Consider the following 57,671-nt stretch of genomic DNA (forward strand, 5'->3'; position numbering starts at 1 on the left):
CAGACTGAATTTCTGGAGCCGGGATTCACGGTGACAGAAGAGGATTTTCAGGGATTCATGGAAACATTTAAAGAGCTTGTACAGAAGGCCGATGTTGTATCCATGTCCGGGAGTGTCCCGAAAGGCCTGGACGGCACAGCATACCAGAGGCTTGTAAAAATCGTGAAGGATGCGGGGAAAAAGGTGATTCTGGATACGAGCGGGAAACTGCTTGAGATGGGGATCGAAGCCTGCCCGACCATGATTAAGCCGAATATCGATGAGATTCGTATGCTGACGGGGAAATCCTGTGACAACATGATGGAAATGATAGAGGCGGCAAAAGAAATCCACAGGCGGGGAGTAGAGATTGTTGCAGTTTCCCTCGGAGGAGACGGCTCCTTCGTCGTATGTGACGAGGGGATCTATCAGGCAAAAGTGCCGAAGATTGATGCGGTCAATACCGTGGGCTGCGGAGACTCCATGATTGCAGGCTTTGCCCTTGGCCTGAGTGAAGGTATGGGGATTGAAGGCATCTTACGCAAGGCAAGCGCGATATCGGCGGCAGCGGCGTTAAGAAAGGAAACCGGATTTTTCGTAAAGGAAGATATGGAAAGAATCTTCCCTGAAGTTGTGATAACAAAATTAACATAAAAGAAAAAAGGAGATATGATTATGGGAACATGTATTAACCCGGCAGATGTGCCAAAAGTAAAGTTTTACACAGGAGAGGAAGTACCATGCGTAGGTATGGGAACATTCGGATCAGACAGATTCACGGCAGAGCAGGTATCAGCTGCAGTGGCAGGCGCAATCCGCTGTGGATACCGTATGTTTGACTGTGCGGCATGCTATGGAAACGAGGACCAGATCGGGGAAGTTTTCAAAGCTGCATTTGATGAAGGCGTTGTAGAACGCAAGGACCTCTATATCATGACAAAAGTATGGAATGATATGCACGACAGAGTGGAAGAATCCTGCAGAAAGAGCATTGCAGATTTACAGTGTGAATACATCGACCTGTTCTTCATCCACTGGCCTTTCCCGAACTATCATGCACCGGGATGTGATGTAGATTCCCGCAACCCGGATTCCAAACCATTTAGTGTAGAGGAATTCATGAGTACATACAGACAGTGCGAAGAACTGGTAGAAAAAGGCCTGATCCGCCACATCGGTATTTCCAACATGACAATTCCGAAACTGGAAGCTGTTCTGCCGGAAATGAAGATCATGCCTGTAGCATGTGAACTGGAACTTCATGTATGTTTCCAGCAGCAGGAATTATTCGATTATCTTGTGGCACACAATATCCAGCCAATTGGATTCATGCCGCTTGGATCACCTCAGAGACCGGAAAGAGATATGTGTCCGGAAGATGTCGCTGACCTGCAGACACCGGAGATGAAAGAGATTGCACAGGCACACGGAGTGCACCCGGCAACAATCGCCCTGAAGTGGGCACACCAGAGAGGCCAGATCCCGATTCCGTTCTCAGTTCATGAAGCGGAGTATGTGAGCAACTTAAAATGTATGACAGAAGATCCGCTGACAGACGAGGAAATGGCTAAGATCGCGACACTGGAGAGAAACAACAGACTCGTTAAGGGTCAGGTATTCCTCTGGGAAGGTGCGAAAGACTGGCATGACTTGTGGGATGAAGACGGAGTAATTGTAACTTTATAAGTCTGAATATAAATAAAAGCCAGCACGGCACTCATTACCGTGCTGGCCTTTATTTTTGATTTCTGTTGCTTCTGATATCCAATTGTAATATGATAGAAAAATATAGAGAATATCAATATAATACTATGGTTATACAGGAGGCTGAGGGAAGGAAGGTTTGGACCATGTATATTTTATACCAGCGGCTGGCTACTCTGATCAACGGAGAAGATGCGGATACGACAGAATACCATATTGCCAGTGTGATGATGGAGAATATGGACCATATTGTTGAAAATTCGATCGGGGAGATTGCGAAGCTGTGCAATGTTTCGAAATCCACGATCTCAAAGTTTGTCAGGGGCCTTGGCTTTGAAGACTATACGGATTTTAAGTGGGCCGCTATGGGCGAGAAGAAAAAGGAGATATATACAAAGGACGGAAGTACGATTAATATTACGGATTTTATCTGCCAGAACGGAGTGAATACCTATATGGATGTTCTGGCGAGGGATATCCGGCATTTGTTTGAAGGGGCAGATTTCCGCAAGATTGATGCCCTTGTCAGGGATATCCATGAGTATAAGAAGGTTGCTGCTTTCGGAGAAGTCTATTCGGAGACAGCGGCTTTGAACTTCCAGTATAAGATGTCACTATACAGAAAGTTTGTCTATACGACTATCGACGATATGAAACAGACCCGGTATATTGAAAATGCAGAAGAAGATACCGTTCTTGTTATTTTCTCGAATTCCGGCAGATATATCAATGTATACTCCAGACTGGAGGGCTGCCCGAAGAAGACCTGCTTCGATAAAACAAAGGCAAAGGTAGTACTTGTTACATCCAACGAGAAGATGCGGGATGATCCGCGGGTGGATGACTGCCTGATTCTGGATTATTCTGACAAGGTACAGAACCACCCCATTCTTTACCAGCTCCTTATAGAGCAGATTGCACTGAGATACCAGCAAATCTATGGTTTCCCGCAGGAAAATACAACAGAAGAAACAGAAATAAAAAGATGATACAAGAGAGAAATTACTGAAGGAGTTTCCAATATGCGAACTTTTCAGGAATTTCTTTTTTTGTTGCTATAATACCAATATAAAAAGGAGAGAGGAGAGGTGAGGATGAGTAAATTGTGGTTCCAAAAGGAAGCTGAAAACTGGAATGAGGCGCTTCCGGTAGGAAATGGATTTCTGGGCGCCATGTTTTTTGGCGGGACTGCATCTGAACGGATACAGGTGAATGAAGATTCTGTCTGGTCCGGTGGATTTATGGACAGGGTAAATCCGGATGCAGGGGCGAATCTGGATAAGGTCAGAAGACTTTTGGATGACGGGAATGTCAGAGAAGCCGAAAAACTTGCGGCCAGAAGCATGTATGGAACATATCCGCATATGCGCCATTATCAGACGCTCGGTGATGTCTGGATTGATTTTGCGGACATGCAGGACGGGCATCAGCTGGAATATACGAAAGACCATTTTCCAGTTGTTAAGATACAGGAGAAGGAAGTCTCGGACTATGAAAGATATCTGGACCTGGAAACGGCCACGGGAGGCATGTCCTACCGGACGGAAGGCGGGACACACGTAAGGGAGTATTTTGCATCTTATCCGGCAGAGGTGATTGTCTGCAGAATCAAAGCGGACGGGAAGAACCTGCTGAATTTCGAGGTGTCTGCGACAAGGAAGGACAACCGGAGCGGCCGGGGCGCTTCTTACTGTGATGGTGTCTGTGCACTGGATGACCGGACGATCTGTCTTCATGGCTGGCAGGGAAACCGGGACGGAATCGGGTTTGAAATGGCTGTTCGGGTAGAAGCATCGGGCGGAACCCGGTATAGTATGGGCAGCCGTATAATCGTAGAAGGTGCGGCAGAGGCTGTACTTTATATTACCGGCAGGACGACATACCGTAGCGGCGATCCCCATAAGTGGTGCATAGAGGCTCTCGCGCGTGCATGTACGCGGGGCGTCAGAGAACTGAAAGCGGAACATGTCTGTGATTACCAGAAATATTTTAATGCAGGCAGACTGTACCTGAAATCAGACGACGGGGGAAAACAATATACAGTACCAGAGCGTCTGGCAAGGATGAGGGAAGGCAGTTCGGATATCGGACTTATCAATATTTACTATGATTATGCTAGATACCTGCTGATTAGTTCGAGCCGGGAACACAGCCTCCCGTCAAATCTCCAGGGAATCTGGAATGAAGAATTCGAACCCGCATGGGGGTCAAAGTATACGATTAATATTAACATAGAAATGAATTACTGGCTGGCGGAAAAAACAGGCCTTTCCGCCCTCCACCTTCCGCTGATTGAGCATTTGAAGAAGATGCATGGACACGGGAAGGACGTTGCCGCACGAATGTATAAAGCGAGGGGCTTTTGCTGCCATCACAATACAGATATATGGGGGGACTGTGCACCGCAGGACAACCATACAACCTCGACGATCTGGCCGATGGGCGGGGCATGGCTATGCCTGCACCTGATCGAACATTACCAGTATACAAAGGACGAAGCATTTATTCAGGAGTATTTTAATATTTTGAGAGACAGTGTTTTGTTCTTTATGGATTATATGGTTCAGGATGCAGAAGGTTTTTGGATCACCGGACCTTCCAGTTCTCCGGAAAATATCTATCTGAATGATAAAGGAGAATTCGGCTGCCTGTGTATGGGGCCGACGATGGATATTGAGATACTGCGGGAACTGTTCAGTGGTTTTCTGGAAATCTCAGCCGGCCTTGGAGTGAAAGACGAACTGTATGCAGATGTCGAAAAGCATCTGAATGGACTGCCGCCTTTAAAAATCGGGAAACATGGCCAGATTCAGGAGTGGCGCAGTGATTATGAGGAAATAGACAGGGGGCACCGGCACATTTCCCAGTTGTTCGCCCTTTACCCGGGCAGCCAGATCAGGATAGGCGGTGCGCCCGAACTTCTGGAAGCGGCAGAGCGGACGCTGGAGAGACGACTTGAATCAGGAGGCGGACACACAGGCTGGAGCAAGGCATGGATTATTTTATTTTATGCACGGCTGGGAAAAGGAAAAAAGGCATGGCAGAACCTGAAGGAACTGCTGAGCAATGCGACTCTTGATAATCTGCTGGATAACCATCCCCCATTCCAGATAGACGGTAACTTTGGCGGGGCTGCGGGTATTATGGAAATGCTTGTACAGGATTTCCGGGAAGAAGTATATCTCCTGGGGGCCCTGCCGGAAGAGCTGGAAGAGGGAAGGGTAACCGGGGTTCATTTGAAGTGTGGCTGTGTGATAGATTTCACATGGGCCGGCGGGCATGTTGTGGAGGTTAAACTTCACGGGCTGCGTGACGGAAGTGTACAGATGATGGATGAGAACAGGAAATCTGTGAAGATAAGTTTTAAAAAGAATGAGGATAAAATCATAAAATTCTAATGAAAGGGTGGATAAATAGAATGAAATATGAAGCAATGATCAGAGAGATCATCACCAAAATAGGCGGAAGAGAGAATATTATCAGTGCATACCACTGTGCGACAAGACTGCGCTTTAAACTGAAAGAGGAGTCAAAGGCTGATGAGGCAGGAATCAAGGAGATCGAAGGTGTTCTCTCTGTAATCAAAAGCGGAGGTCAGTTTCAGGTGGTCATCGGGCAGCATGTTGGTGACGTGTATAAAGAGATGACGGCAATGTACAGTCTGGACGGAGAAAATACGGAACTCAAAGATGCAAAAGAGTTTAAAGAAGAGATGAAGGATAAAAAAGTAAGCAGCCGTCTTCTGGACACGATCTCCGGCGTATTTACCCCTGTGCTGGGAATGCTTATGGCAATCGGTGCTTCTCTTGTATATCCCTCCATCGCTGTGATTATGGCAGGGGAACCGTTATTCACCGCGTTTAGCGGAACGATATTCGAGTCACCGGTATATGTGACATTTCTCGGAATCCCCGTGATTCTGATGAATTATGCAAGCTCTGTTATTCCTGTTATTATCATCTGCTATTTTGCGGCAAAAGTGGAGAAGTTCCTTGCAAAGAGGATCGGGGACCTGCTTCGTTCCTTCCTTGTCCCGGCACTGACACTTATAATCAGCGTGATTCTGGGACTGCTTATCATCGGACCGGTTGTAAGCTTTATCAGCAGCCTGCTGGGAGCAGGTATGTCGGCACTGTTTAATTTAAATGCGACCATTGCAGGATTTTTGTATGGTGCGCTGATTCAGGTATGCGTCATGTTCGGGGTACACTGGGGATTTGTTGCCATTTCAATCAACAATCTGGCTACGCTTGGTTTTGATCCGATTACCATTGCAGGGCTCGCATCTGCATTCGGGCAGGCAGGGGTCGTATTAGTCATTCTTCTGAAGACAAGAAATAAGAAACTGAAGTCCATATGTGGGCCTGCGCTGATTTCTTCCATGTTTGGAATCACGGAACCGTGTGTATACGGTGTGACCCTGCAGTATAAGAAATCCTTTTTACTGGCCTGTATCGCATCCGGATTCGGCGGTGCGATTATCGGTGCAGCAGGGGTAAAACAGTATATTTACGGAGTGAACGGTGTATTTGGCTGGCTCCAGACCATTAATCCGGCGGTAGGATTTGATTCCACGACGGCTGCGGCGATCATGGCCTGCGTGGTAAGCTTTGTTGCAGCAATCGTATTGATGCTTATTTTCGGCAAAAATGTGATTCAGGAAACTAATAAATAAAACGCTATGTGCAGTCTTTCTCAATCTGGAGGGAGGCTGTACTTTTTTGCAGATGTTTATATGGAATCTCATGCCTGAAACACAGGGCCGGAACCCTCAAGGCAGCCTCAAGGCTGACCTCAAGGTTGAAAAAAATCTTCCACAATCTCTTTGGGTGATGTATACTATTCTTAGTATGTCGTTTAATTTGTTTACACGGGAGGAAACAGCAGTGTACAAGGTATTACTGGTAGATGATGAAATTCTGGTGCGTGAAGCGATCAGCGCCAAAATTGAATGGAATAAGCTTGGATTTGAACTGGCGAAGGATTGTGAGAACGGAAAAGATGCAATAGAGTTTATGAAGGAGAATCCGGTGGATGTAGTGCTCACGGATATCTGTATGCCATACATAGACGGAATGGGGTTAAGTAAGTTTGTATATGAGAACTTTCCCCAGACAACCATTATTATTTTCAGTGGTTACAGTGATTTTGAATATGCGAAAATGGCAATCCAGTACAAGGTGGCCGAGTATATTCTGAAGCCCGTTACTGCGAAGGAACTCTCCGAGGTTCTTGTCAGGATTAAGGAGAAACTGGACAGTGAGCGCCAGCAGGAACAGAAGATGGATGAACTAACGAAAGTTTACCACAGCTATACAAAGAACGAATCCCTGATCATTTCCAGAACGCTGTCCCGCCTTGTGAAGGGGACGCAGGAAGTAGAGACGAGCCTGAAAGAGCTAGAGGAATTCGGGATCTCGGTGGAGGGGGATTCCTACCGGGTGGTGGCGGTGGATATTGATGTTTATTCAGACCTGTATGAGGTCGATGACGAGCTGAAGAAGGAGAGTGCACTGATGTCGTTTGTGGTGGAGAATATCTCCAGTGAGATTGTCGGGAACCACAAGGCCGGTCTGGCATACAGGGATTCGGATAACCGAGTCTGCCTTCTTTTCCATACAAATAAACCAAAGGAGTTTGCAGCCGAGGCTGTGAAGATATGCAGTGAGATTAAAGAGACCGTATACGATACCATGAAACTGAGCATTTCGATGGGAATCGGGAAGTATGTGAATTCTCTGGATGAGCTTTATAAGTCATACGATTCGGCGGCCGAGATGCTGAAATACCGCTATACAAAAGGCGGCGGGGTGATCTTCGACTGTGAGAAGGAGGTCATGGCCGGCAATCCGATGGAGCTGGAGCAGGATTTTAAAGATATTGCCTCTGCACTGCGCAGTAAGGACGAAAAAACACTGACAGATACGATCAATCATATTGAAAGCTGGATGAAAACAGGTTATGTACGCAGAAATAAGTGCGTGGCATATCTTCACCAGGTCCTGCGCATTATTTATGAGACAGTGCTGGAGACGGAGGAGAATTTCCAACTGGACGATTCTGAGATTTCGAATATTACGGACGCCCGTAGTATTGAAAAGGCGGTCGGCCTGATACGTGATTATGCCGCAAGGGGGCTGGAAGCCGCCCTGGCAGCGGGACAGTCCAGCGGGGAACGCCAGGCAGTCATGGCGATAGATTACCTGAAGGAAAATTACAGCAATCCGGATCTGAGCCTGAACCATATCTGTGAGTATTTGAACATCAGCACAAGCCGTTTCAGCAGTATTTTTAAGGAAACAACGGGCAAGACGTTTACGGAGGTACTGACAAATATACGCATGGAGCGGGCAAAGCAGCTTCTCCGCCAGACAAGCCTGAAGAACTATGAGATTGCAGAAAAGGTGGGGTTCAGTGACCCGCACTACTTCAGCATCGCATTTAAGAAAATGACCGGGAAGACTCCGAAAGAGTATGCCAGGGAGAATTAGACTATGAAAAAGGAAACGGAAACCAGAACATTATTTGGCAGATTCAAAAGTATACAGAGCACAATGATGGTTTCATTTTCTGCGCTGATGGTGATTGCCGTGCTTATTTTCCTGTTTATTGCCCTGAACTATACGAAGAATTCGATTTATGAGAACTCCATCAACTACACGTCCCAGATTATCAAACAGGTGAATTATGACATTGATTCTTATGTGAAGTATCTGGAGAATATTTCGTTTATTGTCTCCACAAGCAGTGATGTTTCCAATTACCTGTACAATGAGGGGCAGACGGATATGGAAAGAGAGGAGGAAAAGGAGCGGATTCTTTCTCAGTTCAAGACGATTATGGACAGCCGCAGCGACATCTATAATATTGCGGTTGTAGCAAATAACGGGCGCAGCATCCTCAATGACGGGGAGGATGAATTCACGGAATACATTAATGTCAGGGATCAGGACTGGTACAAGGCTGCACTGGAGGCGAAGGACGGGACGGCAATCTCTTCTTCCCATGTACAGAATGCAATCAAAAGCAGCTATAAATGGGTAATCACACTGAGCAAGGCGCTGATTAATTACAATAATGCCCAGAATGAGGGAGTATTTTTTGTTGACCTGAATTATACGTCTATCAGTGAGCTCTGCAACAATAATAATATAGGCAATAAAGGATATATATTTATTCTGGATGAGGACGGGAATATTATCTACCATCCCAAGCAGCAGCTGATGTACGGCGGGCTGATCACGGAAAATGTGGATGATATCATGGCCTGCAAAGAGAATTATTTTAACACAGGTGATAAGATTTATACCATTTCAAAATCAGACAAGACTGGATGGACCGTAGTGGGGGCGGCAAACACTTCTGAGCTTCTGAAGAATAACAAACAGGCGCAGATGATGTACCTGCTCGTGGCGGCGGTGCTGCTTCTGGGGGTTATCCTGATTTCAAGCATTATTGCCAGAGAAATCACAAGGCCGATCCGGCAGCTTCGTGATTCCATGAGCATGGTGGAGGAAGGTCAGTTTGATAAGGCGAATGTGGCAGTTACGGCCAAGAATGAGATCGGAAGCCTGAGCAAGTCTTTTAATGTCATGACCGAGCGTATCCATACCCTTATGGAACAGAATGTATATGAACAGAAACAGAAGCGGAAGAATGAAATGAAGGCGCTTCAGGCGCAGATTAACCCCCATTTTTTGTATAATACTCTGGACTCTATTATCTGGATGTCTGAGGCGGGACAGAACGAGGAAGTTGTCCTGATGACTTCTGCTCTGGCAAAGCTTCTCAGGCAGAGTATCAGCAATGACAGGGAACAGGTCACGGTTGCGGAGGAGATTGAATATGTACGCAGTTATCTGACAATCCAGAAGATGAGGTATAAAGATAAACTGGAGTATTCCATAGAAGTATCACCGGAGATTAACCATATCATGATCATCAAGTTTGCCCTGCAGCCGCTTGTGGAGAATGCGATTTACCACGGCCTGAAGTATAAAGAGACAAAGGGAAACCTGAATATCAGAGGGTACGAGCGCGGTGACAAGGCGTATATCACGATTGCAGATGACGGAGTGGGTATGGATGATGCGGTGCTGGAACATATTTTTGACGAGACAGCGAAGGAGCATAAGTCAAACGGTGTAGGGGTACCGAATGTACAGAAGCGGCTTCAGCTATATTACGGGCCGGAGTATGGGATTTCATATATCAGCAGAAAGGGGGTAGGGACAGTGGCGACTGTCACAGTGCCGCTGAACAGCAGAGTGGATGATGAAGAGACAGACAAGTAAAAAAGTGTTGACAGGGATCTTTTTATTTTGTATATTTGCTTCGATTCTGGTGGTCGCATACAGCATGTTTATTTCCAGAGACCAGGAAAAGCAGATCTATAATATTATCATGGTGCCAAAGACGATAGACGATACAAACGATTTCTGGACATCGCTGATAGCCGGGGCAGAGCTGGGAGCTGAAGAATTCAATACAAATCTGGAAGTTCTTGGCGGAAAGTCGGAAGTGGATATAGCCGGGCAGATCGAGCGTATTGAAGAAGCTATCAAAAAGAAACCGGATGTGATGCTTGTTGCGCCATGCAGTTATTCGGAGACGACGGAAGCACTGCAGAAGGTGGTTGATAACGGAATTAAACTGATTCTGATTGACTCTGTGATCGATAAGGATATTGCACAGAGCGTCGTGGCAACCGATAATTATCTGGCGGGAAAGCAGCTGGGAGAGTTTGCGAGAGGGCTGATTGATGAGAATACGCAGATCGGTATCGTTGCCCATGTCAAGGGTGCCTCCACGGCCATCGAGAGGGAGAACGGACTGCGGGATGGTCTGGGGAAATATGAACCACAGGTGAAAGACGTCGTATTCTGCGGGTCATCTTATGATAAGGCGTATTCCCTGACCCTTGAGATGCTGGCAGACTACCCGGACCTGGGGATGATTCTTGGGACAAATGAGTATTCTGCGGTCGGTGCGGCCAGAGCGATCAAGGATTTAGGCCTGACCGGAAAAGTGAAGGTAGTAGGATTCGATAATTCAGTAGAGGAAATCCAGCTCATGGAAGAGGGCGTCTTTCAGGGTATTATTATCCAGAAACCGTTTAACATGGGGTATCTGGGGATTGAGCAGGCGGTGGATTTAATGAACGGCAAGAACATCGAGAAAAATCTGGATTCCGGCTGCAAGCTGATCAACAGGAATAACATGTACGAGGAAGAAAACCAGAGGCTTTTATATCCGTTTACAGGGCAGCAGTAGGTGTGATTTTGGGATGACACAGTATGAAAAAAGGTTAAAAAATTACCGGGTGTAATTTTTTAACCTTTTTTAGTAAGATTTTCAATTTTCAAAAATAGTTCTAAAGAGTATACTAACAACATAAAAGTTACAAAAAGTTAATAAATTGTTCATCTTTAGAATATAAACGATGGATTGTACGGCAGGAACTCTCAGCGGAATTATTCATCTGCTGCAGTAGATACTTTAGGATTCAGATAAGAATACTGGAGTGCTTTCTGCGTATCTGTGGTCATGGCACTCAATATAATGTTGCCTTCCTCGAGATACCAGACATCGCCGTAGCTAGACGGGGTCTTCGGATCATAGCCGCTTTCACCGTAAGCCTTCTCGACTTCCTCATGGATTGCATCGTAGGTTTCCTGAAGGTCTTCATCAGATTCGGCACTGTAGGTCCAGGCGACACACATCAGTTTATTATCACCGTCGTACATATATTTGATGGTACCGTCCAGATCCATATATTTCTTCGGATAGGTATAAGTGGTTCCGTCGTATACGGAATCGTAAGTATTGTCGCTGTCACCTTCCAGTTCGACCATGTCATCGTAAGAATTTTCCCAGGTGAGTTCCGTAAAAGGAAAACCTGCAGGTTTCTTTTCAGACTGACATCCGGTCAGGACTCCGGACACAAGAACAAGTGTAAGAACGACAGACAGCAGAGAACGTAAATGCTTCATAAGTAATTAATAACCTCCTTTTGCTGGCCAGCGAACAGCCGGCCGCGGTTGAATAACGACATTATAATGAGTTTCCGGCACAAATGCAAGAGGTTATTATTTTTTTGGGGCCGGCGGCATAACAACCGCAATATAAATGTGAACGTAATGCAGCAAGTAAACATATATGAGGGAGAAGGAGGGATTGTAATGTTGAAAAGCACAGCAACAGAAGAAGGGATGGCTGGTGCGGGATAAATTCTGCATGGCCGGTGCCGGCAGTATACCGGCACAAAAAATATTACGAAAATCAGTATGGCTGAAGAAGTAGGAGGAAGAAAAGTGGGAAAGATTAAGCAAAATCCTTTTGTGAAAAAGGTGGGGTTTAACAGAATCGTGTTATGCTTCGTTTTGATTCTTCTGTATGGATTCTTCTGTGTGATGACGCAGGGAAAATTTGCAGGGATGAACCGAATCTTAAGTGCCCTTAACTATGCATATTTTCTAGGATTCTTATCATTGGGAGTTACTTTTGTAATTGCAACAGGCGGAATTGATTTCTCGATCGGACCGGTTATGTTCTGCTGTGCACTTGTTTCTGGTTTCAGTCTGATCTCATACGGCGTTCCGATGCCGCTTGCGATGGTGATCAGTGTTATTGTAGGACTGGCTTTTGGTATTTTCAATGGTTATCTGGTTGCATACTGGTCAGTACCGTCATTCATTACTTCAATGGCAAGTATGAATATTGCAAAAGGTCTTGCATCTGTATTTACAAAGACTCAGTCAGTCAGCTGGCCGCAGTCAACGGCAGAGGGCGGATGGTACAGATATCTGGTTAAGGTAGGGGATATCCCGGTAGGGCTTATCATTTTCCTGATAGTTGCAGTAATCTGTGCAGTGATCCTGAATAAGACAAAGATCGGACGTTACATCCTGTCTCTTGGAAGCAACAAAGAAGCGGTCAGGCTTTCAGGAGTCAATGTTAAGAAATGGGAAATGACCGCATACATTATTTGTGGAGTTCTGGTTGGAATCAGTGCACTGTTCTATGTATCGGCATATACTACAGTTCAGCCTGGTTATGGTGATCAGTATAACAATGAAGCAATTGCAGGGTGCGTAATGGGAGGAACTTCTATGGCAGGAGGTCTTGCATCCATAAGCGGTACTGTGATTGGTGTGTTTATCATCGCTTTGCTCCAGGAAGGAATTCTGGCTCTTGGCTTTACGAAAGATTATCAGCTTATAATTACAGGTATTATTGTTATTGTCGCAGTATTCAGTGACGTTGTTTCAAGACGCAGAAAGAATTAATTTGGAGTCTTCCATAGCAGCTAAAGCAATGATACATGGAAATCGAAGAGTGAAAGTAGATAGAAAGGCAAGGGTAAGAGAATGGGCGAAGTTATATTAACAATGAAAGATATTGATAAATCTTTCCCTGGTGTTCATGCACTGGACCATGTAAATCTGGAAGTCAGAAAAGGTGAGGTTCATGCACTAATGGGAGAGAATGGTGCCGGTAAGTCTACACTGATGAAGGTACTGACTGGTATTTATAAGAAAGATTCCGGTACAATTACATATGAAGGTAAAGATGTAGAATTCGCAAATACGAGGGAAGCACAAGATGCAGGGGTAGTAATCGTGCATCAGGAACTGAACATGCTTGGCCACCTGACGGTTGCACAGAATATCTTCATCGGAAGAGAATTTAAGAAGGGCATCCGCATCGACGACAAGAAGATGAACGACGAAGCAAGAAAACTTTTTGAGAGAATGAACATCGACATCGATCCGAAAGAAACCATGAGCAGACTGACCGTCGGCAAACAGCAGATGTGTGAGATTGCGAAGGCCATTTCCCACGAAGCAAAGGTTATTATCTTTGATGAGCCTTCAGCGGCCCTGACAGAGACCGAGATCGAGGAACTGTTCAAGATCATCCGTGATTTGAGAGAAAAGGGACTGGGTATTGTTTATATCTCCCACCGTATGGACGAGATTAAGAAGATTACAGACCGTGTTACAGTCATGAGAGACGGTACATATGTCGGAACTCTGATTACAAAAGACAGTACAAAGGATGACATCATTAACATGATGGTTGGCCGTGTTATTTATGAAGATCCTAAGACAGAGAGTATGGTTCCGAAGGATGCTCCGGTTGTGCTCAAGGTGGATCACCTGAATGCCGGAAAGATGGTTCAGGATGTAAGCTTTGAATTACATAAAGGCGAGATCCTCGGCTTCTCAGGACTGATGGGCGCAGGACGTACAGAGACAGCACGTGCGTTGTTTGGTGCAGACCCGATTGAGAGCGGAGATATCTATATTAACGGACAGAAGGTTACCATTAACAATCCGCAGGATGCTGTTAAGAACGGTATCGGATATTTGTCTGAGGATAGAAAGAGATACGGAATCGTAGTCCAGAAATCAGTTGCCGAGAATACAACAATGGCAACACTGGAAAATTATATGAACGGTATCTTTATCGATAAGAAGAAGGAGAAGGAAGTTGCAGAAAAGTATGTAGAATCACTTGCAACAAAGACTCCGGATGTTGACCAGCTTGTGGTGAACCTGTCAGGTGGTAACCAGCAGAAAGTCGTTATTGCAAAATGGCTGACAAGAGACTGTGACATCCTGATATTCGATGAGCCTACAAGAGGTATTGATGTCGGGGCAAAGAGTGAGATTTACAAACTGATGAATCAGCTGGCAGCAGATGGAAAAGCCATTATTATGATATCCTCTGAGATGACGGAAATATTACGTATGAGTGATAGAATTATCGTAATGTGTGAAGGCAAGAAGACAGGTGAGCTGGATATTTCCGAAGCTACACAGGAAAATATCATGAATCTGGCTACACGAGAGATTGAGTAGGGAGGAAAAGAAAATGGCAGACAATAAGACTAAAACGGCTGTTAGAAAGGAGTCTACGATCGAAAGACTCGGAGGACAGAAATTCGTTGTTCTTCTTGTAGTAATCGCATTGTTTATCTTCTTCTGTGCGCTCAGCCCGAATTTTAGAAAATATACAACGTTTGTAAGTATTCTGGATTATTCATATTACATTACATTGATGGCAGTAGGTGTTGCATTCCCGCTGATGACAGCAGGTGTTGACCTTTCCATAGGTACCGGACTTATTTGTTACTCACTGGTAGGTGGCTACCTGATCGCATTCCACGGATGGCCGACATGGGCAGGCATGCTGATAAGTGTACTGTTTGGCGTTGCTATAGGAGTAGTAAATGGATGTCTTGTAGCCCTGATGGATTTACCACCATTCCTTGCAACTTTGTGTACATGTATGATTACAAGAGGACTTGGATCCATTATTGTAGGTGGATTTGGAATCTCATGGCCGGCAGCAGCAGCTCCGGGAGGATGGTTCAGAAGTATTTTCAAGATCCAAATGAATGGGACTAATATTCCGATAGGTTTCTTATGGATTATTTTAATTGTCATTGCAATGACATTTGTCTTGAATCATACTAAGATCGGTCGTTATACACTGGCAATCGGAAGTAATAAAGAAGCAACGAAGCTATCAGGAGTTAATGTTAAATTCTATCATATTTTTGCTTATGTGATTTCAGGATTTTTTGCAGGGCTGGCAGCTATCTCTTATTCTGCTATCTTTGCAACAGTTCAGCCGGGTACCGGAGCAGGATTCGAGCTGGAGGCAATCGGTGGTGCAATCATCGGTGGTGTATCCATGTCAGGCGGTGCGGGCAGCATCAGCGGAACACTGGCCGGAGTATTCGTTATCTGTCTTCTGAAGACGGGGCTTCCGTTCATCGGACTGACGGCAAACTGGCAGCAGATCATTATCGGTCTCGTGCTGATTGCAGCCGTACTCGTAGATATTCTGAGAAGAAAGAAAGACAATGTATAATCGAATATAGGCAACTCTGTAACTCTATTTTAAGGATAGATAGCGGTCAGAGGAACTGGTCTGTGTACCAAGCTCTAACTGTTACTATAAAAAACTATTTTATGTCAGGAGGACAAAAAGTATGAAAAAGAAAGTATTGGCAGTATTACTTAGCGGATGCATGGTAGCTGGAATGATCGCAGGCTGTGGAAGCAAGGGCGAGGATGCAAAGACAGATGACGGTGCAAAGACAGAAGATCAGGCTGACGACAAAGGCTCTGATGATAGCAAAGGTGGGGACTATCATTTTGAAGTCGTTGTAAAGAGCTTCCAGTCATCATACTGGCAGGCTGCTGTTCAGGGAATCAAACAGGCAGAGGATGAACTGGGCGTTACAGCTAACACAACAGGACCTAACGCTGAGTCTGATATTGCTGACCAGGTTAACATGCTGAACAACGCAATCAGTCAGGAGCCGGACGGAATCGCTCTTGCGGCTTGTGATCAGAACTCAGTTATTGACTCACTGCAGACAGCACTCGACAAGAAGATCCCGGTAGTCTGCTTCGACTCAGGTGTGCCGGATGCTCCGGACGGATCTGTATATGCAACAGTTGTTACAAACAATGGTGCAGCAGGAGCTATCGCAGCAGAGAAAATTTATGAATCAGTAAAAGACAAAATTGCAAAAGCTGACAAACCAGTCAGAGTTGGTGAAGTTAACCAGGATGCAACATCTGCTAACATCACAGAGCGTGGTATGGGATTTGTTAACAAATTTATCGAACTTGCAGAAGCAGACGGAAAGAAAGTTGCTGTTGTAGGAAATGACTACTATGTAGGTAAAGTTGAGAATAACAACGATGAGAAGTCAGCTGACATCATCATCGAGATCGCAGTACCGGCTCAGACAACAGTTGAACTGTGTGCTACAGAAGCTTCTAACATCATGAACAAAGACGATACAATTGCTATTTTCGGTTCTAACCAGGTTTCAGCAGAAGGTGTTTTAACAGCTAACCAGAACTTAAACGTATTAGGATCTGACCCAGAGAAAAACATCATCGCAGCTGGATTCGATGCTGGTTCAACAATCAAAGCAGCTGTTAAAGATGGCACATTACTTGGCGCTGTTACACAGTCTCCTCTGATGCAGGGTAAATTATCTATCGAAACACTGACAAAGATCTGTAACGGTGAAGAAGTAGAAGATATCGAGACAGATGGTTACTGGTATGACTCTACAAACATGGAAGATCCTGACATCTCTCCAAACCTGTATGACTAATTCATAACAGAACAGATAATAACAAATAATTTAGAAAGGAACCGGGAGTGTCCCGGTTCCTTTTTAACATATGATCTGATATAATATAGGACAATAAGGTGCGTGCAATCCAGTACCGGAATGAAAATGAAAGACACAGGAGGAATCATATGCTTCAGGGTATAGAAACGATTTTTAACAATAAGGAAAAGATGATCGGGCATCTGAAAAAGAAGAGCTATGAGAAGAATACGGAGCTGTTTAAAGAGGAAAACGGCCACTTCTTCAGGGAAATGGCCGAGTATGTAGGACAGGCCGAAGATAAAGAGAAGGCGGCGGAAGAGATCGGTGAATGTCTGGTGCAGGCAGTAAAAGAGCACCTTTCTAATAAGAAAGGAAAGGTTGAGGCCCGCACGCAGGTGGATCTGAATTTCTTTATGATCTACTATGTCTTTCCTACCATTCTGGGGATGGAATGTGAGGACCCCAAAGTGATCGCGGAAGGGATCCGCAGGGTCTGGGGGAAAAGTTTCAAGGAGAGCGACATAAACTATACGGATTACGATACATTATACGGAGCCTTCCGGGAAAAGATATTCGGAATTTTTTAATTTCATTTCAAATATTGTTTCGGAGTCGTACCTTTGTATTTTTTAAAAGTTTTGATAAAGTAGCTTAAATCATTGAATCCGGAACTATATGCCACCTCTGTTATGGACTGGTCTGTTGTCATGAGCTGGTAGCATGCGCGCTCTATGCGGTAATAATTGAGGTAGTCTATCGGCGTGCGGTGTGTCATCTCATGGAAGAAACGGCAGAAGTATTTAGGGGACATATCCACACTGCCTGCCATTTCTTCGAGTGTGATCTGCTTATTATAGGAAGATTCCATGAATTCAAGTGCGGTTTTTAGTTGTATGATACGTTTATGGTTGCGCGGCGGCTGGGCTGGTGCAGGGTTGTAGTATTGTTTCGCGAAAATAGTGCCGATTACCTGGTAAAGTGCTCCAAGGACGACAAGCTGGTATCCATCCTTTTTAGAGGCAATCGCGTCGAACAGTGACCAGACCGTTTGGTGGATATCGTTATGAGATTCAGGATAGACAAAGGCTGGCTCCACTTCGTGGTCAATGATTTTACGTATGAGCTTGCAGCAGGAATCGTTTTTGTTCATAAGCATATTCATATCAAAGACGACACATTCATAGGTGCAGTCACGGGGAAGTCCCGAGTGCACGGAACCGGCAGGGATAAAGATGGCAGAACCCTGCTCAACGGTGTATTCCAGCTCATCTATGGATAGTTGGAAGGTTCCTTTGAGAACCCGCACAATTTCAAATTCCACATGCCAGTGCAGTGCCATGATATATTGCGGGTGCGTGGGGGTGATATGGTGGTATTCAAAGGGAAAGTCGACAGTTCCCCGCTGCCAGCTTTCGCGGTAATTGATATATTGCATAATTCTCCTTTATGTGAATATTGTTATATTTTTTACTATTATAGCACAAGTATATTTTCCGGGACAATGATAAAATGAAATCAGTGGCGAGATGAATGTGGCTATGAAAGGAGGAAGACGTGTGAGTAGTGAGAAGAAACAGGTACTTGCTTTTGACTTCGGGGCATCCAGCGGACGTGCGATTCTGGGAACTCTGGAGGACGGAAAGATACATATGGAAGAAGTTTACCGCTTTTCCAATGATCCGGTCATCATCGGCAAGACTATGTACTGGGACACACTGAGACAATTTTTCGAGATTAAGCAGGGAATTATCAAGGCAAAGCAAAAAGGCGGTTTTGAAAGTCTCGGAATCGATACATGGGGAGTTGATTTCGGACTTCTGGATGAACACGGGGTACTGCTTGAGAGTGCCGTGCATTACAGGGATGACAGAACACTCGGAATGCAGGAAGAGGTATTCAAGGCAATTCCGAAAGATGAACTGTATGATATGACAGGGAATCAGTTCGAGAACTTCAATACTGTATTCCAGCTTTATTCCCTTGTGCAGAAGAGACCGTGGATTCTGGAACGTGCAGACAAGCTTCTGCTGACTCCGGATCTGTTCAACTATTTCCTGACAGGTGAGAAGAAGGCAGAATATACTATGTCTACGACGACTCAGCTGATGGATGCAAGGAACAAAGTATGGTCTGATAAAATAATGGATGCACTTCAGATTCCAAAAGAGATCTTCCCTGAAATCGTGCCGAGCGGTACGGTGGTAGGAAACTTAAGCGATGATATCTGTGAGGAACTTGGAATAAAGCCGGCCAAGGTTATTGCAGTGGCCAGCCATGATACACAGAGTGCCGTTGTGGCGGTTCCGACACAGGAAGAAGATTTTATGTTTATCAGCTGCGGAACATGGAGCTTATTCGGAACAGAGCTGAAGGCTCCGGTTATTGGTGAAAAGTCACTGGAATGCAACGTAAGTAACGAAGGTGGTTATGGAAATACAACGACCCTTCTGAAGAATATTATTGGTTTGTGGCTTGTACAGGAGAGCCGGAGACAATGGATCCGTGAGGGACAGGAATATTCCTTTGGTGAGCTGGAGCAGATGGCTATGAAAGCAGAGCCGTTCTTAAGCTTTATCGATCCGGATGCACCGGAGTTCGTGCCGGCAGGCAATATACCGGAACGTATCAGGGAGTTCTGCAGAAGGACAGGGCAGAGGGTGCCGGAGACGATCGGAGAGATTGTATGCTGCATCAACCAGAGCCTTGCACTGAAGTACAGATATGCCCTGGAACAGATTGAATCATGTACAGGAAAGCATTATCCGACCATCCATATGATCGGCGGCGGTATCCAGAGTAAGCTTCTCTGCCAGATGACAGCGGGAGCGAACGGACGCAAAGTAATCGCGGGACCTGTGGAAGCGACGGCACTGGGCAACATAGCCGTGCAGTTCATGTCACTTGGGGAAATCAAAGACGTGAATGAAGCGAGAAGGATTATTGCAGATTCAGAAACGACATATGAATATATTCCGCAGAACGAAGAAAAGTGGAATGCGGCATACGAAAAGTTTATTACCATTCTAAGCTGACCAGCCTGGAATGTGAATGGATATTAACTCATTAATCAAGAATAAGGAGGAAACAAACTATGGCAAAATCAAGACTCATCGGGGACTATCCAGTAATCGGAATCAGACCTACTATCGACGGACGCAGAGGTGTACTTAAGGTACGTGAATCTCTGGAAGAGCAGACAATGAACATGGCTAAATCTGCTGCAAAACTGTTTGAGGAAAACTTAAGATACTCAAATGGTGAGCCGGTTAAGGTTGTTATCGCTGATACAACAATCGGACGTGTTGCAGAAGCAGCTGCATGTGCTGATAAATTCAAAAAAGAAGGCGTTGACATCACTTTAACAGTTACACCATGCTGGTGCTACGGAGCAGAGACAATGGATATGGACCCGCAGACAATCAAGGCTGTATGGGGATTCAACGGAACTGAGAGACCGGGAGCCGTTTACCTTGCATCTGTTCTTGCTACACATGCACAGAAAGGTCTTCCTGCATTTGGTATCTACGGACATGATGTTCAGGAAGCTGATGATACAGAGATTCCTTGTGACGTAAAAGAGAAGTTATTGAGATTCGGACGCGCTTCTGTTGCAGCAGCAACGATGAGAGGCAAATCCTATCTGCAGATCGGTTCTATCTGTATGGGAATCGGCGGATCCATTATTGATCCTGCATTTATCGAAGAGTACCTTGGCATGCGTGTTGAGTCTGTTGATGAGGTGGAAATCATCCGCCGTATGACAGAAGGCATCTACGATGAAGCTGAGTTCCAGAAAGCTCTTGCATGGACCAAAGAAAAATGTAAAGAAGGCTTTGATAAGAACCGCGAAGACATCCAGAGAAACCGTGAGGAAAAGGATGCTGATTGGGAATTTGTAGTAAAGATGATGTGCATTATCAAAGACCTGATGAACGGCAACGAAAACCTGCCGGAAGGAAGAGAAGAAGAGAGAGTCGGACACAATGCACTGGCAGCCGGATTCCAGGGACAGAGACAGTGGACAGACTTCTATCCGAACTGTGACTTCCCAGAGGCTATGCTGAATTCTTCCTTCGACTGGAACGGGGCAAGAGAGCCGTACATCCTTGCAACAGAGAACGATGTACTGAACGGACTCGGAATGCTGTTCAGCAAACTGCTTACTAACTCAGCACAGATTTTTGCTGATGTGCGTACATACTGGAGCCCGGAAGCTGTTAAGAGAGCGACGGACGGATACGAACTGGAAGGCCATGCAAAAGAAGCAGGCGGATTTATTCATCTGATCAATTCAGGTGCAGCATGTCTGGATGCAAACGGACAGTCTAAAGATGCAGACGGCAACGGATGCATGAAGCCTTGGTATGAAGTAACAGAAGAAGATCAGGAAGCAATGATGAACGCAACAACATGGAACTATGCTGATTTCGGATACTTCAGAGGCGGCGGATATTCATCCAGATTCGTAACAGAAGCAGAGATGCCTGTGACGATGATCCGTCTTAACCTCGTTAAGAACTTAGGACCAATGCTTCAGATCGCTGAAGGATGGACTGTGAAACTTCCTGATGAAGTTACAGATGTTCTTTGGAAGAGAACTGACTATACATGGCCATGTACATGGTTTGCACCAAGAGTTACAGGAGAAGGTGCGTTTGCATCTGCTTATGATGTTATGAACAACTGGGGAGCTAACCACGGAGCAATCAGCTACGGACACATCGGGGCTGACCTGATTACACTCTGCTCTATCTTAAGAATCCCGGTAGCTATGCACAATGTACCGGAAGAGAAGATCTTCAGACCTGCATCATGGGGCGCATTCGGACAGGATAAAGAGGGACAGGATTTCAGAGCCTGCCAGGCTTACGGACCAATGTACAAATCTATCAGATAATTGATATTGAGAGAATGATACTGTCATTCATATCTGTCAGACAACAGAGAGTGCCTATGATAAATAGGCGCTCTTTGTGTTGAAAACGAGAAGGAGGATACAAACATGTTAAAAGGAATTCCACAGATTTTATCACCTGAATTATTAAAAGTTTTATGCGAGATGGGACACAGTGACCGCCTTGTTATCTCCGACGGTAATTTCCCGGCAGAGTCTATGGGAAAAGACGCAATCGTGATCCGCTGTGACGGACATGGCGTACCGGAGATTCTGGATGCGATTCTTAAGGTTTTCCCACTGGATACTTATGTAGAAAAACCAGTGAACCTGATGGAAGTTATGCCGGGAGACGATGTTGAGACACCGATCTGGGATACTTACAAGGAGATTATTGCAAAACACGATGACAGAGGCGCTGAGGCTGTCGGTAACATCGAGAGATTTGCATTCTATGATGAGGCAAAGACTGCATATGCAATTATTGCAACAAGCGAGAAGGCACTTTATGCGAATATCATGCTCCAAAAAGGGGTCGTTGTTGAATAAATCTGTAGGCATCAGGGGGCAAAAGACCTTTTGACCCCAACATCATTTTATAAAAGGATTAATGTAAAAGGCACCCACGCATAGTGAGTGCCTTTACTGTCCTCACGACATTTATCGTTTCTTTCATCTGTACACAATGCCCGGTTTTATGTACTAAAAACGTGAGAAATATTCTTCTGATTGTTCTCTGGTAAGGGAAAAGCGGGTTTGCAGTTTCATAAGGATCTTTTCTTTGTCATAGCCTTCCTCACGATAGTCCAGAATAAATGCTTTAATACCCTGCTCTATGCCCTGCTGCATTCCTCTCTTAATGCCGGTCTTAATTCCCTCGTCAACTCCATCCTGATATAAATCATCCAATGCTTTGCACATATCAATCCCTCCTGATTTTAGTTTCGCTTCGGGTAACTGCTGTCCTGAGCCGAGCAGTACCCGTATTGCGTTATATGAATTCTCGTCCATACTGCCAAAATAATTCTTGTTAGTCTGCATATATTTCTGCAGACCTTCTTTACTTTTTCTATATTCTAACATGCCGAATACCAGCTGTAAATCTGTCTGAAAACATAAATCATTATTCATACGCCTTGGATCAACCAAATTTATCCGGTAGTTGGGAATATATTTTTTTAACAGTTCATATTCTTTTGCGTTAAGCCCTAAAAGTCCATGCAGGTCCTGTGCGCCGTCCCATTCTTTTTCACCATAGTAAAAGACAACAGTAATAACGGGGGTGAGCCGGTCATTTTTCTTGAGGCCGGACAAAAATTCAGAGGAATTTTCCAATTCCTTGTTTTCTCTCCTGATTTTTCTAATCTGGCTGATTTGTTCAGTATAGTTCAATGCATCATACAGCATTCCCCGGACAGGCATGGCATAGTGGATTTCATCCTGGTTTTCACATGCCAGTACCACGATCCTTGTCCCGTCTTCTGCCACCATCATGATGTCCCGGTATCTTTGAACACTGATATTTTCGCCGTTCGGTTTCCGTAAGATAAGGGTTTGTTCAGGGTTGCTTTCCTTAAGGTGATTCGGCAGAAATACCTGTTTTCCCTGAAACAGGGAGCCATTAATCAAATCCGCAAATCGGCGTTTATCGGAGAGCCAGCGTTTCATATAAATATCATTTTTTGCCATATGTAATTTTCTCCTTGTCTGTTTTTGGATATTTCAAAATGAAGTGAGTGTTCCCAAGACAAGTTTATACTTTCAATAGACATCACCAGCCTTTATTGTTTGAATTTTTTAAATGATTGTTGTTTGTCCGATGTTGAAACATGGATTGTTGGAATGATTTGATTAGATTCTAAGAATGTATGAAATACACCAGATCTTTTCAAGTACATATACCCTATCATAGATTACTATTTGAATCCATAAAATTTGTATGAATTTTATACCAAAATTTTGTAAAGTAAGGAGGCGTGCCTGAGAACAATAACCAGTAACCTTTTTCATCCTACGAAATACCTCTGATAAGTTGATCTGTACTTGAATCGGCATAGGGATGATGCTACAATAATTTATAATTGGCGGGGCAGTCCGTTTTTCTGGCGGTTACCGGGATTTGATAGTGGTGGTGTTTTCGGAGAATGAAGGAGAAGAGGGCAGGGATATGACTATTACAGAGATTGCTAAGATGGCAGGGGTATCGGTTTCTGCGGTATCCAGATATTTGAATGACGGTTATATCAGTGAGGAAAAGAGAAAAAAGATTAAAGCTGTAATTGATAAGACGGGGTATAAGCCGTCCAAGCAGGCCCAGATTTTAAGGACGAAAAAGTCGAAGGTTATTGGTGTGATTCTTCCTAAGATTAGTTCTGAGTCTATCGCGAGGGTTGCGGACGGGATCAGTTCAGTCCTTTCTAAGGCAGGTTACCAGATGCTGCTTGCAAGTACCGAGAATAGTCCGAAGAAGGAGCTTGAATATTTGAATCTGCTGCAGAATAACCCGGTGGATGGGATACTGTTTTCTGCATCTGTTTATGACAAAGCCCATCAGGAGGCGCTGAAGAAGATGCAGATTCCGGTGGTGGTCATCAGCCAGCGGTTTGACGGCCTTGCCTGCGTTTACCATGATGATTACGGGGCGGCAAAGGCGATGACAGAGCTTCTACTGGACAGCGGGAAACGAAATGTGGCCCATATTGCCGTCACACAAAGTGACGAAGCTGCCGGAAAGAGCCGGACGCAGGGATATCGGGATGCCCTGCAAAACAGGGGGATTGAGCCGGCAGAGAATATGATTGTAACGGCTGGATTTACGATGGATGCGGGTTATGACTGTATGAAAAAGCTGCTGAAGAGGGCGCCTCGTCTGGATGCTGTATTCTGTGCGACGGATACGCTGGCTGTGGGGGCTATGACCTGTCTGCGGGACATGGGGAAAAAAGTACCGGATGAGATAAGCATTGCGGGGGTCGGACATAACAGGATGTCCAGAGTAGTGACCCCGAAGCTGACAACAGCGCATCTTTTTTACAAGACAAGCGGCATAGAAGCTGCCAATATGCTGCTTGAGATGATAGAAAATCAGGATCATGTGGCAAAGCAGACGAAACTGGGGTATGAAGTAATAAAGGCAGAGAGTGTTTAAAAAGGCAGATGTATAACGGCAGGGACCGGGAATTTCATAGAAGCGTAATGCTTCTACGGAATTCCCGGTTTTTTATTTGGTAAACTGGCAAATGATTTGTGGATTATATACAAAAAATATAAGGCAATTTTGTATTATCTTCCTATTTACAAATCTAGAAAAAGTGATAATATATAAACATAAAGTGAAAACGATTTCATATAGAAAAATCATGTAATGTGAAAAATATAGTGAAATCAATGAATTAGTAGCTGATAACGTTATCATAAAGGAGGAAGTTATGGATTACCAATCAATCGCCAGACAGATTTTGGAGAATGTAGGCGGGAAAGAGAATTTAATTTCAGCGGCTCACTGTGCCACAAGGCTCAGACTGGTCATTGCTGACAACGAAAAGTGTAACAGCAAGGCAGTGGAGAATATTGACGCAGTGAAAGGAGTATTCTTTGCATCCGGCCAGATGCAGATTATTCTTGGTACAGGGACTGTCAACAAAGTATACGATGAGTTCATTAAGATCGCCGGTATATCCGAGGCGAGCAAAGAAGATGTGAAGAGGGAGGCCGCGAAGAAAGCGAACCCGTTCCAGAGAGTGATCAAGACGATCGGGGACATTTTTGTTCCCATTATACCGGCCATTGTTGCAAGCGGATTTTTAATGGGAATTATGGAAGCGCTGAATTTCATGGTGAATAACGGCTTCCTGAATATTAATACAAATGGTTCTATTTACCAGTTTGCAGTATTGTTCAGCAATGTAGCCTATGTGTTCCTGCCAATTTTGATTGCATTCAGTGCGGCGAAAGTGTTCGGTGCGAATCCGTTTCTCGGTGCGGTCATCGGTATGATTATGATACACCCGGACCTGCAGAATGCTTGGACCGTTGCTACGGAAGGTGTCCAGAAGACGCAGGAAGTATTCTTCGGACTGTGGAAGGTTGATATGGTCGGCTATCAGGGTCATGTCATCCCGGTTATCATTGCTGTATTTGTCCTGAGTATCATAGAAAAGAAGCTGCACAAGATCGTACCACCTATGTTTGATCTGTTTGTTACGCCTCTGGTCAGTGTATTTGTAACAGGGTACCTTACCCTTGCAGCGATCGGACCAGTTTTCGTTTTCCTTGAGAACGGCCTGTTAAATGGGATTCAGAGTCTGCTGACACTGCCATTTGGAATTGGAAGTTTCATCATGGGAGGTGCCTATGCGACAACGGTTGTATCCGGCATCCACCATATGTACACAGTCATAGACATCGGACAGCTTGCCAAATACGGACTCACATTCTGGCTTCCTCTCGCTTCTGCAGCTAACGTGGCACAGGGTGGTGCGGCTCTCGCAGTTGCATTGAAAAGTAAAAACAAGAAGATGAAATCTGTTGCCCTGCCATCTGCATTAAGTGCATGCATGGGTATTACAGAACCTGCCATTTTCGGTGTAAACTTACGCCTTGTCAGACCATTTATTGCGGCATCAGTCGGAGGTGCATGCGGTGCGTTATATGCATCCATTGTAAATCTCGGGGCAACAGGAACAGGTGTTACAGGTATTTTCGGAATTCTTCTGCATCTTCACAGCCCAATTCACTATATCATAGCGATGGCAATCGCATTCGGTGTGGCTTTTGTGTTGACAGGAATTCTGGGATTTAAAGAAGAGACGGATGAATCAGATGCTGTGACGGAAAACAAGGAATCCGATAAGGCTCTATCTGTAGAGGAAACTGTTACAGAGGATCAGACAGAGGAGTCAGTCACAGTTCAATCAGGCAATAATACAGAAGAATTTACGTTTGCCTGCCCGATTCAGGGTGAGGTGATACCACTGTCAGAAGTTCCGGATGAGACATTTGCATCAGGCGTGCTGGGTGACGGTGTTGGTGTGAAGCCGGAGGAGGGGAAAGTATATGCTCCGTTTAACTGTACAGTAGCCACGGTTTTTGATACAAAACATGCTATCGGCCTTGAAACGGCAGATGGTATGGAACTGTTGATCCATGTAGGTCTCGATACGGTCACATTAAATGGGGAACCATTTACAGTACACGTGGAAACGGGCCAGCAGGTGAAAAAAGGGGAACTGCTTGCGGAATTTGACATGGAAAAGATCCTGAATGCGGGACTGAAAACTGTCAGTCCGATTATTATCACAAACCAGGGAAGCTATCAGGCGGTCCATATCACACAAAGATAAGGAGCAGCCGGGCGGTACTTAAAATGACGATTCAGAATAGAGGATGGTATTTATGGCAGGTATAAAAGGGAATGATAAGTGGAGGCTGGGATTCCACCTGATGCCTCCAGCAGGCTGGCTTAACGACCCGAACGGACTGTGCCAGTTCAAGGGTGTCTATCATGTGTTTTTTCAATATGCACCGGATGACCCAAATGGCGGAATGAAGTACTGGGGACATTATACGAGCCCGGATCTCCTGAACTGGAAATATGAGGGAATTGCACTCTCTCCGGAGGAGGACTTCGAAAGCAATGGAGTATATTCCGGATCAGCATTGATTGCAGACGGGAAGATGAACCTGTATTATACGGGAAATGTAAAACTGAAGGGGGACTATAATTATATCACAGACGGACGTCAGGGAAATACGGTACTGGTCAGCAGTGAGGACGGGATTACGTTTGGCAGAAAAGAATGCCTGATGACGAATGCAGATTACCCGTCCGGTCTCACATGCCATATCCGGGACCCAAAGGTAGTGACAGGGAAGAGTATAGGTAAGGATGACGAAAACTATTACATGTTTCTCGGTGCAAGGACTCAGAGTGATGTGGGAGAAGTGCTTGTATACAAAAGCAGCGGCCTGAGAGACTGGGAACTTGTCAACATCCTGAAATCAAAAATCCCCTTTGGATATATGTGGGAATGTCCGGATGCATTTACAGCCGGAGGCAGGAAATTCCTGAGCGTCTCGCCCCAGGGTGTGGAACAAAGTGGTGTGGATTATCAGAACCTCTATCAGTCAGGGTACTACGAGCTGACAGGAGAGTTTGATCAGTCATATGAATTGAAGAATTTCAGGGAATGGGACCGGGGGTTTGATTTTTATGCCCCACAGACATTTCTGGATGAAAGCGGCAGGAGAATCCTGATCGGCTGGGTCGGAATGCCGGATGAACCGTCACAGTCGAATCCGACGGTGGAATGGGGATGGCAGAATGCCCTGACAGTGCCGAGAGAAATATTGGAAAAAGACGGTAAGCTCCTACAGTATCCGGTAAAAGAATTAGAAAGACTCCGTCAGGAGGAACGAATATTGGATATGTCAGAGTCATCCGAAGAAATGGAAACATATGATATAGAAGTAACTGTATTAAGTAAAGACATTACTATAACGATTAGTGACGCAATCGACCTTGCTTACAGCAGTCAAACCGGACAATTTGGCATTTCCTTCCGGCAGGATAAAAATCTGGGATACGGAAGAGGCGGCCGCTCAGTCAATATAAAGGAATGCCGGAATATCCGGGTTCTTGTGGATACCTCCTGTATAGAAATATACCTGAACAAAGGCGAAGAAGTATTTACAACACGCTTTTATCCGGAGGGTGGAAGAAGCTGCTTCAGCCTGTCGGAAGGTAAAGCGGAAATAAAATACTGGAAGATGGAAAAGATGGCTGTGGCCGAAATGTGATATATTTTTTATGCTCACGAAATTTCCTCATACTTGCATTTTTTTTGCATATATTGTAAAGTAATAGGAACTTAATCTTAGGACAAGGGTGAGCGAATGGAATTTAAGGATTTTAATAAAGATAAGCTAAAAATATGGCTGGAGATTTTCCTTGCAGTTGTACTTGTGGCAGTAGTGGGGATCGCCGGGAACAAAGGTGTGTTTGACAAAAAGTCTGCCAAGGCGGCAGAAACGGTTCAGGCAAAGGAAGCCGAAGCACTTAAAAATGCCGAGAAGGAAAATGAGGCGGCTAAAACGGAAGGCACGGCGGACAAGGATGCATCTGGGGAAAAGAACAAAAAATCAGATACAGGTGAGACAGAAGAAGTGATAGCAGAAGGCCAGTACCCGATTATGGGTAAGAGTTCTGTCACTGTAGAACAGATGGTGGATTTTTTCAACTCCAGCGGTGAAAAGTACCCGGAGAGTGCACTGGGAAAAGGCGGGGCCGACAGCATAGAGACTTTCTGCCAGATGTATTATGATGAGGCAGTGGCAGAGGGCGTACGCCCAGAAGTGGCTTTCGTACAGACTATGAAAGAGACCGGATGGCTCCAGTATGGCGGGGATGCATCCATAGAACAGTTTAATTTCGCCGGACTCGGCACAACAGGCGGCGGGGTGGCGGGAAATTCATACCCTGACGTAAAGACAGGAATACGGGCCCAGATCCAGCATCTGAAAGCATATGCGACGGCAGACTCACTGACACAGGAGTGCGTGGATGACCGCTATGAATATGTTACAAAGGGATGTGCACCTTATGTAGAATGGCTCGGACAGCAGGAGAACCCGGAGGGATATGGATGGGCCACTGCGGATAATTATGGATATTCCATTGTAGATATGATTTCAAAATTAAAAGAAATGAAGTAAAACAAAAGGGGCATAACTTCTTATTTTAAAGATAGAAAGCTATGCCCCTTCACATGGAGTATACGGGATTCGAACCCGTGGCCTCAACAATGCGAATGTTGCGCGCTCCCAACTGCGCTAATACCCCATGAGAAAAGTATAACACTTCTGCACAGAATGGCAAGTATGAAATAGACTCTAGTCCTGATTTGACTGCAGTTCCTCGATTAACCTATCAATAACAGCAGGATCCTCCTCCAGCAAATCTGCGATTTGTGCGGTTGAGCAGCCTTTTTTCAACTTTTTCTGTATTTGGATTTTTAAATGAGCGATATTTCCATCTTCAAAACCATTTTCAAAGCCACTTTCGTAGCCCTCATCATATCCCTCTTTACGCAGTGCTTCAAAGTGAAGCTTATCATTAAAATTAGAGAGTATCATGTCCATCACCTCATTACGGTTCTTTCTGAGAATATCAGCCAGTATCCCCTCTTCTATACATTCATCGAGCGCTCTGTTCACGGCATCTTCTAGATTGTAGTTTCGATCCAGATATCCCCGGATGCGTGCAATGAAGCTGGCATACTCGTTGAGTTTCTGGCAGCGTCCCATCAGTTCTTTATTATGTCCCAGATTAACGTTCAGCATTTTGGCCCGGCACTCCAATGCAGGAATCTGGCCGTCAGGTAAATCGTAGAAGGCGTCAGACAGCCGTAATACCATCTCATCGGGGGCTGAATCTAATCCGTTATAAAAGATGAGATAGACAGGTGCTGGCAGGGAAATTAATTTATTTCCATAAATGTTAATCTGTTTGGAATCTACATAGGCCCTCAGGACGTCTGAAAAATAAAATAGTCCCCTAAGCGGCATATTTGGATTCAGTGTGCTTTGATGTTCATACAGGTTCAAAACATTGGCAATGAGAAAAGACAGATCATTTTTCATACCAAGGTAAACTGCATCGCTGATTGTAGTTATGATCAGCTCATCTGGATTTGTGTAACAGGTAGAGTTAATCGCGTTGTATAAAGCAAGAAGGTCTTCCTTATTATGAAAGATTAACCGGAAGAGCTGATCTTTATATGTCCTGTTTATTCGATACTTGCGGCTGAATTTCCTGAACCTTTTAATTAATACGTTTTTCATATGTTCCTTCCTTTCATTTTAGCATAATTAGATTGGGAAAAATAGCAGTTTTCACCAGATACTTAGATATTAATAGATGGCAATATTTTTAGAATTGCAATAAGATTAAATGAGGATGGCATCACCAGACTTTCAAAAAGGAATGTAAAGTTTATAGAGTACGGAATATTTGCAGATACTGCAAGATAAATATAAAAAAGAATACTTGTATGGCATGAAACGCCGTATCGAAGTAGAATTATAATAACAGAAAAGGCAGGTAAAATCAACCCGGTTTACCTGAAAAATTTTACTAAAAGCATTTTACGGTTACTGCTCACTCCCCAGCCTATCACTACGCTGATAGGTTGGGAGGAAGAACGTAAAGTAGCCAATAAGCCTGCTCCTCGCCGTAGGCGACTTTAAATGAGCAGGCGCGTTACTGTTTACAGGCTTGTCTGTGAACAGTAACATTTTACGTTAAATAATATTTAAAAGCAGTAAATAATATGTTAGTATAAAAAATATAACATTTGATATTAGCTTTTTGACGATAAGAAAGGTATTCATATGATAGAAAGAACAGAAGCAAAAAAAATAGATAGAGTTAAAAAAATTTATTTGTATTTGAATTGCCTGTTTGAATTTTATGCTGGAATTACTGGCGCAACATTTATACTATTCTTATACAGTAATCATCTTGATACAATGGAAACGAATATCATTGTTGCAGTTTCTCTTATTACAACGTTTTTTGTGGAAATACCAACCGGGGCTTTGGCTGATTATTTAGGCTATGTAAAAACATCGATTCTTACGGGGATATTATTATGTATCACGAATATAATTTTTCTGTTTTGTAATACGATACCGTTGTTTGTTGTGGCTCAAATTAGTCTTGGTTTAGCCAGTGCATTTGAATCAGGAACATTGGATGCCTGGGTTATAGAAAATACTTCTCAAAAAGAAAGTGAACATATTTTTATAAAAAAGAATAAATTCATTTCTATTATAATGATCGTGGCTGGATTTATGGGTGGTATTATTGCAGATTTTTGTTTGAAGGGAATTTTCCTGTTTGCATTAATAGCATCTTTATTATTTGTCGGCCTTAGTGTTTTTATTATGCCTAAGTTACAAGGGAGCTTTGCAAGAGAACAGAAATATAGTATTTTGGATAATGTTAATGGAATGAAAAAAATTGTAATTGATAGTTTTCACTATTGTGTTAAGGACAAAAGTATCAGAAACATTATTTTATTCAACAGTGTTTTGACATTTGCATTTTCGCCAGTATTTGTTTTTTGGTCGCCGGCGTTGCACAATTTTGAAAATGTCAACTATACTCTAATAGGACTGGCGTGGGTTTTTATGCGGGCAGCTATGTTAGTGGGAAATATTGTATTGGAAAAATGGCTGCATAAATCATTTCTTACACTTTCCGCAGTTTCTGTTGCATGTGGCCTGTGTATTATTGGATTAGCATTTTTTAAGAAATTTTGGTTATTGTTTCTAGGTATACTATTATTTGAATTTCTATTAGGGTTAATTTATCCACTGAAAGAAACTGTTTTAAATGTAGGAATTGAGAGTGAAAATCGTGCTACTATTTTATCGTTTAATTCATTAGTTGCAAGTTTATTTAATTATGTCTCTATGATTTTAATGGGGAAATTGGCAACAATTTTTACGATAGAGATGACATGGATAAGTAGTGGAATTGCACTTGTCATTATATCAACAGTGATATTGGTTCCCAATATCAGAAAAATGGCTTGAGACCAAAGGGGGGACCGATGTTAAAGAAAGGCCTTGAAAATGAAATTAGGTGAAAAGATCGTAATTGTAGGTTCGTGCGGAAGCGGGAAGACAACGCTTAGTAATCGTCTTAGTGAGATTAGCGGCATAGAAGTTATTCATTTGGACAGAATATATTGGCAGGCTGATTGGATAAGTATTTCTGAGGATGCATTTAGAAATGAACAGATAAAACTTTTAAGAAAAGCGCGGTGGATTGTTGATGGTAATTATGCTTCAAGTTTTGAACTTAGACTGACGAAAGCAGATACTGTGATTTTTTTGGATTATAATAGATACATATGTATTTGGAGAGTGCTGAAACGCTGGATGAAGTTTCGGGACAGATTAAGACCAGATGTGGCGGACGGATGCTATGAAAAGATGGAGTGGGATTTTTTGAAATATATTTGGAGGTTCCCCAAGGATACAAGACCATTAATGCTAGATATTCTTGATAAATATGAAAATTTAAATAAGATCATTTTAAAAAATACACAAGAAACGAATAGGATGATTGAAACTTTAGAAAATAGGTTAGGATAAGGGAAAAATACAAACAAGAAAAATGTACAGATAGCTTTGCACCTGACTGCACACGTTTTATTGAAAAATCTTAAGTTTCTTTAAACATCCTTGACAAATCGCCACTTCAAAGATATGATATTCTGTAGTTAATATAAAGTTAACAATTTATTCATATGTATAAAGGTGCTGATGAAGAGGAGTACATAATGACTCTTGCCAGAGAGAACCATCCATTGGCTGTAAGATGGTTTCAAGAAAGGATTATGGAAGGTAGCTTCTGAACCGGATATCTGAAGCGTGTAATAGGATGTCCCGGAGTTGTTCGCGTTAAAGGACTGTTAAGAAATGCCACAGGCAGGAAGCATATGAGGCATGAAAATTAAGGTGGTACCGCGTAGAACACGCCCTTTACATATTTGTAAAGGGCTTTTTAAATGTTCAAAAGTGTGAAAAAACAGTGAAAACATAACTGGCCGGACCCCGGGCAGTTACGGAAAATTTATTATTCTTATGAGGGAGAGCAAGGAGGACACTATGAGTAAGGAATTGGCTAAGACTTATAATCCAAAAGAAATCGAAGAAAAATTGTATGACAAATGGTGTGAGAACAAGTATTTTCATGCAGAAGTGGACAGGAGCAGGAAGCCGTTTACAACGGTAATGCCTCCTCCGAATATTACAGGCAAGCTGCATATGGGACATGCGCTGGATAATACACTGCAGGATATCCTGATCCGTTATAAAAGAATGGAAGGATACAATGCACTGTGGATTCCGGGAACGGACCATGCTGCAATCTCCACAGAAGTCAAGGTTACGAACCAGCTGAAAGAAGAAGGCATTGATAAAAAAGAATTGGGACGTGAAGGATTTCTGGAGAGAACATGGCAGTGGAAGGAAGAATATGCCGGAACGATTGAGAACCAGCTGAAGAAACTGGGGATTTCCTGCGACTGGGACAGAGAGCGTTTCACAATGGACGAGGGCTGTTCCAAGGCTGTAGAGGAAGTATTTATTAAATTATATGAAAAGGGATATATCTACAAAGGGTCCAGAATTATCAACTGGTGTCCGGTATGTAAAACATCATTATCAGATGCAGAAGTTGAGCATGAGGAGCAGGACGGACATTTCTGGCATATTAAGTATCCGATCGTGGGAACAGACCGTTTCCTTGAGATCGCTACGACACGGCCGGAGACTATGCTGGGTGATACGGCAATTGCGGTTCACCCGGACGACGAACGTTATAAAGATATTGTAGGAAAGAAAGCACTGCTGCCGCTGGTAAACAGGGAGATTCCGATTGTAGCCGATTATTATGTAGATAAAGAGTTTGGAACAGGTGCAGTTAAGATCACACCTGCACATGACCCGAACGACTTTGAGGTGGGAAAACGCCATGACCTGCCGGAAATCAACATCATGAATGATGACGCCACCATCAATGAAAAGGGTGGTAAATATGCAGGAATGGAACGCTATGAGGCGAGAAAGGCAATTGTAGCCGACTTAGAAGAACAGGGATATCTTGTTAAGATTGAGCCGCATTCTCATAATGTGGGAACACATGACCGCTGTAAGACAACGGTCGAGCCGCTCATCAAGCAGCAGTGGTTCGTGAAGATGGAAGAACTGGCAAAACCTGCAATCAACGCTTTAAAGACCGGCGAATTGAAATTTGTGCCGGAGAGATTCGATAAGATTTATCTGCACTGGCTTGAGAACATCAAAGACTGGTGTATATCCAGACAGATCTGGTGGGGACACAGAATTCCGGCATATTACTGCGATGAGTGCGGGGAATTTGTTGTAGCAAAAGAAGTTCCGGAAAAATGCCCGCATTGCGGCTGTACCCATTTTACACAGGACGAGGATACACTGGATACATGGTTCAGTTCAGCACTGTGGCCGTTCTCCACACTGGGATGGCCTGAGAAAACAGAAGATCTGGATTATTTTTACCCGACAGACGTACTTGTAACGGGTTATGACATTATTTTCTTCTGGGTAATCCGCATGGTATTCTCCGGCTATGAGCATACAGGGAAATCTCCATTCCACACAGTCCTGATTCACGGCCTTATCAGAGATTCACAGGGACGTAAGATGAGTAAATCTCTCGGAAACGGGATCGATCCGCTGGAGGTTATAGACCAGTACGGGTCAGATGCCCTGCGTCTTACACTTGTTACAGGGAATGCTCCTGGTAATGATATGCGTTTCTACCATGAAAGAGTGGAGGCGAGCAGAAACTTTGCAAACAAGGTATGGAATGCATCCAGATTCATTCTGATGAACATTGAAAATGAACAGCTGACACGGCCGGAGTTATCTGATCTTGCAGAAGCTGATAAATGGATTTTATCGAAAGTAAACACTCTGGCAAAAGATGTGACAGAGAACATGGATAAATTCGAGCTCGGTATAGCAGTACAGAAGGTCTATGATTTCATATGGGATGAATTCTGCGACTGGTATATTGAGATGGCTAAATTCCGTATCTATCACAAAGAGGAAAACCCACAGGCCGCAAACTGTGCACTCTGGACCCTGAAGACGGTTCTGGGTCAGGCACTGAAGATGCTGCATCCATTTATGCCTTTTGTAACGGAAGAAATCTACAGCGCCCTTGTTCCGGAGGAGGAATCACTGATGATTTCAAGCTGGCCGGTATATCAGGAGGAATTCTGTTTTGAATCAGCCGAGAATATTGTGGACCATATGAAGGAAGTCATCCGTGGAATCCGTAACATCAGGGCAGAGATGAATGTAGAAAACGGACGCAAAACGAAGGTTTATATTGTAACAGGGAGCAGTGAATTATGCAGCGGGTTCGAAACGCTGACTGATTCTGTAAGGCCTCTGATGAATGCCTCAGAGATATTTATCAGTAAGGAAAAGCAGGGGATTGCAGAGGATGCGGTTTCCATCGTTGTTCCGGATGCTTCAGTATATCTTCCACTGGAAGATCTGGTTGATTTCGAGCAGGAGATGGAACGTCTGAAAAAAGAAGAAGAAAAATTGACCAAAGAAATTGCGAGGGCAAAAGGAATGCTCGCGAATGAAAAGTTTGTCAGCAAGGCTCCTGAGGCAAAGGTTCAGGAAGAAAAGGAAAAACTGGAGAAGTATACACAAATGCTTACCCAGGTTCAGGAGAGAATGGCTGGCTTAAAGAAAGCATAGAGAGGTCTTAAATGAAACACATTCAAATTAAGAAACCTGATATTAAAGGATTTTTTCACAAGATCAAGAACTTGAAAAAGGAAGATATAAAAGCACACTGGGAGGAGAGAAAAAAGCGGCGCGAGCGGATACTGGAACAGCGCCGCAACAGCAGGTTTGCGAAGAAGATGCAGCCGGTCTATAGGTTCATGGACAGATTTTCACTTGTTTTCCACTATCTGCTTGCCTGTGTGCTGAACTTTATCATCGAAATCATATCCAGACATTCTCTGTTCGAGGCATGGGATTATATGGTTGGGACTCCAAAAGTGTTCCTGTTTAATGCATTCCTGATATTTGCCACATTTTCCATTGTATATATGGTCAGGCGGAGAGTGTTTGCCAGAATCCTGTTAAGTGTATTCTGGCTGTTCCTTGGGACATGTAACGGATACCTGCTGTTAAAGAGGGTTACGCCTTTTAATGCCCAGGACCTGAAAGTATTGTCGGATGCACTGGCACTGACGGGGAATTATTTCAATACATTTGAGCTGATCCTTCTGATTGTGGGTATTGTGGCAGTTGTACTGTGGGTAATCTCCATGTGGCGCAGGGGCGGTCAGTTTACAGGTAAGATGCACCGTATTATCGCTCTGATCGGTGTTGTGTTCTGGCTGGGGGCCTACGTGGTCCTGACAAATATAGCAATTGACAAGAGAGTGGTATCAAACTACTTCGGGAACATCGCATTTGCATATGAAGACTATGGTTTCCCGTACTGCTTCACAGCGAGTATTTTTAACACCGGGATATCAGAACCGGCCGGATACAGTGAGGCTGCGATGGATAAGATCAGCAATAACGGGGATATCACCAAAAGTGAGACCGGCAGGTCTGAAGATGAACTACCTAACATCATCTTTGTGCAGCTGGAATCTTATTTTGACCCGACAGAGGTAGACTGGCTTCAGTTTTCCGAGGACCCGATCCCGAATCTGCGGAAAATGTACAGTGAGCATTCGGCCGGCTATTTTAAGGTGCCGTCTGTTGGCGCAGGAACAGCGAATACCGAGTTTGAAGTACTGACTGGTATGAGCATGCGTTTCTTCGGACCGGGAGAATATCCGTATAAGACTTATGCAAAGACGAAAGTATTGGAGAGTGCGGCGACGGCTCTTGGCAGTCTGGGATATGGGGCAGAAGCACTTCATAACAATGGCGGTAACTTCTACAGCCGTGCACAGGTGTTCAACCATATGGGATTTGACCATTATACAAGCAAGGAGTTTATGAATATCCTGCAGACCACGCCGAAGGGCTGGGCAACGGATGATATCCTGATCCCTAATATTCTGGAATCTATGGATACGACAGAACAGCAGGATTTTGTATTTACTATTAGTGTTCAGGGACACGGCGATTATCCGACGGAGAAAATGATAGAGAACCCGGAGATTGTTGTCAGCGGCGTAGAGGATGAAGGAAAACGCAATTCATGGGAATATTATGTCAATGAAGTCCACGAGATGGATAAATTTGCCGGCAATCTTGTGAAGGCAATCGAAGAACGAGGAGAGCCGACAGTCATTGTATTTTACGGTGACCATCTGCCGACGATGGGACTGGAAGCGAAGGACTTGAAGAGCAGATATCTCTATAATACAAATTATGTTATCTGGGACAACATCGGACTGAAGAAAGAAGACAGGAACATCCCGGCATATCAGATAATGGCAGACGTTTTTGAGCGGCTTGATATTCATTCAGGTACGGTATTCAATTATCACCAACAGAGAAGGCAGACGAAGAATTACCTGTCCGACCTCGAACTTCTTCAGTATGACATCCTGTATGGCAAGCAATACGTCTATAAGGACAGCGGGCAGCCGATCACGGAAGGCCATATGGCGATGGGGGTAAAGGATGCGGTCATTACAGAACTGGTGTCACAGCTTGATGGAACTTACAGTATATATGGAGAGAACTTTACGAAGCAGAGTAAAGTATATATCAATGGCGAGAAACAGAGCAGCAGTTTCCTCAATAATACAAGAATTGACCTGAAGGACGCCACCCTGTCAGACGGCGATATCATACAGGTGAACCAGGTGGGCTCCAGCAGCACGATCTTCAGGACTTCCGCAGAGTATGAGTATAAGGAAGGGAAGCTGACGGAACTGCCGGCTGATCCGGATGCACCTGCACAGGGAACAAATGCGTTTACGACGCAGAATGCAGGTGAGGAAAAGTGACATACACGGAAGCAGCAGAATATATCCTGAATATACCGAAGTTTACGACAAAAAATAAACCGGAGCATACCCGTGCGTTTCTTTCTTTTCTCGGAGAGCCGCAGGAGCGCGTCAAAGTTCTGCATGCAGCCGGAACGAACGGGAAAGGTTCAGTCTGTGCATACCTCCATGCCATGCTTCTTGCACAGGGGAAGACGGCAGGGCTGTTTACCTCGCCGCACCTTGTAAAAATTAATGAAAGAATCGTAATAAACAGAGATCAGATCAGCGATGATGCCTTTCTGGATATCTTTGAATTTGTATTGGGAAAAGTGAAGGAGATGGAGGCGGAAGGACTGCCCCATCCGACCTTCTTTGAGTTTCTGTTCGGCATGGCGGTGACGGCGTTTGCATCGGCCGGTGTAGAATATGCCGTGCTGGAGACAGGCCTTGGCGGACGTCTGGATGCGACAAATTCAGTTCAGCATCCGCTTGTTACGGCTATCACGTCAATCGGTCTGGATCATATGGCGATCCTCGGTGACACCCTTGCAGCTATTGCATTTGAAAAAGCAGGGATCATAAAGCCGGGTGTGCCTGTTTTCTATGCAGATACCACGGAAGAGAGCAATCGTGTGATCGAACAGAGGGCCGCAGAACTTGGGGCACCCTGTAAAAAAATAGGGAAAGACGCGTACGAAATTCTAGGAATCAGGGACAAACATATTGCATTTTCCTGCGTAAATGCGTATTATGGAAATACCACATGGAGTCTGAATAATATAGGGATTTACCAGCCGGGCAATGCCGTACTGGCTTTGGAAATCATGAGGTTTGTCTTTGGAGAGGAAGGACGTCCTGATCTCTGGAGAGAGGCCCTGCATGAACTCAAGTGGGAAGGGCGCATGGAAGAAGTCCTTAAGGATGTATACGTGGACGGGGCGCATAATGTCAGTGCAGTGGAAGGTTTTTTGCGCAGTCTTCCGGAGAAAGAGGCGAATATCATCCTTTTTTCTGCGGTAAATGATAAAGACTACGAAGAAATGATCGCCTGCCTGTGCAGGAATGTGGATACGGATTTTTATATCATTACCCGGATTGAAGACAAAAGAGCAGCACATACTAAGGAGCTGCAGCATATTTTTGAAACATACACAGATAAACCTGTTTTTGTGAGAGAATCTTTGGAAGAGGCAATTGACTTTGCACTCGAACATCAGCATGGCAGGAAAATATACTGTCTGGGTTCTCTTTATCTGGCAGGAATGATGAAAGGGTACTGTAACTCCGGTGAACAGTAACGATAAATGAACTGATTAAGAAAAGGAGGCCGCATGATGCTTGATTATGAAGAGGAACTTAAGAAGTTTAAGCCGAGTCTGGAAGTGGAAGACATAGAAGATGCAGTTTATCAGGAAGATTTATCAGACATGACGGACCTGCTTCGGGAAGTCATGGATCAGACGAAGTAAAAGTAAGAGTAGCTGTTCATGCTTCTGAACAGATACAGGAAAGATTATGGTGAGCATAGATGGACTATACGAAGAAGATCTTGTACCAGTCGAACTACTGGTATAATGATGGGCTGAGGAAAGCACAGATACGGGATATGTCCGGCGCGGTTACCTCCCTTCGGCGGAGTTTACAATATAATAGAGAGAATATTGCAGCCAGGAATCTTTTGGGGCTAGTTTATTACGGACGGGGAGAAGTGGCAGAAGGACTGGTAGAGTGGATCATCAGCAAGAATTTAAAGCCGAGAGATAATATAGCAAGTTACTTTATCAGCAGGGTGCAGGCATCAGCAAGTGAGCTGGATGTGGTGAATCAGGCGATCAGAAGATACAACCAGTGTCTGGTTTACTGTGAGCAGAACGGGGAAGATCTGGCAATCATACAGCTGAAAAAGGTGATTGCAGCCCACCCGTCATTTTTGAAAGCCTATCAGCTGCTGGCACTTCTGTATCTGCACACGGAGCAGTACGCGAAGGCGAGGCAGGCCTTAAGGACAGCAAGAAAGCTGGATACGACCAATGAGATGACGCTGCGGTACATGCATGAGCTGACAAACTTAAGGGGCCAGAAGATCAAGGATGATAAACCGAAGAAAGAGGAAGCGGTTGAGTATAATCTTGGAAATGAGACGATCATTCAGCCGAAGCACTCGGCGGCAAAAGCGCTCGCGAGTAAGTTTACAGTGATGAATATTGTTGTAGGGGCGTTTATAGGGGCCGCGATCATCTGGTTTCTGATTGTTCCGGCGGTCGACCAGACAAAGAATGAGAAGGTGAACCAGCAGATTGTCGAATACAGTGAGCGGATCAATGCCCTTGAGGCACAGATCAGCGCCCAGACAAGGACACTGGATGAATACCGTAAGAATGATACAGATACTGAGAATAATGCCCAAAGTGCGGCAAGTACTGCTGACAGCTATGAAAATCTGCTGACGGCGTATAACCAGTGGACATCCCAGAGTTATACCGATGATGTGATGGCAGACTCCCTTTTGAATGTAAACAGAGATTCGCTGGGAGACGGCGGAAAGGCACTTTATGACGAGATGTCCGCAGATGTATTCCCGGGGGCAAGTGAGTCTTTATATTCGGGTGGAACCGCATCTCTGGAAGTAGCCAACTATGACACAGCTATCGCCTCTCTTGGAAAGGTAATCCGTATGGATGAAAACTATGACAGCGGAGGCGCGCTTCTGAATCTCGGTCTGGCATATATGAGGAACGGAGATAATGACAACGCAGTAAAGTATCTGAAGCGTGTGATTGAGCTTTTTCCGGATACAGATAATGCGCAGGAGGCCCAGAACGGTCTGAGCAGCATTTCCCAGGGCGGGAGCACCGATGGCGGTGCGGACACCCAGAATGCAGATGGCCAGAATTCTGATACCGGCAGTACGGATGCAGGCAATACCGATTCGGGGGATACCGATGTTCCGGTACAGGATACCGGTGCAGAAGACGGTTATTAAAGCAGGGCCCAAATTAGTGAAAGATAAAGATACAGCACAGATATGGAACATACATAAGAGACAGGAAAAGCAGGGCAATAAATTTTTTCAGTCTGATTTACGCAGGATAAGGATATGTAGGATATTACATATCCTTTTTCTGATACCTGAAACGGGACTGGTGGGGAGCACCTTGAAGACCGGAACGATATGATTTAAAATAGAGGAGGAGTACTATGAAGTATCAGGTGCAGGAGAACTGCCTGACGATCTACCTGCCCAAAGAGGTAGACCATCATAATGCGGAGGAAATGCGTAAAAACGCAGACACATTAATTGAGAAAAACCATATCAAATATGTCATTTTTGACTTTGGGATGACAGATTTCATGGACAGTTCGGGAATCGGCGTCATAATGGGAAGATATAAGATTATCCGCCTGATCGGCGGGGAAGTCTGGGCGGTTCATGCAAATGCAAGAATTAAGAAGATCCTGACCATGTCGGGGGTGACAAAAATAATGCAGATATATGAGGAGGACGAGGCATGAAAAACACAAATGAAATGGAGATCATTTTTGACAGCCATTCGTCAAATGAGGGGTTTGCGAGAGTATCAGTGGCGGCATTTTTAACCCAGTTAAATCCTACAGTTGAAGAAGTGGCAGATGTAAAGACCGCGATATCAGAGGCAGTGACGAATGCAGTCATCCACGGCTACGAAAATGAGATACATAAGGTTTCCATCCGCTGCCGGATTGAGGGACAGCAGATTACGGTGGAAGTAAAAGATAACGGGGTCGGCATCGAAGATGTGGAACAGGCAATGACTCCCTTATATACAAGCAAGCCAGAGCTGGAACGTTCCGGAATGGGATTTGCGTTCATGGAAGCCTTTATGGATTCAGTAGAAGTCGAGTCCGCCCCGGGTGAAGGCACAACGGTGCGGATGAAGAAAACCATCGGTAAAGGAAGGGAGCTATGGACCACACAATCGCTTTAATCAGACAATCACACGATGGGGATAAAAAAGCGAGAGAACAGTTAGTAGAAGAAAATGTGGGACTTATCTGGTGTGTTGTGAAAAGATTCTACGGCAGGGGCACGGATGCGGAAGACCTGTTCCAGATCGGAAGCATAGGCTTATTGAAAGCAATCGATAAATTCGACCTGTCCTATGACGTGAAATTTTCCACTTACGCGGTCCCCATGATTTCAGGAGAAATCAAACGTTTCCTGCGGGATGACGGTATGATAAAAGTAAGCCGTTCTTTAAAAGAACTGTCTTACAAGATCTTCCAGACAAGAGAGGCACTCATAGCTAAACTGGACCGGGAGCCTACGCTGGAAGAATTGGCAGAGACGATGGAGGTTGATAAAGAGGAGATTGTACAGGCAATGGAGGCCGGAGGTGAAGTTGAATCACTGTACAAGCCGATCCACCAGAAGGAGGGCAATGAAATCCGGCTCGTGGACAAGCTGGAAGAAAAAGACAGGAAAGAAGACAAGATTCTGGACCATATGCTTCTGAAACAATTGCTGGAGAGTCTGGATAAGGAGGAACGGCAGTTGATCTATCTGCGGTATTTTGCAGATGAAACGCAGACACAGGTTGGGAAAAAACTTGGAATTTCACAGGTACAAGTCTCGCGTATGGAGAAGCGGATTATAGAAAATATGCGGCGGCTGGGAACTGTTTGAGTGAAGGAGGACGTCTGAAAGGAGTAGGAAGGAGCTACTCTGCGGGGTGTCCTCCTGTGTTTTCAAGGGAAGGCACTTAGTGAAGAAACACTAATAGTTTATTCGGGCAATCTTATGGTACTGGCCGTAAGATTGCCCAAATTTTTTTCTGCATATCAATTAAAAAGGACAATCAAACTATAATGGTTTAAATATAAAAAAATATGCTTTAAATTGAAACTTTTCACTCAGAAATTAAGTATATATTAGTAAGAGAGGAGGGGACAATGTGAATTATATTGATATAATAACTCGTTTAAAAGAGAGAGATACAAAAGCGCTTGAAGAAATCATACTGGAATTTAATCAATATGTTGCGGCCATAGTTTATACTATATTGCAGGGATATATAGATGAGATTGATATACAGGGGATTATTAATCAGGTGTTTTTCATATTGTGGGAAAAGGCAGAGAAAATTGATATTAAAGATTATAATGATTTAAAACCTTATTTAGGAGCCATTGCAAGAAATACCGCTATTAATGAAAAAAAGAAAATAACACCTACGGTCCCACTTGATGAGCATATCCTTGGCGAAATAAATGAGAATTTTTCACAAGTCGAGTTAAGGGCCATTTTGCTTTCGGCCCTGAAACAATTGAGTACAGAAAATCAAATTATATTATTAAAATTTTATTTTCAAGAAAAGACGATTAAACAAATAGCGGAAGAAGAAAAACAGCCAGAATCAACAGTTAAGACAAAGCTAAAACGGAGTAAGGCGAAACTTAAACGAATCTTAGAGAAGGAAGGTTTTATTTATGAAAATTAGTTTCTATGAAGCCTTTGATTTTATTGCGGAGGAAGCAGTAGAATTACTGGCTGACTATTCATCAGATGATGACAAAGTACAGAACTATTCTGCTAACACAACGATTAACGAAGTGATGAAGAATATCCCCACAGTTAGAAAAAAAAGAAAAAACAAGACCACATGGACTTTACGTCTATTGGTTGCCATTCTAGTTATATTTGCATTATCATCAACTGTTTTTGCAATCAGACAGAGACTATTAGTAAAAGATGGCGGGATTGAACTTGTGACTGACGCTAACAGAAATTTAATAGGCAAGGAAATTGAGGGTAGGTCTGATATAGCAGATTCAAATGGAAACATAAAAAAAGTATCGGAAGAAGATAATAATGAGCTATATAGTTGGAAAGAGAGCACTATTATAACAAGCGTACAAGAAGGTGCCCATGTTCCTCGTATTATAAGCGAATTTGCGGTTGTAGATGAAGAAAGCTCCTTCCTTACACCAGAGATTATCTTTACTAATGATTCTATGGTTATTTTAGAGAAAGAAGATGGAAAAGGATGGTACATGGAAAAGGGAGAACAACTGGATTTTAAAGTAGAATTATATCCGTCGGAAATAAATTTGAGTAAAGGACAAAGTATTATATATCAGTACATTTTTAATGGCGAATTAATGAATGAATCATTGACATATAATGGGTTAATTCAGAACTACAGTATAACAGCAGAAAAATCAGGTGAATATTTTCTCTGCCTAGTTGGAGCAAGTTCTGATCCGATTACATTAAAACAAGGAAAAATCGTGATTAGGTAATGAGATATAATTTAATACTTCATAGCACGATGCTTTATAATTCATGCTATGAAGTATAAAAAACATACAATGGATTACAAAAGAGGAAGCATAAACGTACATTGATTGTTACCTTTGTTTAATTATAAATGATAATCGTATATTTCATAACCTAACCTATGTATAGCACCTTCATTATTTGATGTTGAATCTGCTGCAAAAACATTCAAGCCTAAAGAACCTATAGCCATTAATAAAGTTAATAAAAAGGCCAAACTTTTTCTTACATTTTTTCTCATATAATTTTCCTACTTTGATTGTACATACTTCCTTCTTTACATATATATACAATTATTTCATAATAAAAGTTTCAATTATTTTATATTTTATTGATAAATAAGCACTTCTGCTTATCTTTGTAGACTGTTGTGTATGATCAATTAGGAAAACATCGACAAAAGTCTCATATATCATTAAATACACTGTATTATGTATAGTTTTTCCGAAATTTAAGATACTAGCATTAAGCGATTTTTATTTCAGGAAAGGTCAGGTGGTTTTTATGGAGAACGGCAGGAGGAAGATTCGTATTTGTTTATTCGGAATCGTGCTTGCGGCAGTTGTGGTTGGAATCTTTTACTATTATTTCAGCGGCAGCGGACAGGTCAGGAGCAGTGAGGGGACTTTAATCAAAGGGCCTGAGGTGGAATACTATGGCTGTTAATCATGATACTGTTTATTTGAAAGGCGACCGGGATGTGGAGGTCCAGAAAAAGGATATCACTCTCGGGGATATCGTAGCTCTGGAATGCAGCAACAAGGATATCATTCCAAAACTGAAGACTCTGAAAATTCTAAAGATCCCGGATAATGGAAAACAGCGTTTTGTCATTTCTATATTAAAGATTATTGCCTGTATACACGAAAAATATCCGGGACTTGAGGTTCAGAATCTGGGTGAGCAGGATATTATTATCACTTATGAAGAACAGAAAACTCCCGGCATGTTTTACCATGTCTTAAAGACAGGCATTGTCGTGCTGATTACGTTCTGTGGCGCGGCTTTTTCAATTATGGCATTCAATAATGACGTTTCGTCAGCCAAACTGTTTAAACAAATTTACGAATTTGTGACAGGGACGAAGTCGAATGGCTTTACAATTATGGAAGTCACATATTCGATCGGAATTACTGTCGGCATACTCGTCTTTTTCAACCATTTCGGGAAAAAGCGTTTTACGGTTGACCCGACGCCGATGGAAGTACAGATGCGTCTTTATGAGAATGATATTCAGACAACTCTGATTGAAGATGCATCCAGAAGGGAGCAGGAACTTGATGTGGGTAAATCAAATCATATTAGCAGTCATCGGACTTAGCGGCGGACTTGTCGTTGCAGGAGGCTTGTTTTCATTTATTATCGAGCTGGGGGTGGTCGCGGATTTTGCAGACAGGACCCATACGGCGGAACATATCCTGCTCTATGAAGACTGTGTGGCCATCGGTGGAATCGCAGGGAATTTGATTTCTGTTTTTCAGATCCATATCCCGAACGGGGCATGGCTGCTTCCCGTGTTTGGCCTGCTTGCAGGAATATTTGTAGGATGCTGGTCAATGGCGCTGGCGGAAATACTGAATGTTTTTCCAATCTTTGTCAGGAGGCTTAAAATTGTAAGGTATATATCTGTTTTTGTAGTTAGTATGGCGTTGGGGAAAGGGCTCGGTTCCCTGCTGTTCTTTTTCAAGGGATGGTAGGAACCGATATCAGGCAGGAAATTGGTAGAATTGCAAGCACAACGTGTTAAATATTCTGAAAAAATACTACAGATATCTTGACTTATTTTTGCGGTCAGTGTAATATTTAAATATAGTAATCGGCTATCCAATGAAGGAATATGTTTCTTAAAAGGGTAGCCAGTTTTTTTGTAGGAGGAGAAGATATGAAAAAGAAGATTTTGAGCGCAATACTGTGCGCGACAATGGTCATCGGTATGTTGGCCGGATGTGGTTCCAAACCGGCAGCGGAAGCGGACAAGTCCACGAGTGACGACACAAAGACAGAGAGCACAAAGGGCATCGCCAAGGAAGACATTAAAGTCGGATTTGTGCATGTATCCGACGCGAGTGACATGGGATATACATACAACCATGACCTTGGGACAAAGGAAATGCAGGAAGCAATTGGCTTAAGTGATGACCAGATCGTCAATAAGTTCAATGTTCCAGAGGGAGCAGAGTGTGATACTGCTTTAAGGGAACTCGTAGATGCAGGCTGCAATATCATCTTTGCAACCAGTTTTGGATTTGAGGATTATGTAAAAGAAGTAGCGGCAGAGTATCCAGACATTCAGTTCTGCCACGCAACAGGATATCAGGCAAAAGATTCCGGACTTGACAACATGCATAACTATTTCGCATCTATTTATGAAGCACGTTATCTCGCAGGTATTGCAGCAGGTATGAAGACAGAATCCAACAAGCTCGGATATGTAGCTGCATTCCCGTTTGCAGAGGTTATTAGCGGATACACTGCATTTTATCTTGGCGCAAAGAGTGTGAATCCTGACGTAACTATGGATATCATGTATACAAACTCATGGAATGACCCAACCGTTGAGTCACAGGTTGCAAAGGCACTGATCGAGCGCGGATGTGATGTGATTTCCCAGCATTCCGACTCTACAGCTCCGGCAACAACAGCAGAAGAGAACGGCGCATTCCAGGTTGGATATAACAATGACATGATTGAAGCAGCTCCGAAGGCTTCCCTGGTTTCTGCACGTATCGACTGGGGCATCTATGTAACAGAAGCCGTACAGAATTTGATCGACGGAAAAGAGATTCCAGTAGACTGGTGCAAGGGTCTTGCAGACGGCGCAGTTTATCTGTCACCTCTGAATACCGACATTGCAGCAGAAGGAACCCAGGAAGCGATTGATAAGGCTTCAGACGCACTGAAATCAGGAGAACTCTATGTATTTGCAGGACCGCTGAAGGGTACAAGCCCTGACGGCGAGACAATTGAAGTTGCAGATGGCGATCATTACCCTGAGCAGGAAGAAGCATCCGCACCATCCTGGAGCTACATTATCGAAGGATGCAATGTGGTTGAATAAGTAAAGCTTCAGACTGAGAGAAGTTCAGTTCATTGACAGAGCCGTTGTATGACGGCTCTGTTTTTAAAGTTACAGGGCCCGCAGCAGGCTAAAACCTTTTCGGGCATCACGTAATATGTACCTTACTGCCCGCAGGGCATGAGTTACGGTATGCCCTTTAGGGTATACCTTATTCTGCAGCCTGTGCTGCTAAATCAAGGCATATATTACGGGGTACCTGAATAGGGGGAAGACATAAGAAGGAGGGTGAAGATTTGGGTGAGACTACAGGATATGCGGTTCGTATGCAGCATGTCACTAAAACATTCGGTAAGGTTGTTGCCAACAAGGACATTAACCTGGAATTAAAGGACGGAGAGATTCTTGCACTTCTCGGAGAGAACGGGAGCGGGAAGACAACATTGATGAATATGCTTTCCGGAATCTATTTCCCGGATCATGGGGAAATTGAAGTGCATGGCAGGACGGTGACGATCCGTTCCCCGAGGGATGCGTTCGATCTGGGGATTGGTATGATCCATCAGCATTTTAAACTTGTGGATGTACTGACGGCAGCAGAGAATATCGTATTAGGGCTGGACGGAAAGGCTACGGTGAACCGGAAAGAGATTAATCAGAAGGTAAAAGACCTGGCATCCAGATATGGATTCGAGATTGATCCTGCAAAAAAAGTCTATAACATGGCGGTATCTGAAAAACAGACGGTTGAAATTCTGAAAGTGCTTTACCGGGGGGCGGATATTCTGATTCTGGATGAGCCGACGGCGGTTCTGACCCCACAGGAGACGGAAAAACTGTTTGCCGTGCTTCGTAATATGAAGAAAGACGGAAAGTCGATTATCATCATCACACATAAACTATATGAGGTGCTTGCGATATCTGACCGTGTGGCTATCCTGCGGAAAGGGGAATACATAGGTGCAGTGGATACGGAAAAGACCAATCAGGCACAGCTTACTGAGATGATGGTCGGCAGGCCGATTAGTCTGGAGATAGAACGTCCTGAAATGGAAGATAAGGTCGAGAGACTGCAGGTGATCGGACTGACCTGCCTGAACGGTGACGGGGTGAAGGCGCTGGATAATGTTTCGTTTTCTGCATATGGAGGGGAAATCTTAGGCGTGGCAGGAATCGCGGGAAGCGGGCAGAAGGAGCTCTGTGAGGCAATTGCCGGCCTGTATCCGACAATCGGAGGTTCTGTCCTGTATACCGGAGAACATGACGGTGAGCCCATCAAAGAGAGAATCTTAGGACTCAGACCGGATGAAATCGTAAAAAAGGGAATTTCAATGGCGTTTGTGCCGGAGGACAGGCTTGGTATGGGGCTTGTTGCCGGAATGGATATGACGGATAATGTCATGCTGCGCAGTTATAAGAATAAAAAGGGGATTTTCACAGACAGGAAGACGCCAAAAGCCCTTGCAGAACAGCTGATCGAGGAGCTTGAGATCGTGACTCCGGGTGTAGAAACGCCGGTGGGCAGGCTCTCCGGCGGAAATGTCCAGAAAGTACTGCTCGGGCGTGAGATTGCATTAAGCCCGTCTGTCCTGATTGTAGCGTACCCGGTCCGCGGACTGGATATCAATTCTTCCTACCGTATTTATGAGCTTCTGAATGAACAGAAGAAAAAAGGAGTTGCGGTTATTTTCATCGGGGAGGACCTTGATGTGCTGATCGAACTTTCGGACCGCATCATGGTATTGTGCGGCGGAAAAGTGAGCGGAATTGTAGATCCGCGGGAGGTAACGAAAGAGGATATTGGCCTTATGATGATCCATGTAGATGAGAAAGATACAGAAGAGAAAGAGGAGGTGAACGTATGAGCAGACATTCAATGCAGGCCAAAGAGCCTCTGATCCGTATGGTAAAAAGAGACGCGATTTCCCAACAGAAGGCGTGGGGGATCCGGGCGGCTGCGTTCATACTTTCCCTGATTACCGGGGGACTCCTGATATTCGTCCTTGGACATAATCCGCTCGCTGTTTATAAGGCGATGGTTGTCGGGTCATGGGGGTCCAGGACGGTTATACATGAGACTGTAAAATTAGCGGTCCCGCTTTTGATTACTGCGATTGGAATTTCATTTGCCTTTAAGATGAAATTCTGGAATATCGGTGCTGAAGGACAGATTCTGGTAGGTGCGGTGGCGGCAGGCGCGTTCGGATTGTTTACTGCACATATCTTCCCGAAGCTGCCGCTGGTTATCCTTATGATGCTTGCAGGTATGGTGGCGGGCGGCCTGTACGGGCTTCTTCCGGCAGTCTGCAAGGCAAAATGGGGGACGAATGAGACACTGTTTACCCTGATGCTCAATTATATTGCGCTGGCATTCATCAAATATCTGATGAACGGACCGTGGAAGGCGCCGGGAAGCAGTTTCCCGAAAATTGCCATGCTGGTGCCGGGGGCAAGGCTCAGTAAGGTGCTGGGGGTTCACTGGGGCTGGATTCTGGCACTGATCCTTGTTGTTGTGTCATGGATTTACTTTAATAAGACGAAACAGGGATATGAGATTGCTGTTGTAGGTGAAAGTAACAATACCGCGCGTTATGCCGGCATCAATGTCAGCAGAGTGTTCAAACGGACGATGTTCCTGTCCGGTGCGCTCTGTGGACTGGTAGGAATGCTGCAGTTTGCCGGCGCCGATTATACGATAACAGAGGGAACAGCAGGCGGTGTCGGATTTACAGCCATCACTGTTGCATGGCTTGCAAAAATGAATCCATACGGAATGCTGATCGTATCTGTGTTTATAGCGATGCTTGAGAGAGGCTCCAATACCATCCAGACAAACTTCAAGATACCTGCATCTGCATCTGACCTGCTGATTGGTATCATACTGTTTTTCATGCTGGGATGTGAGTTCTTCATAACCTACAGGCTGATTTTCAGAGGAAAGGAGGAACATCATGCTTAGTACATTAAATAGTTTGTTTATTGCCGCCGTGCTGGCCGGGACCCCGCTGCTTCTAGGGGCACTCGGAGAGATCCTCACAGAGAAATCCGGTAACTTAAACCTTGGTGTGGAAGGTATGATGTTCATGGGCGCCATTACCGGACTTGCCGGTTCCTACTATTATGAACAGGCAGTTACGAAATCCGGAGGTACGCCAAACGGGGCAGTGTCTGCGGTCCTCGCCCTTCTCGTATCTTTTATAGCGGGTTCGTTCGGTGCATTGATTTACAGCTTCCTCACAATTTCGCTGAGGGCGAATCAGAACGTAACCGGACTGACACTGACCATTTTTGGTACAGGTTTTGGAAACTTCTTCGGAGAATATATCGGTCAAAAGGCAGGCGGATATGTAACGGTTAGCGGCGTTACAAAGGATGCATTTTCAAAGCTCCATATTCCGGTTTTATCGGATATTCCGGTTTTAGGGAAATTATTGTTCCAGTATAACTGGCTCGTATATTTTGCGATCATTCTTGCTGTTGTAATGGCATGGTTCTTTAATAAATCGCGGGTAGGTCTGAATCTGCGTGCGATTGGGGAGGACCCGGCAACCGCGGATGCGGCAGGAATTAATATCACGAAATATAAATATATTGCAACGATCGTGGGCGGTGGAATCTGCGGGATCGGTGGTATGTACATGAGTATGGTAACAACAAAAGGTGTATGGGTGCACGGATGCGTAAGCGGATACGGCTGGCTGGCGGTTGCGCTGGTTATCTTCGCAACATGGAGTCCTGCAAGAGGCATACTTGTCGCGCTGATATTCGGCGGACTTACAATCATGCGCATGTATATCAAGATACCGGGGCTTCCTGCACAAATATACGATATGGCCCCCTATGTGGCGACGATTATCGTGCTTGTCGTTACGAGCATGAGACAGAGTAAAGAGCATGCACAGCCAAAGAGCTGCGGATTAAACTACTTCCGTGAAGAGAGATAGGAAGCAGGATGATTAAATTTACATAAAGAGAAAGAATTGATTAGGGAGCTGCGGGGTTTTCGCAGCTCCCTAGTCGTTACTGAACGTATCTCAGAAGAGATATCCGGTGTAATTGATTTGAGAATACAAATGACTTTTTAACGGAAGTGTGGTAAAATTTAGATAGGTATTTCAATACACAAGATAATGTGATTATTAGGAGATTATTATGCAGGAGATAAGTGAGTTTGAGGTAAAAAGCAGTATCATTGGCGGATATAATAAAAAACAGATGGATGCTTACATTCAGGAGCTTCAGGGTATGATTGAGGAGCTCCAGAAGGAAGCGGAGGAAGAACGGATTGAGAAGGAAAAGCTGAACCAGAAGATTGTGAAGGCAGAGAACTGCTATAAGAACCTCTGGGAACGGAGTAAGGGGCAGGATGAGGTGATTAAGGCTCAGGAAAAGACGATCCGCCAGCAGGAGGAGAATATCAGGCGCAGAGAAGCGCAGATTAAGACCCAGGAGGGAACGATCAGAAACTGGGAAGCGCAGGTGAAAGCCCAGAAAGAGACGATCAGCAATTGTGAGGCTCAGATAAAGAATCAGGAAGAGACAATCAATAATTGGGAGGAACAGGTCAGGGTCCAGAAAGAAACGATCAGTAACTGTGAGGCTCAGATTAGAAATCAGGAAGAGACGATCAGCAACTGTGAGGCGCAGATTAGAAATCAGGAAGAGACGATCAGAAACTGGGAAGCACAGATGAAAGTACAGGAAGAAAGTTTAAAAAGCCGGGATGAGCAGATCACTGCACAGGAAGGCATCATGAAACGTCTGGAAAGCAGGATGAATAAGATGCTTCAGGAAGTGGAAGGTCTGAAGGTTCAGGACAGTGGCGAACATGTCAAGAAGATCGAAAAGCTGATTAAGAAGCAGCTCAGAAAAGCCGGCGGAAAGAAAGGCAGTAAGATCAAAGAATGAAAGAGGAACGGTTGGACCCGGTGCCAGAAGAAATTCCATCGCCGGAAGAGTTATTTCATACAGAATCGCAGGATGATTACATTACAGTGCCTGAGAAAAAGAGGAAGCCGGTTCCCCGTTTCAGGGCCGTAAGACGTTTTTCGGCAGGATTTCTGCTGGTTCTTGTTCTTGTTGTTGTAGTTCTGCTGAATCTGGACAAAGTTGGGATCACTTACTATTATATGGAATCAACCAGCATGGAGCATGTGATACCAAAGGGCAGCTTCTTGTTTGTATATAAAACAAAAGCAGAGAATTTGAAAGTGAAGGATATGATTACATTTCATAACAGCGAAGACATTTCAGTCACACATGTCATCGTCGAAGTGGTTCCGGATTATGATGAATATGGTCCGGGATTCAGGACAAAAGGGACGGAGAATGTAGAGTGGGACGAGGATACTGTATCATACGGAGACATATGCGGAAAAGTCGTGTTCCATATTCCCTATATCGGGAAATGGCTTTCTGTGTGGAGAAACAGGTGATAAAAAAGAACAGCTGCAGCCAGATATTTTCCGGTGCAGCTGTTCTCTTGATTTCATAGGGATTAATTGTTTCAAATATCAGAGCAGTTTATAAATCCAGTAAACGAATCCCAGAACCCAGCTCGTAAATATTCCATACAGGATAACAGGTCCGGCGATTGTAAAAATTTTGCATCCGATTCCGAAAACCTGTCCTTCTTTTTTATACTCTATAGCAGGAGAGGCAACCGAATTCGCGAATCCCGTGATAGGAACCAGCGCGCCTGCACCACCCCATTTTGCAATCTTCGGATAGAGATTAATACCGGTCAGAATAACACTAAGCAGGACGAGGAGCATAGAAGTCCAGCCGCTGCATTCATCTTTAGACAGGTTCTGCAGTTCACAGTAATTATAGATAAACTGACCTATCGTACAGATGATTCCCCCGGTAATAAAGGCTTTTGCCATATCCACATAAACATTATGGACAGGGGTCTTCTGCTTCACATACTGTTCATACTGCTTTTCCTGTTTCATCTTTTCAACCTTATCCATAACAAAATCTCCTTTAAATTCGTGATTACGGATAGTATCTGGAAAAGAAGAAAAAATATACCACAGAAAAGTATTTTATAAGGTTTTGTCAAAGCATTTTATGGAAATTATATAACTGGCAAGCAGGATCAGGATATCAAAGCAGCAGGCAATTATGAATATCCATGCTGTATTTAATGAGGAAATCTGTGCAAGAATCCCTGTCTTAACACCGGTAAATAGAAAAAGCACATATCCCGCACCCACCGCTATGACTGTAATTAAATATATAATTGCACTGGCGTTGAATCCTGTTGTAAAACTGACGAGCAGGTTAACAGCAGTCATGAAAATCCCGACCAGCCAGCCACCTGCTATGAAAAGAAGATAAGTAACCCAGGAAATCCCACCTTTTATAAAGTGATGGCATACTGCGAACAAAACCATCTCCGCAACATAAAATAACTGGTTAAATAAGGCGGACAGGAATCTTCCTTTTACAAGGTCTTTCTTACTATACGGCAGAAGCCTTGCCGCCCTCATCCCTTTATAATTGGAATCAATCTCCTTCATCGTATTAGGAAGACCTGACATATTGATCGGGGCGAGGAGCAAAAAGAATGTGAGTGCACCGTATGCATTTTTGAAAAATAAGAGGAAGAAGAAAAAGTATACTGCTTCCATAATATAGGACATCTTGCCCAGCCTTCTAAAGGATATTAATAAATCCCGGTGTATTAATCCTGTCATATGATAACCCCCTTTATATAAAATAACATGATATCTTCGATAGAAGCGCGCTCGATGACCAGATCCTGAAAATGCCTGAGCAGCTCCTGTTTGTGGTGGACCAGAACTTTTACAGAATATTCTTCTTTTATGTATGCACAGTAGTCATCCGGTGAGAGTGCTTCAAAGAAGTCATTTCTGCACTGGAGGACTCCGTAATTATTTTCTATATCCTCTTTAGACTTGATAAACTGAATATTCCCTTCATGCATAAAAATGATATAATCCGCAATCTTATCAAGGTCACTTGTAATGTGGGTGGATAGGAGGACGGAGTGGTTTTCATCCAGGACAAATTCCTGGAGAAGCTGCAGTATATCATCCCGCATGACCGGGTCAAGTCCTGAAGTTGCCTCATCCAGTATGAGGAATTCTGCATTGTGGGAAAGAGCAACCGCAAAATTCAGTTTTACATTCATTCCTTTTGACAGCTCTTTCACTTTTTTCTTCTGCGGCAGCTTGAAGTTTTCTAGGTACTGGAAGAAAAGCCTGCTGTCCCAGCTGGTGTATATTTTTTTCATGATAGTATCGATATCTTTGCAGTAAAGGTGGGGAATCTGGTTCAGTTCATCCAGAACGACGCCGACACGCTGCTTGATTTTTTTCTCGTCTTCTCTGTAATCCATGTCCAGAATCCGGATGTCTCCACTGTCCGGTGTGATGATATTCAGCATCGCAGAAATGGCGGTTGTCTTGCCGGCGCCGTTTTCGCCGATCAGGCCGCAGATGGAGCCTCGTGGGACCTGAAAAGAAACATCGTCTAGCGTGAAGTCCTTATAAGTCTTTGTCAGATGGCTGACGGTTAGTGTGTTTTCCATGTGTTAGACCTCCTTGTAAAGCAGTGTTAGAATTTGAACGAGCTCTGAAAGGGAAATGCCGCTGCGCCGGGCAATATCAGCAGCTTCCTGTAGCTTTTCCTCGGCATTGCGCAGTTCTTCTTCCCGTATAAAATCTTTGTTCTGCGCCGCAACAAATGTGCCTTTGCCGGCGATAGTTTCTATAAATCCGTCGCGCTGCAAATCTTCATAGGCATGCTGTGCCGTGATTACGCTGATATGAAGGCTTTTGGCGAGGTTTCGCATGGAAGGGAGCGCATCGCCGGTCTTCAGTTCATTGCTCATGATCATGCCTTTGATCTGCGTGGTGATCTGTTCGTAGATTGGTTTGCTGCTGCTGTTGCTTAATATAATTTCCAAAATATCACCGCCTTTTGCCTTACGAATATTTTCATATCAATCCCCCCGTTACTGTTCACAGAAACACCTGTATTCAATAACAAGCTACCTGTATTTTTATGGGTGTACTTACTGTATATATACTGTACTTGTTTGATAAGTACAGTATAACAGAAATTAAGTAAATGTCAAGATGAATAGTTTTAAAAAAGCAAGATATACTAAGCATTAAAAGTCTGAAATAATATTATGAAATGAGGGAAAGATATGAATCAGGTAATAGGCAGCCAGAGTATCGGTTTTGGAGAATCTCCCTATCTTATCAGCAGCGGTTCTGTAGTAGGTAGCAAAGAATCAGAAGGTCCGCTCGCGAAACTATTCGATATGGCGAATCATGATGATCTTTTCGGGGCAAAGACCTGGGAAGAGGCGGAGAGTAACATGCAGAAAGAAGCATGCGTTCTGGCGCTTGGAAAGGCACACGTACCACCGGAAAAGGTCCGGTACCTTTTTGGGGGTGACCTGCTACGCCAGGGAATCGCCACTTCTATGGGGGTGGAAGCTCTGCAGATTCCGATGTTCGGCCTGTATGGGGCGTGTTCCACTTCGGGTGAGGCACTGGCACTCAGCGCAATGAGTGTGGCGGCAGGTTATGGGGACTATATGCTGGCAGTAACCTCCAGCCATTTCGGCAGCGCTGAAAAAGAATTCCGCTTTCCACTCGGATATGCGAACCAGCGGCCGCTGTCTGCACACTGGACCGTGACAGGTAGCGGGGCATTCCTTGTAGGGACAGAAAAAAGCCATATCAGGATCAGCGGTGTGACCGTAGGGAAAATAGTGGATTACGGGCTGAAAGATTCCCAGAATATGGGGGCATGCATGGCACCCGCCGCAGCCGACACCATCATACAGAACTTCAAAGACTTCGGCCGCACGGCAGAGGACTATAACCGCATAGTAACCGGCGATCTCGGATACGTAGGGCAGGACATCCTCTTTGACCTGATGCAGGGAAAAGGCTACGATATCAGAACAAAACATATAGACTGCGGAATGACCATATACGACCAGAAAGAGCAGGACACCCACGCCGGGGGCAGCGGATGCGGATGCGCTGCCGTCACACTGGCCGCCTATATCCTGCCCAAAATCAAAAAAGGCGAGTGGAAACGCATCTTATTCGTGCCCACAGGCGCACTCATGTCGACCGTAAGCTTCAACGAAGGCGCAAGCGTGCCGGGGATCGCACACGCAATCGTGTTAGAACACTGCTGATAAACAGCAAAAAGGTACACCACTAAAGTCAAAAAGGTACACCACTTACGTTAATTAGGGACGTAGTAAACCTGAGAAATATTACGTCCTCAAAGGAGGGTTTTATGGACTATTTGAATGCATTCTGGATTGGAGGTCTTATCTGTGCTGCCGTGCAGATTCTCTTAGACCGTACGAAGCTGATGCCGGGGAGGATTATGGTTCTTCTTGTCTGTACTGGCGCGGTGCTGGGTTTTTGTAATATTTATGAGCCGTTTCAGAAGTTTGCTGGTGCGGGGGCGAGTGTGCCTCTGCTCGGTTTTGGAAATGTGTTATGGCAGGGCGTAAAAGAAGCTGTTGACGCCAACGGATTCCTGGGGATTTTTATGGGGGGATTTACGGCGAGTGCGGTCGGGATTTCGGCAGCGCTGATATTTGGTTATCTTGCATCTTTCATTTTTGAGCCCAGGATGAAAAAATAAAAAGGAAAAGTGGATTACTTGGCTGTTCAGGGCAGGGGATGTGGATAATTTCGTTGTTCTGAACAGTTTCCTGTGTATAGAATAAGTAAAATATGAGCAAAAATTATGTTGTTTTTTGTAAATGTAAATGTTATCGTAATAGTACGGGATTTTTATCCTGAAAGCAGAGAGTAAGCTCTTTCCTGATGGAGTGAGAGCGGGCAGCAGGTATGGGAGGCGGCAGATTACCTAAGAAGCCTCGGGATACCTGAATCAGCTGTATATTATAGGAGGAGGCGTATGAATTACGTAAGCATTATTATCCCTTTTGTCGGGGGTCTTGGTATGTTCATATACGGCATGCAGATCATGGCCCAGGGGCTGGAGAATGCGGCCGGCAGCAAGATGAAGACATTATTGGAGGCACTGAC

At 44.3% G+C, this 57,671-nt stretch carries 53 protein-coding genes, 1 tRNA gene and 1 other annotated feature (2 of these 55 running past the window's edge); of the genes, 44 read left to right on the plus strand and 10 right to left on the minus strand.

Going from position 1 to position 57,671, the window contains the following annotated elements:
- The 8 genes from pfkB to ABIN22_RS19195 all read left to right on the plus strand — a co-directional run.
- Nucleotides 1-633, plus strand: partial view of a 1-phosphofructokinase gene (pfkB, locus tag ABIN22_RS19160; RefSeq protein WP_346910580.1) — the 3' portion only. It extends 300 nt beyond the left edge of the window; only the last 633 of its 933 coding nucleotides appear in the window; its start codon lies off the left edge, out of view; its stop codon occupies nucleotides 631-633.
- 21 nt (nucleotides 634-654) lie between these two features.
- Nucleotides 655-1,665, plus strand: coding sequence for an aldo/keto reductase (locus ABIN22_RS19165; RefSeq protein WP_109731195.1), 1,011 nt, complete (start codon nucleotides 655-657; stop codon nucleotides 1,663-1,665).
- Nucleotides 1,666-1,829: 164 nt separating this feature from the next.
- Entirely contained in the window at nucleotides 1,830-2,672 is an 843-nt protein-coding gene (locus ABIN22_RS19170; RefSeq protein ID WP_109731194.1) for a MurR/RpiR family transcriptional regulator, read from the plus strand.
- 105 nt (nucleotides 2,673-2,777) lie between these two features.
- On the plus strand, nucleotides 2,778-5,081 hold the full coding sequence (locus ABIN22_RS19175; RefSeq protein WP_118623050.1) for a glycoside hydrolase family 95 protein: 2,304 nt from the start codon (nucleotides 2,778-2,780) through the stop codon (nucleotides 5,079-5,081).
- Nucleotides 5,082-5,101: 20 nt separating this feature from the next.
- Nucleotides 5,102-6,358, plus strand: coding sequence for a PTS transporter subunit EIIC (locus ABIN22_RS19180; RefSeq protein ID WP_346910583.1), 1,257 nt, complete (start codon nucleotides 5,102-5,104; stop codon nucleotides 6,356-6,358).
- A gap of 211 nt (nucleotides 6,359-6,569) precedes the next feature.
- Complete coding sequence (locus ABIN22_RS19185; RefSeq protein ID WP_346910585.1) at nucleotides 6,570-8,174, plus strand: helix-turn-helix domain-containing protein; 1,605 nt, start codon at nucleotides 6,570-6,572, stop codon at nucleotides 8,172-8,174.
- A 3-nt stretch (nucleotides 8,175-8,177) separates the two neighbouring features.
- Nucleotides 8,178-9,977 carry a cache domain-containing sensor histidine kinase gene (locus ABIN22_RS19190; protein WP_346910587.1) on the plus strand — a complete coding sequence of 600 codons (1,800 nt, stop codon included), beginning with the start codon at nucleotides 8,178-8,180 and terminating at the stop codon, nucleotides 9,975-9,977.
- A complete protein-coding gene (locus ABIN22_RS19195) occupies nucleotides 9,955-10,956 on the plus strand; it encodes a substrate-binding domain-containing protein (protein ID WP_346910589.1) in 1,002 nt (333 codons plus the stop codon). Before ABIN22_RS19190 ends, ABIN22_RS19195 begins: the two co-directional genes overlap by 23 nt.
- A 200-nt stretch (nucleotides 10,957-11,156) precedes the next feature.
- On the opposite strand, the gene ABIN22_RS19200 is transcribed toward ABIN22_RS19195, so the two are convergent.
- Complete coding sequence (locus ABIN22_RS19200) at nucleotides 11,157-11,675, minus strand: hypothetical protein (protein WP_118621444.1); 519 nt, start codon at nucleotides 11,673-11,675, stop codon at nucleotides 11,157-11,159.
- A 321-nt stretch (nucleotides 11,676-11,996) separates the two neighbouring features.
- On the opposite strand from ABIN22_RS19200, the gene ABIN22_RS19205 reads away from it, so the two are divergent.
- From ABIN22_RS19205 to ABIN22_RS19225, 5 genes are all read left to right on the plus strand, one after another.
- On the plus strand, nucleotides 11,997-12,971 hold the full coding sequence (locus ABIN22_RS19205) for an ABC transporter permease (protein WP_346910591.1): 975 nt from the start codon (nucleotides 11,997-11,999) through the stop codon (nucleotides 12,969-12,971).
- Between the two features lie 81 nt (nucleotides 12,972-13,052).
- Nucleotides 13,053-14,549 (plus strand): sugar ABC transporter ATP-binding protein, encoded by a 1,497-nt coding sequence (locus tag ABIN22_RS19210; protein WP_346910593.1) that lies wholly within the window; start codon nucleotides 13,053-13,055, stop codon nucleotides 14,547-14,549.
- A 13-nt stretch (nucleotides 14,550-14,562) separates the two neighbouring features.
- On the plus strand, nucleotides 14,563-15,567 hold the full coding sequence (locus ABIN22_RS19215) for an ABC transporter permease (protein WP_346910595.1): 1,005 nt from the start codon (nucleotides 14,563-14,565) through the stop codon (nucleotides 15,565-15,567).
- A gap of 121 nt (nucleotides 15,568-15,688) precedes the next feature.
- Entirely contained in the window at nucleotides 15,689-16,834 is a 1,146-nt protein-coding gene (locus tag ABIN22_RS19220; RefSeq protein ID WP_346910597.1) for a substrate-binding domain-containing protein, read from the plus strand.
- A 149-nt stretch (nucleotides 16,835-16,983) separates the two neighbouring features.
- The gene (locus tag ABIN22_RS19225) at nucleotides 16,984-17,424 is read left to right on the plus strand and encodes a hypothetical protein (RefSeq protein WP_118621449.1); all 441 of its coding nucleotides are present in this window, start codon (nucleotides 16,984-16,986) and stop codon (nucleotides 17,422-17,424) included.
- A 2-nt stretch (nucleotides 17,425-17,426) separates the two neighbouring features.
- Here ABIN22_RS19225 and ABIN22_RS19230 read toward each other — a convergent pair whose 3' ends face one another.
- Complete coding sequence (locus tag ABIN22_RS19230) at nucleotides 17,427-18,272, minus strand: AraC family transcriptional regulator (protein ID WP_109731183.1); 846 nt, start codon at nucleotides 18,270-18,272, stop codon at nucleotides 17,427-17,429.
- Nucleotides 18,273-18,393: 121 nt separating this feature from the next.
- Between ABIN22_RS19230 and ABIN22_RS19235 the strand changes: the two genes are divergently transcribed.
- The 3 genes from ABIN22_RS19235 (at nucleotide 18,394) to ABIN22_RS19245 (ending at nucleotide 22,280) form a co-directional block, all read left to right on the plus strand.
- A complete protein-coding gene (locus ABIN22_RS19235) occupies nucleotides 18,394-19,869 on the plus strand; it encodes a rhamnulokinase (protein WP_109731182.1) in 1,476 nt (491 codons plus the stop codon).
- Nucleotides 19,870-19,928: 59 nt separating this feature from the next.
- Complete coding sequence (locus ABIN22_RS19240) at nucleotides 19,929-21,734, plus strand: L-fucose isomerase (RefSeq protein ID WP_118621451.1); 1,806 nt, start codon at nucleotides 19,929-19,931, stop codon at nucleotides 21,732-21,734.
- A gap of 105 nt (nucleotides 21,735-21,839) precedes the next feature.
- A complete protein-coding gene (locus ABIN22_RS19245) occupies nucleotides 21,840-22,280 on the plus strand; it encodes an RbsD/FucU family protein (RefSeq protein ID WP_109731180.1) in 441 nt (146 codons plus the stop codon).
- A gap of 153 nt (nucleotides 22,281-22,433) precedes the next feature.
- Here the strand turns inward: ABIN22_RS19245 and ABIN22_RS19250 are convergent, their stop codons facing one another.
- Entirely contained in the window at nucleotides 22,434-23,420 is a 987-nt protein-coding gene (locus ABIN22_RS19250; RefSeq protein ID WP_346910601.1) for an Rpn family recombination-promoting nuclease/putative transposase, read from the minus strand.
- 436 nt (nucleotides 23,421-23,856) lie between these two features.
- On the opposite strand from ABIN22_RS19250, the gene ABIN22_RS19255 reads away from it, so the two are divergent.
- The 4 genes from ABIN22_RS19255 (at nucleotide 23,857) to ABIN22_RS19270 (ending at nucleotide 29,444) form a co-directional block, all read left to right on the plus strand.
- On the plus strand, nucleotides 23,857-24,879 hold the full coding sequence (locus ABIN22_RS19255; RefSeq protein ID WP_346910663.1) for a LacI family DNA-binding transcriptional regulator: 1,023 nt from the start codon (nucleotides 23,857-23,859) through the stop codon (nucleotides 24,877-24,879).
- A gap of 280 nt (nucleotides 24,880-25,159) precedes the next feature.
- Nucleotides 25,160-27,073 carry a PTS sucrose transporter subunit IIABC gene (locus ABIN22_RS19260; protein ID WP_346910603.1) on the plus strand — a complete coding sequence of 638 codons (1,914 nt, stop codon included), beginning with the start codon at nucleotides 25,160-25,162 and terminating at the stop codon, nucleotides 27,071-27,073.
- Between the two features lie 52 nt (nucleotides 27,074-27,125).
- Nucleotides 27,126-28,529, plus strand: coding sequence for a glycoside hydrolase family 32 protein (locus tag ABIN22_RS19265; protein WP_346910605.1), 1,404 nt, complete (start codon nucleotides 27,126-27,128; stop codon nucleotides 28,527-28,529).
- A gap of 96 nt (nucleotides 28,530-28,625) precedes the next feature.
- Nucleotides 28,626-29,444 carry a glucosaminidase domain-containing protein gene (locus ABIN22_RS19270; RefSeq protein ID WP_118621455.1) on the plus strand — a complete coding sequence of 273 codons (819 nt, stop codon included), beginning with the start codon at nucleotides 28,626-28,628 and terminating at the stop codon, nucleotides 29,442-29,444.
- A 54-nt stretch (nucleotides 29,445-29,498) separates the two neighbouring features.
- Here ABIN22_RS19270 and ABIN22_RS19275 read toward each other — a convergent pair.
- Together ABIN22_RS19275 and ABIN22_RS19280 are read right to left on the minus strand one after the other, a co-directional pair.
- Nucleotides 29,499-29,571: transfer RNA gene (locus ABIN22_RS19275), tRNA-Ala, on the minus strand.
- Between the two features lie 50 nt (nucleotides 29,572-29,621).
- Nucleotides 29,622-30,572: an RpnC/YadD family protein gene (locus ABIN22_RS19280; protein WP_346910607.1), complete on the minus strand. Its 951-nt coding sequence runs from the start codon at nucleotides 30,570-30,572 to the stop codon at nucleotides 29,622-29,624.
- Between the two features lie 549 nt (nucleotides 30,573-31,121).
- Between ABIN22_RS19280 and ABIN22_RS19285 the strand changes: the two genes are divergently transcribed.
- The 12 genes from ABIN22_RS19285 to ABIN22_RS19340 all read left to right on the plus strand — a co-directional run bounded on the left by ABIN22_RS19285 (nucleotide 31,122) and on the right by ABIN22_RS19340 (nucleotide 44,554).
- Entirely contained in the window at nucleotides 31,122-32,330 is a 1,209-nt protein-coding gene (locus tag ABIN22_RS19285) for an MFS transporter (RefSeq protein WP_346910609.1), read from the plus strand.
- Nucleotides 32,331-32,369: 39 nt separating this feature from the next.
- Nucleotides 32,370-32,894 carry a P-loop NTPase family protein gene (locus ABIN22_RS19290; protein WP_346910611.1) on the plus strand — a complete coding sequence of 175 codons (525 nt, stop codon included), beginning with the start codon at nucleotides 32,370-32,372 and terminating at the stop codon, nucleotides 32,892-32,894.
- A gap of 159 nt (nucleotides 32,895-33,053) precedes the next feature.
- Nucleotides 33,054-33,288, plus strand: a binding site (T-box leader).
- 122 nt (nucleotides 33,289-33,410) lie between these two features.
- Complete coding sequence (locus tag ABIN22_RS19295; RefSeq protein WP_346910613.1) at nucleotides 33,411-36,062, plus strand: valine--tRNA ligase; 2,652 nt, start codon at nucleotides 33,411-33,413, stop codon at nucleotides 36,060-36,062.
- Nucleotides 36,063-36,073: 11 nt separating this feature from the next.
- The gene (locus tag ABIN22_RS19300; protein ID WP_346910615.1) at nucleotides 36,074-38,293 is read left to right on the plus strand and encodes an LTA synthase family protein; all 2,220 of its coding nucleotides are present in this window, start codon (nucleotides 36,074-36,076) and stop codon (nucleotides 38,291-38,293) included.
- Nucleotides 38,290-39,573, plus strand: a complete 1,284-nt coding sequence (locus tag ABIN22_RS19305) for a bifunctional folylpolyglutamate synthase/dihydrofolate synthase (RefSeq protein ID WP_118621461.1) — start codon at nucleotides 38,290-38,292, stop codon at nucleotides 39,571-39,573. Before ABIN22_RS19300 ends, ABIN22_RS19305 begins: the two co-directional genes overlap by 4 nt.
- A gap of 33 nt (nucleotides 39,574-39,606) precedes the next feature.
- On the plus strand, nucleotides 39,607-39,744 hold the full coding sequence (locus ABIN22_RS19310) for a hypothetical protein (protein ID WP_181368680.1): 138 nt from the start codon (nucleotides 39,607-39,609) through the stop codon (nucleotides 39,742-39,744).
- Nucleotides 39,745-39,803: 59 nt separating this feature from the next.
- Nucleotides 39,804-41,258, plus strand: a complete 1,455-nt coding sequence (locus tag ABIN22_RS19315) for a tetratricopeptide repeat protein (RefSeq protein WP_346910617.1) — start codon at nucleotides 39,804-39,806, stop codon at nucleotides 41,256-41,258.
- Nucleotides 41,259-41,473: 215 nt separating this feature from the next.
- Nucleotides 41,474-41,788, plus strand: coding sequence for an STAS domain-containing protein (locus ABIN22_RS19320; protein WP_109731168.1), 315 nt, complete (start codon nucleotides 41,474-41,476; stop codon nucleotides 41,786-41,788).
- Nucleotides 41,785-42,240, plus strand: coding sequence for an anti-sigma F factor (gene spoIIAB / locus ABIN22_RS19325; RefSeq protein WP_109731167.1), 456 nt, complete (start codon nucleotides 41,785-41,787; stop codon nucleotides 42,238-42,240). Before ABIN22_RS19320 ends, spoIIAB begins: the two co-directional genes overlap by 4 nt.
- The gene (gene sigF, locus ABIN22_RS19330; RefSeq protein ID WP_346910620.1) at nucleotides 42,219-42,938 is read left to right on the plus strand and encodes an RNA polymerase sporulation sigma factor SigF; all 720 of its coding nucleotides are present in this window, start codon (nucleotides 42,219-42,221) and stop codon (nucleotides 42,936-42,938) included. The genes spoIIAB and sigF overlap by 22 nt, the downstream gene beginning before the upstream one ends.
- Before the next feature lie 268 nt (nucleotides 42,939-43,206).
- Entirely contained in the window at nucleotides 43,207-43,752 is a 546-nt protein-coding gene (locus ABIN22_RS19335; protein WP_346910622.1) for an RNA polymerase sigma factor, read from the plus strand.
- Nucleotides 43,742-44,554 carry a hypothetical protein gene (locus ABIN22_RS19340; protein ID WP_346910624.1) on the plus strand — a complete coding sequence of 271 codons (813 nt, stop codon included), beginning with the start codon at nucleotides 43,742-43,744 and terminating at the stop codon, nucleotides 44,552-44,554. The genes ABIN22_RS19335 and ABIN22_RS19340 overlap by 11 nt, the downstream gene beginning before the upstream one ends.
- Nucleotides 44,555-44,676: 122 nt before the next feature.
- Here the strand turns inward: ABIN22_RS19340 and ABIN22_RS19345 are convergent, their stop codons facing one another.
- Entirely contained in the window at nucleotides 44,677-44,832 is a 156-nt protein-coding gene (locus tag ABIN22_RS19345; protein WP_346910626.1) for a hypothetical protein, read from the minus strand.
- 263 nt (nucleotides 44,833-45,095) lie between these two features.
- Between ABIN22_RS19345 and ABIN22_RS19350 the strand changes: the two genes are divergently transcribed.
- The 9 genes from ABIN22_RS19350 to ABIN22_RS19390 all read left to right on the plus strand — a co-directional run bounded on the left by ABIN22_RS19350 (nucleotide 45,096) and on the right by ABIN22_RS19390 (nucleotide 53,042).
- Nucleotides 45,096-45,257 (plus strand): hypothetical protein, encoded by a 162-nt coding sequence (locus ABIN22_RS19350; RefSeq protein WP_181368658.1) that lies wholly within the window; start codon nucleotides 45,096-45,098, stop codon nucleotides 45,255-45,257.
- Nucleotides 45,247-45,912, plus strand: coding sequence for a stage V sporulation protein AA (locus tag ABIN22_RS19355; RefSeq protein WP_118621462.1), 666 nt, complete (start codon nucleotides 45,247-45,249; stop codon nucleotides 45,910-45,912). The genes ABIN22_RS19350 and ABIN22_RS19355 overlap by 11 nt, the downstream gene beginning before the upstream one ends.
- Entirely contained in the window at nucleotides 45,872-46,288 is a 417-nt protein-coding gene (locus tag ABIN22_RS19360) for a stage V sporulation protein AB (RefSeq protein WP_109731164.1), read from the plus strand. Before ABIN22_RS19355 ends, ABIN22_RS19360 begins: the two co-directional genes overlap by 41 nt.
- Nucleotides 46,289-46,473: 185 nt before the next feature.
- Nucleotides 46,474-47,649 (plus strand): BMP family ABC transporter substrate-binding protein, encoded by a 1,176-nt coding sequence (locus tag ABIN22_RS19365; protein ID WP_346910629.1) that lies wholly within the window; start codon nucleotides 46,474-46,476, stop codon nucleotides 47,647-47,649.
- A 284-nt stretch (nucleotides 47,650-47,933) separates the two neighbouring features.
- Nucleotides 47,934-49,472, plus strand: a complete 1,539-nt coding sequence (locus ABIN22_RS19370; protein ID WP_346910665.1) for an ABC transporter ATP-binding protein — start codon at nucleotides 47,934-47,936, stop codon at nucleotides 49,470-49,472.
- The gene (locus ABIN22_RS19375) at nucleotides 49,469-50,566 is read left to right on the plus strand and encodes an ABC transporter permease (RefSeq protein ID WP_109731161.1); all 1,098 of its coding nucleotides are present in this window, start codon (nucleotides 49,469-49,471) and stop codon (nucleotides 50,564-50,566) included. Before ABIN22_RS19370 ends, ABIN22_RS19375 begins: the two co-directional genes overlap by 4 nt.
- Nucleotides 50,559-51,551 (plus strand): ABC transporter permease, encoded by a 993-nt coding sequence (locus ABIN22_RS19380; RefSeq protein ID WP_109731160.1) that lies wholly within the window; start codon nucleotides 50,559-50,561, stop codon nucleotides 51,549-51,551. Before ABIN22_RS19375 ends, ABIN22_RS19380 begins: the two co-directional genes overlap by 8 nt.
- 208 nt (nucleotides 51,552-51,759) lie before the next feature.
- Nucleotides 51,760-52,515 carry a coiled-coil domain-containing protein gene (locus ABIN22_RS19385; protein WP_118621465.1) on the plus strand — a complete coding sequence of 252 codons (756 nt, stop codon included), beginning with the start codon at nucleotides 51,760-51,762 and terminating at the stop codon, nucleotides 52,513-52,515.
- Nucleotides 52,512-53,042 carry a signal peptidase I gene (locus ABIN22_RS19390; protein ID WP_118621466.1) on the plus strand — a complete coding sequence of 177 codons (531 nt, stop codon included), beginning with the start codon at nucleotides 52,512-52,514 and terminating at the stop codon, nucleotides 53,040-53,042. The genes ABIN22_RS19385 and ABIN22_RS19390 overlap by 4 nt, the downstream gene beginning before the upstream one ends.
- Before the next feature lie 78 nt (nucleotides 53,043-53,120).
- Here the strand turns inward: ABIN22_RS19390 and ABIN22_RS19395 are convergent, their stop codons facing one another.
- The 4 genes from ABIN22_RS19395 to ABIN22_RS19410 all read right to left on the minus strand — a co-directional run bounded on the left by ABIN22_RS19395 (nucleotide 53,121) and on the right by ABIN22_RS19410 (nucleotide 55,543).
- Complete coding sequence (locus ABIN22_RS19395) at nucleotides 53,121-53,579, minus strand: SpoVA/SpoVAEb family sporulation membrane protein (RefSeq protein WP_118621467.1); 459 nt, start codon at nucleotides 53,577-53,579, stop codon at nucleotides 53,121-53,123.
- Nucleotides 53,580-53,654: 75 nt separating this feature from the next.
- Entirely contained in the window at nucleotides 53,655-54,308 is a 654-nt protein-coding gene (locus ABIN22_RS19400; RefSeq protein WP_109731156.1) for an ABC-2 transporter permease, read from the minus strand.
- Nucleotides 54,305-55,165 carry an ABC transporter ATP-binding protein gene (locus ABIN22_RS19405; protein ID WP_118621469.1) on the minus strand — a complete coding sequence of 287 codons (861 nt, stop codon included), beginning with the start codon at nucleotides 55,163-55,165 and terminating at the stop codon, nucleotides 54,305-54,307. Before ABIN22_RS19405 ends, ABIN22_RS19400 begins: the two co-directional genes overlap by 4 nt.
- Before the next feature lie 3 nt (nucleotides 55,166-55,168).
- Nucleotides 55,169-55,543, minus strand: coding sequence for a GntR family transcriptional regulator (locus ABIN22_RS19410; protein ID WP_346910633.1), 375 nt, complete (start codon nucleotides 55,541-55,543; stop codon nucleotides 55,169-55,171).
- 246 nt (nucleotides 55,544-55,789) lie between these two features.
- On the opposite strand from ABIN22_RS19410, the gene ABIN22_RS19415 reads away from it, so the two are divergent.
- The 3 genes from ABIN22_RS19415 to ABIN22_RS19425 all read left to right on the plus strand — a co-directional run.
- Complete coding sequence (locus ABIN22_RS19415) at nucleotides 55,790-56,800, plus strand: stage V sporulation protein AD (RefSeq protein ID WP_109731153.1); 1,011 nt, start codon at nucleotides 55,790-55,792, stop codon at nucleotides 56,798-56,800.
- Nucleotides 56,801-56,904: 104 nt separating this feature from the next.
- Nucleotides 56,905-57,261 carry a SpoVA/SpoVAEb family sporulation membrane protein gene (locus ABIN22_RS19420; protein WP_109731152.1) on the plus strand — a complete coding sequence of 119 codons (357 nt, stop codon included), beginning with the start codon at nucleotides 56,905-56,907 and terminating at the stop codon, nucleotides 57,259-57,261.
- A 279-nt stretch (nucleotides 57,262-57,540) separates the two neighbouring features.
- Nucleotides 57,541-57,671, plus strand: partial view of a Na/Pi cotransporter family protein gene (locus tag ABIN22_RS19425; RefSeq protein ID WP_109731151.1) — the start only. 1,510 nt of this gene lie beyond the right edge of the window; only the first 131 of its 1,641 coding nucleotides appear in the window; it begins with the start codon at nucleotides 57,541-57,543; the stop codon falls past the right edge of the window.

The sequence above is a fragment of the Faecalicatena orotica genome, assembly GCF_905197545.1.
Lineage (GTDB): Bacteria > Bacillota > Clostridia > Lachnospirales > Lachnospiraceae > Faecalicatena_A > Faecalicatena_A orotica.

Coding starts and splice junctions, on each gene's coding strand:
- ABIN22_RS19415 (WP_109731153.1), top strand. CDS start 55,790: ATGAATCAGGTAATAGGCAGCCAGAGTATCGGTTTTGGAGAATCTCCC.
- spoIIAB (WP_109731167.1), top strand. CDS start 41,785: ATGAAAAACACAAATGAAATGGAGATCATTTTTGACAGCCATTCGTCA.
- ABIN22_RS19225 (WP_118621449.1), top strand. CDS start 16,984: ATGCTTCAGGGTATAGAAACGATTTTTAACAATAAGGAAAAGATGATC.
- ABIN22_RS19230 (WP_109731183.1), bottom strand. CDS start 18,272: ATGCAATATATCAATTACCGCGAAAGCTGGCAGCGGGGAACTGTCGAC.
- ABIN22_RS19190 (WP_346910587.1), top strand. CDS start 8,178: ATGAAAAAGGAAACGGAAACCAGAACATTATTTGGCAGATTCAAAAGT.
- ABIN22_RS19165 (WP_109731195.1), top strand. CDS start 655: ATGGGAACATGTATTAACCCGGCAGATGTGCCAAAAGTAAAGTTTTAC.
- ABIN22_RS19365 (WP_346910629.1), top strand. CDS start 46,474: ATGAAAAAGAAGATTTTGAGCGCAATACTGTGCGCGACAATGGTCATC.
- ABIN22_RS19370 (WP_346910665.1), top strand. CDS start 47,934: ATGCAGCATGTCACTAAAACATTCGGTAAGGTTGTTGCCAACAAGGAC.
- ABIN22_RS19285 (WP_346910609.1), top strand. CDS start 31,122: ATGATAGAAAGAACAGAAGCAAAAAAAATAGATAGAGTTAAAAAAATT.
- ABIN22_RS19265 (WP_346910605.1), top strand. CDS start 27,126: ATGGCAGGTATAAAAGGGAATGATAAGTGGAGGCTGGGATTCCACCTG.
- ABIN22_RS19345 (WP_346910626.1), bottom strand. CDS start 44,832: ATGAGAAAAAATGTAAGAAAAAGTTTGGCCTTTTTATTAACTTTATTA.
- ABIN22_RS19390 (WP_118621466.1), top strand. CDS start 52,512: ATGAAAGAGGAACGGTTGGACCCGGTGCCAGAAGAAATTCCATCGCCG.
- ABIN22_RS19380 (WP_109731160.1), top strand. CDS start 50,559: ATGCTTAGTACATTAAATAGTTTGTTTATTGCCGCCGTGCTGGCCGGG.
- ABIN22_RS19270 (WP_118621455.1), top strand. CDS start 28,626: ATGGAATTTAAGGATTTTAATAAAGATAAGCTAAAAATATGGCTGGAG.
- ABIN22_RS19405 (WP_118621469.1), bottom strand. CDS start 55,165: ATGGAAAACACACTAACCGTCAGCCATCTGACAAAGACTTATAAGGAC.
- ABIN22_RS19350 (WP_181368658.1), top strand. CDS start 45,096: ATGGAGAACGGCAGGAGGAAGATTCGTATTTGTTTATTCGGAATCGTG.
- ABIN22_RS19295 (WP_346910613.1), top strand. CDS start 33,411: ATGAGTAAGGAATTGGCTAAGACTTATAATCCAAAAGAAATCGAAGAA.
- ABIN22_RS19395 (WP_118621467.1), bottom strand. CDS start 53,579: ATGGATAAGGTTGAAAAGATGAAACAGGAAAAGCAGTATGAACAGTAT.
- ABIN22_RS19170 (WP_109731194.1), top strand. CDS start 1,830: ATGTATATTTTATACCAGCGGCTGGCTACTCTGATCAACGGAGAAGAT.
- sigF (WP_346910620.1), top strand. CDS start 42,219: ATGGACCACACAATCGCTTTAATCAGACAATCACACGATGGGGATAAA.
- ABIN22_RS19210 (WP_346910593.1), top strand. CDS start 13,053: ATGGGCGAAGTTATATTAACAATGAAAGATATTGATAAATCTTTCCCT.
- ABIN22_RS19310 (WP_181368680.1), top strand. CDS start 39,607: ATGATGCTTGATTATGAAGAGGAACTTAAGAAGTTTAAGCCGAGTCTG.
- ABIN22_RS19215 (WP_346910595.1), top strand. CDS start 14,563: ATGGCAGACAATAAGACTAAAACGGCTGTTAGAAAGGAGTCTACGATC.
- ABIN22_RS19250 (WP_346910601.1), bottom strand. CDS start 23,420: ATGGCAAAAAATGATATTTATATGAAACGCTGGCTCTCCGATAAACGC.
- ABIN22_RS19200 (WP_118621444.1), bottom strand. CDS start 11,675: ATGAAGCATTTACGTTCTCTGCTGTCTGTCGTTCTTACACTTGTTCTT.
- ABIN22_RS19245 (WP_109731180.1), top strand. CDS start 21,840: ATGTTAAAAGGAATTCCACAGATTTTATCACCTGAATTATTAAAAGTT.
- ABIN22_RS19195 (WP_346910589.1), top strand. CDS start 9,955: ATGATGAAGAGACAGACAAGTAAAAAAGTGTTGACAGGGATCTTTTTA.
- ABIN22_RS19175 (WP_118623050.1), top strand. CDS start 2,778: ATGAGTAAATTGTGGTTCCAAAAGGAAGCTGAAAACTGGAATGAGGCG.
- ABIN22_RS19355 (WP_118621462.1), top strand. CDS start 45,247: ATGGCTGTTAATCATGATACTGTTTATTTGAAAGGCGACCGGGATGTG.
- ABIN22_RS19340 (WP_346910624.1), top strand. CDS start 43,742: ATGAAAATTAGTTTCTATGAAGCCTTTGATTTTATTGCGGAGGAAGCA.
- ABIN22_RS19315 (WP_346910617.1), top strand. CDS start 39,804: ATGGACTATACGAAGAAGATCTTGTACCAGTCGAACTACTGGTATAAT.
- ABIN22_RS19260 (WP_346910603.1), top strand. CDS start 25,160: ATGGATTACCAATCAATCGCCAGACAGATTTTGGAGAATGTAGGCGGG.
- ABIN22_RS19420 (WP_109731152.1), top strand. CDS start 56,905: ATGGACTATTTGAATGCATTCTGGATTGGAGGTCTTATCTGTGCTGCC.
- ABIN22_RS19280 (WP_346910607.1), bottom strand. CDS start 30,572: ATGAAAAACGTATTAATTAAAAGGTTCAGGAAATTCAGCCGCAAGTAT.
- ABIN22_RS19360 (WP_109731164.1), top strand. CDS start 45,872: ATGTGGGTAAATCAAATCATATTAGCAGTCATCGGACTTAGCGGCGGA.
- ABIN22_RS19385 (WP_118621465.1), top strand. CDS start 51,760: ATGCAGGAGATAAGTGAGTTTGAGGTAAAAAGCAGTATCATTGGCGGA.
- ABIN22_RS19220 (WP_346910597.1), top strand. CDS start 15,689: ATGAAAAAGAAAGTATTGGCAGTATTACTTAGCGGATGCATGGTAGCT.
- ABIN22_RS19240 (WP_118621451.1), top strand. CDS start 19,929: ATGGCAAAATCAAGACTCATCGGGGACTATCCAGTAATCGGAATCAGA.
- ABIN22_RS19320 (WP_109731168.1), top strand. CDS start 41,474: ATGAAGTATCAGGTGCAGGAGAACTGCCTGACGATCTACCTGCCCAAA.
- ABIN22_RS19290 (WP_346910611.1), top strand. CDS start 32,370: ATGAAATTAGGTGAAAAGATCGTAATTGTAGGTTCGTGCGGAAGCGGG.
- ABIN22_RS19180 (WP_346910583.1), top strand. CDS start 5,102: ATGAAATATGAAGCAATGATCAGAGAGATCATCACCAAAATAGGCGGA.
- ABIN22_RS19375 (WP_109731161.1), top strand. CDS start 49,469: ATGAGCAGACATTCAATGCAGGCCAAAGAGCCTCTGATCCGTATGGTA.
- ABIN22_RS19400 (WP_109731156.1), bottom strand. CDS start 54,308: ATGACAGGATTAATACACCGGGATTTATTAATATCCTTTAGAAGGCTG.
- ABIN22_RS19300 (WP_346910615.1), top strand. CDS start 36,074: ATGAAACACATTCAAATTAAGAAACCTGATATTAAAGGATTTTTTCAC.